At 66.1% G+C, this 57,671-nt stretch carries 45 protein-coding genes, 1 tRNA gene, 3 rRNA genes and 1 pseudogene (1 of these 50 running past the window's edge); 16 read left to right on the top strand and 34 right to left on the bottom strand.

Annotation, left to right across the window (positions count from 1 at the left end):
- The 5 genes from ACYVDN_RS00250 to ACYVDN_RS00230 all read left to right on the top strand — a co-directional run.
- Positions 1-2,108 carry the 3' portion of a transglycosylase domain-containing protein gene (locus ACYVDN_RS00250; RefSeq protein WP_460567270.1) on the top strand. 598 nt of this gene lie to the left of the window's left edge, so the window shows 2,108 of its 2,706 coding nt (coding positions 599-2,706); its start codon lies off the left edge, out of view; the stop codon is at positions 2,106-2,108.
- 12 nt (positions 2,109-2,120) lie between these two features.
- Entirely contained in the window at positions 2,121-3,122 is a 1,002-nt protein-coding gene (locus tag ACYVDN_RS00245; protein WP_460567268.1) for a metallophosphoesterase, read from the top strand.
- A 128-nt stretch (positions 3,123-3,250) separates the two neighbouring features.
- Entirely contained in the window at positions 3,251-5,746 is a 2,496-nt protein-coding gene (locus tag ACYVDN_RS00240; RefSeq protein ID WP_460567266.1) for a transglycosylase domain-containing protein, read from the top strand.
- A 146-nt stretch (positions 5,747-5,892) separates the two neighbouring features.
- Positions 5,893-8,193, top strand: a complete 2,301-nt coding sequence (locus ACYVDN_RS00235; RefSeq protein ID WP_460567264.1) for a transglycosylase domain-containing protein — start codon at positions 5,893-5,895, stop codon at positions 8,191-8,193.
- 66 nt (positions 8,194-8,259) lie between these two features.
- Positions 8,260-8,333: transfer RNA gene (locus ACYVDN_RS00230), tRNA-Pro, on the top strand.
- 195 nt (positions 8,334-8,528) lie between these two features.
- On the opposite strand, the gene ACYVDN_RS00225 is transcribed toward ACYVDN_RS00230, so the two are convergent.
- The 12 genes from ACYVDN_RS00225 to ACYVDN_RS00170 all read right to left on the bottom strand — a co-directional run bounded on the left by ACYVDN_RS00225 (position 8,529) and on the right by ACYVDN_RS00170 (position 23,209).
- Positions 8,529-8,864 (bottom strand): Rieske (2Fe-2S) protein, encoded by a 336-nt coding sequence (locus ACYVDN_RS00225; protein ID WP_460567262.1) that lies wholly within the window; start codon positions 8,862-8,864, stop codon positions 8,529-8,531.
- Positions 8,865-9,045: 181 nt separating this feature from the next.
- The gene (locus ACYVDN_RS00220; protein WP_460567260.1) at positions 9,046-10,062 is read right to left on the bottom strand and encodes an LLM class flavin-dependent oxidoreductase; all 1,017 of its coding nucleotides are present in this window, start codon (positions 10,060-10,062) and stop codon (positions 9,046-9,048) included.
- Between the two features lie 220 nt (positions 10,063-10,282).
- A complete protein-coding gene (locus ACYVDN_RS00215; RefSeq protein ID WP_460567258.1) occupies positions 10,283-10,963 on the bottom strand; it encodes a thymidine kinase in 681 nt (226 codons plus the stop codon).
- Positions 10,964-10,983: 20 nt separating this feature from the next.
- Positions 10,984-11,637 (bottom strand): DNA-binding response regulator, encoded by a 654-nt coding sequence (locus tag ACYVDN_RS00210; protein WP_460567256.1) that lies wholly within the window; start codon positions 11,635-11,637, stop codon positions 10,984-10,986.
- Complete coding sequence (locus ACYVDN_RS00205; protein ID WP_460567254.1) at positions 11,624-12,778, bottom strand: hypothetical protein; 1,155 nt, start codon at positions 12,776-12,778, stop codon at positions 11,624-11,626. Before ACYVDN_RS00205 ends, ACYVDN_RS00210 begins: the two co-directional genes overlap by 14 nt.
- A 2-nt stretch (positions 12,779-12,780) precedes the next feature.
- Entirely contained in the window at positions 12,781-13,986 is a 1,206-nt protein-coding gene (locus tag ACYVDN_RS00200; RefSeq protein ID WP_460567252.1) for a sensor histidine kinase, read from the bottom strand.
- Positions 13,987-14,096: 110 nt separating this feature from the next.
- On the bottom strand, positions 14,097-16,235 hold the full coding sequence (locus ACYVDN_RS00195) for an intein-containing Rv2578c family radical SAM protein (RefSeq protein ID WP_460567250.1): 2,139 nt from the start codon (positions 16,233-16,235) through the stop codon (positions 14,097-14,099).
- A gap of 141 nt (positions 16,236-16,376) precedes the next feature.
- Complete coding sequence (locus ACYVDN_RS00190; RefSeq protein ID WP_460567248.1) at positions 16,377-18,818, bottom strand: lamin tail domain-containing protein; 2,442 nt, start codon at positions 18,816-18,818, stop codon at positions 16,377-16,379.
- A 67-nt stretch (positions 18,819-18,885) separates the two neighbouring features.
- Positions 18,886-20,730, bottom strand: a complete 1,845-nt coding sequence (locus ACYVDN_RS00185; RefSeq protein ID WP_460567246.1) for an ABC-F family ATP-binding cassette domain-containing protein — start codon at positions 20,728-20,730, stop codon at positions 18,886-18,888.
- A 70-nt stretch (positions 20,731-20,800) separates the two neighbouring features.
- Positions 20,801-20,965: a hypothetical protein gene (locus ACYVDN_RS00180; protein ID WP_460567244.1), complete on the bottom strand. Its 165-nt coding sequence runs from the start codon at positions 20,963-20,965 to the stop codon at positions 20,801-20,803.
- 310 nt (positions 20,966-21,275) lie between these two features.
- Positions 21,276-22,790 (bottom strand): malate:quinone oxidoreductase, encoded by a 1,515-nt coding sequence (locus ACYVDN_RS00175; protein ID WP_460572165.1) that lies wholly within the window; start codon positions 22,788-22,790, stop codon positions 21,276-21,278.
- A 2-nt stretch (positions 22,791-22,792) separates the two neighbouring features.
- Positions 22,793-23,209, bottom strand: a complete 417-nt coding sequence (locus ACYVDN_RS00170) for a hypothetical protein (RefSeq protein WP_460567242.1) — start codon at positions 23,207-23,209, stop codon at positions 22,793-22,795.
- A 161-nt stretch (positions 23,210-23,370) separates the two neighbouring features.
- Between ACYVDN_RS00170 and ACYVDN_RS00165 the strand changes: the two genes are divergently transcribed.
- Positions 23,371-24,009 carry a MerR family transcriptional regulator gene (locus ACYVDN_RS00165; protein ID WP_460567240.1) on the top strand — a complete coding sequence of 213 codons (639 nt, stop codon included), beginning with the start codon at positions 23,371-23,373 and terminating at the stop codon, positions 24,007-24,009.
- 55 nt (positions 24,010-24,064) lie between these two features.
- On the opposite strand, the gene ACYVDN_RS00160 is transcribed toward ACYVDN_RS00165, so the two are convergent.
- Entirely contained in the window at positions 24,065-24,691 is a 627-nt protein-coding gene (locus ACYVDN_RS00160) for a DUF1684 domain-containing protein (protein WP_460567238.1), read from the bottom strand.
- Positions 24,692-24,808: 117 nt separating this feature from the next.
- Between ACYVDN_RS00160 and ACYVDN_RS00155 the strand changes: the two genes are divergently transcribed.
- A complete protein-coding gene (locus ACYVDN_RS00155; protein WP_460567236.1) occupies positions 24,809-26,224 on the top strand; it encodes an APC family permease in 1,416 nt (471 codons plus the stop codon).
- On the opposite strand, the gene ACYVDN_RS00150 is transcribed toward ACYVDN_RS00155, so the two are convergent.
- Positions 26,145-27,506 carry a hypothetical protein gene (locus ACYVDN_RS00150; RefSeq protein ID WP_460567234.1) on the bottom strand — a complete coding sequence of 454 codons (1,362 nt, stop codon included), beginning with the start codon at positions 27,504-27,506 and terminating at the stop codon, positions 26,145-26,147. The two genes, ACYVDN_RS00155 and ACYVDN_RS00150, sit on opposite strands and share 80 nt — an antisense overlap.
- Positions 27,507-27,667: 161 nt before the next feature.
- Positions 27,668-28,732, bottom strand: coding sequence for an aspartate-semialdehyde dehydrogenase (locus ACYVDN_RS00145; RefSeq protein ID WP_460567232.1), 1,065 nt, complete (start codon positions 28,730-28,732; stop codon positions 27,668-27,670).
- Positions 28,733-28,904: 172 nt separating this feature from the next.
- Here ACYVDN_RS00145 and ACYVDN_RS00140 point away from each other — a divergent pair.
- Together ACYVDN_RS00140 and ACYVDN_RS00135 are read left to right on the top strand one after the other, a co-directional pair.
- Positions 28,905-29,570 (top strand): annotated as a pseudogene (locus ACYVDN_RS00140) (FadR/GntR family transcriptional regulator); the annotation flags it as partial.
- Between the two features lie 119 nt (positions 29,571-29,689).
- Entirely contained in the window at positions 29,690-30,049 is a 360-nt protein-coding gene (locus ACYVDN_RS00135; RefSeq protein WP_460567230.1) for an L-rhamnose mutarotase, read from the top strand.
- A 121-nt stretch (positions 30,050-30,170) separates the two neighbouring features.
- Here ACYVDN_RS00135 and ACYVDN_RS00130 read toward each other — a convergent pair whose 3' ends face one another.
- A complete protein-coding gene (locus ACYVDN_RS00130) occupies positions 30,171-31,142 on the bottom strand; it encodes an aldo/keto reductase (RefSeq protein ID WP_460567228.1) in 972 nt (323 codons plus the stop codon).
- Positions 31,139-32,464 (bottom strand): L-fuconate dehydratase, encoded by a 1,326-nt coding sequence (locus tag ACYVDN_RS00125; RefSeq protein ID WP_460567226.1) that lies wholly within the window; start codon positions 32,462-32,464, stop codon positions 31,139-31,141. The genes ACYVDN_RS00130 and ACYVDN_RS00125 overlap by 4 nt, the downstream gene beginning before the upstream one ends.
- 232 nt (positions 32,465-32,696) lie before the next feature.
- On the opposite strand from ACYVDN_RS00125, the gene ACYVDN_RS00120 reads away from it, so the two are divergent.
- The 3 genes from ACYVDN_RS00120 (at position 32,697) to ACYVDN_RS00110 (ending at position 36,181) form a co-directional block, all read left to right on the top strand.
- On the top strand, positions 32,697-33,458 hold the full coding sequence (locus ACYVDN_RS00120; RefSeq protein WP_460567224.1) for an SDR family NAD(P)-dependent oxidoreductase: 762 nt from the start codon (positions 32,697-32,699) through the stop codon (positions 33,456-33,458).
- 166 nt (positions 33,459-33,624) lie between these two features.
- Positions 33,625-35,235 (top strand): site-specific DNA-methyltransferase, encoded by a 1,611-nt coding sequence (locus ACYVDN_RS00115; RefSeq protein ID WP_460567222.1) that lies wholly within the window; start codon positions 33,625-33,627, stop codon positions 35,233-35,235.
- A 52-nt stretch (positions 35,236-35,287) separates the two neighbouring features.
- Positions 35,288-36,181, top strand: coding sequence for an SGNH/GDSL hydrolase family protein (locus ACYVDN_RS00110; protein ID WP_460567220.1), 894 nt, complete (start codon positions 35,288-35,290; stop codon positions 36,179-36,181).
- 26 nt (positions 36,182-36,207) lie between these two features.
- Here the strand turns inward: ACYVDN_RS00110 and ACYVDN_RS00105 are convergent, their stop codons facing one another.
- The 6 genes from ACYVDN_RS00105 to ACYVDN_RS00080 all read right to left on the bottom strand — a co-directional run bounded on the left by ACYVDN_RS00105 (position 36,208) and on the right by ACYVDN_RS00080 (position 41,203).
- Positions 36,208-37,524 (bottom strand): aspartate kinase, encoded by a 1,317-nt coding sequence (locus tag ACYVDN_RS00105; protein WP_460567218.1) that lies wholly within the window; start codon positions 37,522-37,524, stop codon positions 36,208-36,210.
- Between the two features lie 115 nt (positions 37,525-37,639).
- Positions 37,640-38,029: a type II toxin-antitoxin system VapC family toxin gene (locus tag ACYVDN_RS00100; RefSeq protein ID WP_460567216.1), complete on the bottom strand. Its 390-nt coding sequence runs from the start codon at positions 38,027-38,029 to the stop codon at positions 37,640-37,642.
- Complete coding sequence (locus ACYVDN_RS00095; RefSeq protein WP_460567214.1) at positions 38,026-38,331, bottom strand: FitA-like ribbon-helix-helix domain-containing protein; 306 nt, start codon at positions 38,329-38,331, stop codon at positions 38,026-38,028. The genes ACYVDN_RS00100 and ACYVDN_RS00095 overlap by 4 nt, the downstream gene beginning before the upstream one ends.
- Positions 38,332-38,473: 142 nt before the next feature.
- Entirely contained in the window at positions 38,474-39,757 is a 1,284-nt protein-coding gene (locus ACYVDN_RS00090) for an MFS transporter (protein WP_460567212.1), read from the bottom strand.
- Complete coding sequence (locus ACYVDN_RS00085) at positions 39,750-40,271, bottom strand: MarR family winged helix-turn-helix transcriptional regulator (protein WP_460567210.1); 522 nt, start codon at positions 40,269-40,271, stop codon at positions 39,750-39,752. The genes ACYVDN_RS00090 and ACYVDN_RS00085 overlap by 8 nt, the downstream gene beginning before the upstream one ends.
- 62 nt (positions 40,272-40,333) lie before the next feature.
- Positions 40,334-41,203, bottom strand: coding sequence for a sigma-70 family RNA polymerase sigma factor family protein (locus ACYVDN_RS00080; RefSeq protein WP_460567208.1), 870 nt, complete (start codon positions 41,201-41,203; stop codon positions 40,334-40,336).
- Positions 41,204-41,338: 135 nt separating this feature from the next.
- On the opposite strand from ACYVDN_RS00080, the gene ACYVDN_RS00075 reads away from it, so the two are divergent.
- From ACYVDN_RS00075 to ACYVDN_RS00065, 3 genes are all read left to right on the top strand, one after another.
- Entirely contained in the window at positions 41,339-41,839 is a 501-nt protein-coding gene (locus ACYVDN_RS00075; RefSeq protein WP_460567206.1) for a carboxymuconolactone decarboxylase family protein, read from the top strand.
- 69 nt (positions 41,840-41,908) lie between these two features.
- Entirely contained in the window at positions 41,909-42,316 is a 408-nt protein-coding gene (locus ACYVDN_RS00070; protein ID WP_460567204.1) for a PNPOx family protein, read from the top strand.
- A 39-nt stretch (positions 42,317-42,355) separates the two neighbouring features.
- Positions 42,356-42,955 carry a dihydrofolate reductase family protein gene (locus ACYVDN_RS00065; RefSeq protein ID WP_460567202.1) on the top strand — a complete coding sequence of 200 codons (600 nt, stop codon included), beginning with the start codon at positions 42,356-42,358 and terminating at the stop codon, positions 42,953-42,955.
- Here the strand turns inward: ACYVDN_RS00065 and ACYVDN_RS00060 are convergent.
- The 4 genes from ACYVDN_RS00060 to ACYVDN_RS00045 all read right to left on the bottom strand — a co-directional run bounded on the left by ACYVDN_RS00060 (position 42,952) and on the right by ACYVDN_RS00045 (position 45,569).
- Positions 42,952-43,464, bottom strand: a complete 513-nt coding sequence (locus ACYVDN_RS00060) for a (deoxy)nucleoside triphosphate pyrophosphohydrolase (protein WP_460567200.1) — start codon at positions 43,462-43,464, stop codon at positions 42,952-42,954. The two genes, ACYVDN_RS00065 and ACYVDN_RS00060, sit on opposite strands and share 4 nt — an antisense overlap.
- Before the next feature lie 19 nt (positions 43,465-43,483).
- Entirely contained in the window at positions 43,484-43,912 is a 429-nt protein-coding gene (locus tag ACYVDN_RS00055; protein ID WP_460567198.1) for a type II toxin-antitoxin system VapC family toxin, read from the bottom strand.
- A complete protein-coding gene (locus tag ACYVDN_RS00050) occupies positions 43,909-44,163 on the bottom strand; it encodes a type II toxin-antitoxin system Phd/YefM family antitoxin (RefSeq protein WP_460567196.1) in 255 nt (84 codons plus the stop codon). The genes ACYVDN_RS00055 and ACYVDN_RS00050 overlap by 4 nt, the downstream gene beginning before the upstream one ends.
- Positions 44,164-44,357: 194 nt before the next feature.
- Entirely contained in the window at positions 44,358-45,569 is a 1,212-nt protein-coding gene (locus ACYVDN_RS00045; protein WP_460567194.1) for an enolase-like domain-containing protein, read from the bottom strand.
- A gap of 177 nt (positions 45,570-45,746) precedes the next feature.
- Here ACYVDN_RS00045 and ACYVDN_RS00040 point away from each other — a divergent pair, with 177 nt between their 5' ends.
- Positions 45,747-46,115 carry a GntR family transcriptional regulator gene (locus ACYVDN_RS00040; protein WP_460567192.1) on the top strand — a complete coding sequence of 123 codons (369 nt, stop codon included), beginning with the start codon at positions 45,747-45,749 and terminating at the stop codon, positions 46,113-46,115.
- A gap of 143 nt (positions 46,116-46,258) precedes the next feature.
- On the opposite strand, the gene rrf is transcribed toward ACYVDN_RS00040, so the two are convergent.
- The 7 genes from rrf to ACYVDN_RS00005 form a co-directional block, all read right to left on the bottom strand.
- Positions 46,259-46,375: ribosomal RNA gene (gene rrf, locus ACYVDN_RS00035) — 5S ribosomal RNA — on the bottom strand.
- Positions 46,376-46,549: 174 nt separating this feature from the next.
- Positions 46,550-49,664 (bottom strand): 23S ribosomal RNA (locus tag ACYVDN_RS00030).
- A gap of 433 nt (positions 49,665-50,097) precedes the next feature.
- Positions 50,098-51,624: ribosomal RNA gene (locus ACYVDN_RS00025) — 16S ribosomal RNA — on the bottom strand.
- The 16S, 23S and 5S rRNA genes sit together here, the layout of an rRNA operon.
- Before the next feature lie 623 nt (positions 51,625-52,247).
- Complete coding sequence (gene araA / locus ACYVDN_RS00020; RefSeq protein WP_460567190.1) at positions 52,248-53,765, bottom strand: L-arabinose isomerase; 1,518 nt, start codon at positions 53,763-53,765, stop codon at positions 52,248-52,250.
- A 30-nt stretch (positions 53,766-53,795) separates the two neighbouring features.
- Complete coding sequence (locus ACYVDN_RS00015; protein ID WP_460572163.1) at positions 53,796-55,400, bottom strand: xylulokinase; 1,605 nt, start codon at positions 55,398-55,400, stop codon at positions 53,796-53,798.
- Positions 55,401-55,471: 71 nt separating this feature from the next.
- Entirely contained in the window at positions 55,472-56,200 is a 729-nt protein-coding gene (locus ACYVDN_RS00010; protein WP_460567188.1) for an L-ribulose-5-phosphate 4-epimerase, read from the bottom strand.
- Between the two features lie 208 nt (positions 56,201-56,408).
- Entirely contained in the window at positions 56,409-57,455 is a 1,047-nt protein-coding gene (locus tag ACYVDN_RS00005) for a LacI family DNA-binding transcriptional regulator (RefSeq protein ID WP_460567186.1), read from the bottom strand.
- Positions 57,456-57,671 lie beyond the last annotated feature (216 nt).

The raw sequence follows: 57,671 nt of genomic DNA, 5'->3' as shown, positions 1-57,671 counted from the left end.
GCTACCTCGACGCGACAGCTCCGTCGATCTCCCGCAAGGTCGAGGAGATGAAGCAGTCGATCGGTCTTGAGAAGAAGTACTCCAAGAACGACATCCTCAAGGGCTACCTGAACATCGCCGGATTCGGCGGCACGGTCTACGGCGTGCAGTCGGCTGCCCAGTACTACTTCGGCGCCTCGGCCAAGACCCTCACGCTGCCGCAGGCGGCGACGCTGGTGGCCATTCTGAACAACCCGGCCAACCTGCGCATCGACCAGGACAAGGCCACCAACAAGGCGAACAACGCCTCCAACGGATTCGCGCGGACCCTTGCTCGTCGCGACTACGTTCTGCGCAGCATGCTGAAGGATCACAAGATCACGAAGGCGCAGTACGACGCGGCGGTCAAGACGAAGATCACGCCCAAGATCACACCGCAGCCCAACGGCTGTGAGACCGCGGCCCAGTACCAGGCCGCGTACTACTGCGACTGGGTGCAGCACCTCATTCAAGACGACACCGGCCTGGCGAAGACCGCCGATGCGCGGGATGCCCTGCTTCGCGCCGGCGGACTGAAGATCTACACGCCGCTGAACCTCGACTTGCAGGCGGTCGCCCAGAACTCGTTGAGCTCTGTGGTGCCGGCGTCGATGCCCGGCGTGGCGTTGGGCGGATCGAACGTCTCCGTCGAGTTGAACACCGGTCGCGTCGTGACGATGGTGCAGAACACCAATTACACGGCGACCTCGTCGACCGACCCCAACTCCACCGGGATCAACTACAACACCGACTACAACGACGGTGGCTCGGGTGGATTCCAGACCGGATCGACGTACAAGGCCTTCACGCTGCTCGACTGGCTCAAGGAGGGCCACTCGATCAACGACTACGTCAACGCGCCGACGGGGACGACCACGTTCCCGGCCAGCCGATGGCACACCACCTGCCCCGATGCTGCGCCGACCGCGACTTGGACCGTCGGCAACGACACCGCGGGCGAGGGCGGCAACATGAGCGTCTCCACGGCGACTGCGGAGTCGGTGAACACCGCCTTCGCGGTGATGGGCACCAGGCTCGACCTGTGCGGCATCCGCCAGACGGCGCTCGACATGGGCATTCACCCTGCGCTCCCCTTCACCTGGGATGAGAACGGCAACCAGGTTCCGAACACCCTGCAGGGCAGCCCGGCCACGATCCTCGGAACCAATGACATCTCCCCGCTGACGTTGGCCACCGCCTACGCGGGCATTGCCAATGGCGGCAAGTGGTGCACCCCTGTCGGCATCGACAAGATCGTCGACCCCAGCGGCAAGGCGCTGCCCGTGACGCCCACCAAGTGCACGCAGGGCGTGGACCCGAACGTGGCGGCCGGCGCGATCCGCGCGCTGCAGGGCGTGCTCACAGGCGGAACGGGAACGATCGCCAATCCTTATGACGGCGTTCCCATCATGGGCAAGACGGGTACGACCGACAACGCGGCGCAGAACTGGTTCGTCTCGTCGACCACGAAGGTGGCGCAGGCCACCTGGGTCGGTCAGACCATGCAGACCAACCAGGCCTGGGTGAACTTCGGCGACCTCTACCTCAACGGCATCTACGGACGTGACGCCAAGCTCTACGTGGCCAAGCCGATCATCGCGGCGCTCAACGCCGCGTACGGCGGCGCCGCCTTCCCGCAGCCGACCGGTTCGGTTCTGCAGGCGAAGCAGATCACGGTTCCCGACGTGGGCGGCAAGTCCGCCGCCGACGCCCAGACCACGCTGGAGAACCTCGGCCTGCAGTACCAGGACGGCGGACCCGTCGATTCACCGCAGCCGGCCGGCACGGTAGCAGGCACCAACCCGCCTGCCGGATCGACCACGGGCATCGGCACTCCGGTGACGGTGTACATCTCGAAGGGCAACATGACCGCGATACCCGACGTGACGGGTAAGTCAGTCGCGGACGCGATCGCCACTCTCAAGGCCGCGGGATTCGATCCACAGGCCAGCGGCAACGACGGCACCGTCACCGGCACCGACCCGGCTGCCGGCACGGCGGCCTTGCCAGGCGCGAAGGTGCAGATTCAGGTGAAGAGCACCGGTGGCAAGGGCAACAGCAACAACACCAAGACCGGCAACGGCGGTTGAGAGGCATGACTGATGTCACGGCGTCGTAGCGCGAGTGCGATCGGAACGGTCGCACTCGCGCTCGGCGCGGCATCCGCCGGAGCCTTGCTATGGGCATCCCTCGTCGAACGACGGTGGTACGCCCTGCGCAGGGTGAGCGCCCCGGTATTGCCTGCAGGTGCGAAGCCCATCCGTGTGCTTCATCTCAGCGACCTGCACATGGCTCCCTGGCAGCGTGACAAGCAGGAGTGGATCCGCTCGCTCGCTGCGTTCGCGCCCGACCTGATCGTCGACACCGGAGACAATCTGGGGCACGAACGTGGCTTCGAGGGCATCCGATACGCGCTCGAGCCGTTCACAGGCGTTCCCGGTGTGTTCGTGAACGGGTCGAACGACTACTACGGGCCCATCCCGAAGAACCCGCTGAAGTACTTCGGCGGACCGTCGACGATGCATGTGAAGCCGTCGAACCTCGACACCGCGCAGCTCACGGGGTTCTTCCGCGACGAGCTCGGCTGGCTCGACCTCAACAACGCCGTCGGCGAAGCCACGGTGCGCGGCACCCGGCTCGAATTCTTCGGAGTGGATGACCCGCATCGCGGCTTCGACCGCCTCGCCGTCGTCACGGGCGCGCTCGACGAGCTGCGGGCATCCGAGGTCACGGACGGCATCTGGCCGGAGACCGGTTCCACCGGCGACGCGCCGGCGCCCTCCGTCTCCATCGGCGTCACGCACGCTCCGTATCGACGCATCCTCGACTCGTTCGTCACCAACGGCGCCAGCATGATCTTCGCCGGCCACACCCACGGCGGCCAGGTCTGCGTTCCGGGCTTCGGCGCGCTGGTGACGAACTGCGACATCCCTCGCACCCAGGTCAAGGGCCTGAGCACCTGGACGCACGCTCTGCGCGCTGCGTACCTGAACGTGTCTGCCGGGCTAGGAACGTCGATCTACTCGCCGGTACGGTTCGCGTGCCGGCCCGAGGCAACACTGCTCACGCTGGTGCCACGCGTTCCCGCCCGCGACGAGCGCTGACAGACACCGAGGGACCACGACGTCCTGGCGGTGATCCGACAGCGTGTGATCGGCCGGACAGCGCATTCTGAACTCGGGCATAGCCTTCGTCCACGGGGTGGCCAGAGAGGTCACCTAGCGTTCTGAGGGTGATCTCGAAACGCACCATGGGGGCTCTCGGCGCGTTCGTCGGAATGAGTGTGATCGCCGGAATTCTCGTCACCGTCGCGGTGACTCCTACGGCAGCCGTCACCTCGCTCGCTGTGAGCGACGCGACGAACACCTTCGACGGGCTCCCCGACTACCTCGCCCTGCAACCGCTCGACCAGACCAGCACCTTCTACGCCTCCAAGGGCGGCCAGGAGGTGCCGATCGCCACGTTCTACGCGCAGAACCGCGAAGACGTGTCGTGGAAGCAGATCGCGCAGACGGTGAAGGATGGGGCGGTCGACACCGAGGACCCCCGGTTCTACACCGAGGGCGGCATCGACATCTACGGCACACTGCGCGGTGCGCTGGCGACCTCGTCGGGCAGTTCCGTGCAGGGCGGCTCGTCGATCACCCAGCAGTACGTGAAGAACATCCTGGTGCAGCGCTGCGACGAGCAGGACCAGGTCAACCCCGATGCCTCGGCGAAGGTGCAGGCCAAGCAGCAGAAGACCTTCGAGAGCTGCTATCAGGATGCCGCAGGCGTGACGATCTCGCGCAAGATCCAGGAGATCCGCTACGCGATGGGCCTGAGCAAGAAGTACACGAAGCAAGACATCCTGCAGTCCTACCTCAACATCGTCGGCTTCGGCGGCGAGATCTACGGTGTGCAGGCCGCCGCGAAGTACTACTTCGACGTGAACGCCAGTCAGCTGACGCTCGATCAGTCGGCCACGCTCGTGGCGATCCTGAACAACCCGAACTACCTGCGCATCGACGACCAGGCGATCAAGCCCGATTCGTCGGCGCAGGACAACGACGCGAAGAACGGCTACGCGGCCACAAAGGCACGCCGTGACTACGTTCTGCAGCGGATGCTCGTGCACCACTCGATCTCGGAGACCGAGTACAAGAAGGCGATCACCGCGCCGATCACGCCCAAGATCACACCACTGCAATCCGGATGCCAGTCCGCGGTCGCCTACGATGCCGGGTTCTTCTGCGACTACGTCGAGCACGTTCTGCTCCAGGATCCGACGTTCGGCAAGACGGCGGACGAGCGCGCACTGAAGTTCCAGCAGGGTGGCCTCAACGTCTACACGACCCTCAACCTCGACCTGCAGAACACCGCGCAGAGCGCGTTGAGCACGTGGGTTCCCGCGACCGATCCGCAGGTGGACATCGGTGGCGCGAACGTCTCGGTCGAAGTAGGAACGGGCCGCATCACCACGATGGTCGAGAACAAGACCTACGACAGCGCGGGCACCGGCGACCCGTCGACGACGGCCGTCAACTACAACACGGACTACGACTACGGAGGCTCGGCCGGTTTCCAGACCGGGTCGTCGTTCAAGGCTTTCGACCTCGCGGCGTGGCTCGAGGCGGGTCACACCGCCACCGAGGACGTGGACGCACACTATTCCGGCTACGACTTTCCGCTGGACGAGTTCACGGCGTCGTGCCAGGGCGGCCAGCTGAGCGGAAGTCCGTACCAGGTCTACAACAACGAGTCATCCGAGGGCGGTGAGATGAGCGTGCTGAACGCCACGGAGCAGTCCGTGAACACGGCGTTCATGCAGATGGCGACGCAGCTCGACCTGTGCAACATCGCGAAGGTGGCCGAAGCCCTCGGGGTGCACTCGGCATCGCCGACGATCAACCCGTTCCAGATCGTGCCATCGATGGTCATCGGCACCAACTACATCTCGCCGCTGACCATGGCTACCGCCTACGCGGGCATCGCGAACAACGGCGTGTTCTGCACCAACGTCGCGATCGACAAGATCACGACGACCACGGGCGGGAGCGTCGCCGTTCCGAAGTCGACCTGCACGCAGGCCATCCCTCCGACGGTCGCAGCAGCGATGGCGTGGACGCTCGAGCACGTGATCACCGACGGCACGGCAACTTCGGCGGATCCGTACGACGGCACACCGATCCTGGCGAAGACGGGCACGACCGACAACTACGAGCAGAACTGGCTCGTGACCTCGAGTTCCAAGGTCGCCAACGCGATCTGGGTCGGCCAGATCTCGGGCTCCGACAACCTGCAGTACTACGACTTCAACGGATCGGAGCTCGCGAACGCCAAGTTCTACGCGGCGCGCACCATTCTGCAGGCACTCGACAGCGCGTACGGCGGCGTCGAGTTCGCCACTCCGCCGAGCTCGCTGTTGTACGGCGCGACGACGTCGCCGTATTCCACCCAGCAGAACTCCGGCGGTAACGGCGCGGGCAACGGCGGCACCGGCACCGGATCGGGCACGACACCGGGCACGGGAGGAAACGGGAACGGAGCGGGCAACGGAAACGGCGCAGGGACAGGCGGCACAGGGACGGGCGGCACAGGGGGCACCGGCACGGGCGGCACTGGCGGGACCGGCACGGGAGCTGGCACCGGGACGGGCACCGGCGGAACAGGCACCGGGACGGGAACCGGAACTGGCACCGGCACGGGGACGGGCACCGGCGCGAATCCGCCGTCGACGGGCGGATGAGCCGCGAGCGACCGTTCGCCGGTCATCCTTCGTCACGTGACGGACGCATCGGCGAGGTACGTCGCGGGAGCGGGCCTCGCCAGCGTACCCTCGAAAGGGTGACATCACCTGGCCGAGCCCTAGGCGCTCTCGGAGGATTCATCGCGATGAGTGCGGTCGCGGCCACGCTCATGGTCGCAGCCGTCACGCCTGCCGCAGCGGTGACGTCTCTTGCCGTCAGCAACGCAACGGGCGTGTTCGACGGCCTGCCCGACTACCTCGCCCCGCAGCCTCTTGATCAGACCACGACTTTCTATGCGGACAAGGGCGGCAAGCAGGTGCCGATCGCCACGTTCTATGCGCAGAACCGTGAGGACGTTGCGTGGCCGGCCATCGCGCAGTCCGTCAAGGATGCCGCCGTCGCGACCGAGGATCCCCGGTTCTACAGCGAGGGCGGCATCGACCTGTACGGCACGGTACGTGGTGCGCTGTCGACGGCATCCGGAAAGGATGTGCAGGGCGGCTCATCCATCACGCAGCAGTATGTGAAGAACATCCTCGTTCAGCGGTGCGATGAGGAGGATGCGGTCGATCCCGAGGCCACTGCTGCGGTTCAAAAGACGCAGGAGGCCAAGTTCGAGGCCTGCTACCGCGATGCCGCCGGTGTCACCGTGCAGCGCAAGCTGCAGGAGATCCGCTTCGCGATCGGGCTAGACAAGCGGTACAGCAAAGACCAGATTCTGCTCAGCTATCTGAACATCGTCGGCTTCGGCGGGCAGGTGTACGGCATTCAGGCGGCCGCCGAGTACTACTTCGGGGTCGACGCCAAGTCCCTGACCCTCCCCCAGGCGGCGACGCTGATCGCGATCCTGAACAATCCGAACTATCTGCGTATCGACGACCAGTCGATCAAGCCGAGCAACAACGCGCTCGACAACACGGCCAAGAACGGCTTCGCTGCTGCGAAGGACCGCAGGGACTACGTGCTCAGCCGCATGCTGCACAACCACACGATCACCAAAGACCAGTACACCCAGGCCGTCGCGACCAAGGTCGTGCCGAAGATCACGCCGAAGGTGTCGGGATGCACGAGCGCAGTCGCCTACGATGCCGGGTTCTTCTGCGACTACGTCGAGCGCACGATTCTGCAGAACCCTGCGTTCGGCAAGACCGCGACCCAACGTGAAGATCTCTTCCAGCAGGGTGGTCTCAAGGTCTACACCTCCCTGAACCTCGACCTGCAGAATGTCGCACAGGCGGCGATCAGCAGCTACATCCCGCCGGTCTATCCGGGCCTCGATCTCGGTGCGGCGAACGTGTCGATGGAAGTCGGCACCGGTCGCGTCGTCACGATGGCGGAGAACAAGTCGTACGACGACAGCGGCAATGCGCCGCCGGGCGCCACCGCCCTGAACTACACGACCGACAACGACTTCGGCGGATCGAACGGCTTTCAGACGGGGTCGTCGTTCAAAGCCTTCGACCTGATCGCGTGGCTCGAGGCGGGGCACACCCTCTACGAGAATGTCAACGCGAACGTGCATTCGTTCCCCGAGTCGGAGTTCGCGACCTGCGGCGACGGATTCGGCAATGTCGTGTGGCCGGTCGCCAACGACGAATCCTCTGAGGGCGGCACCATGTCGGTGCTGCAGGCAACCGAGGAGTCGGTCAACACCGCGTTCGCGATGATGGGTACCAAGCTCAACCTCTGCAACATCTCGAACGCTGCCACCGCCCTCGGCGTGCACTCGGCCAACCCCGAGGTGAACCCGTGGGTGATCAATCCGCCGATGATCATCGGAACGAACTACGTCGCACCGCTGACGATGGCGACCGCATACGCAGGTATCGCCAACGGCGGCAAGATGTGCACGCCGATCGCGATCGACAAGGTCATCGACTCGAGCGGCGCATCGATGGCCGTTCCGAAGACGACCTGTACGCAGGCCATCCCACCGAACGTCGCGGCCACTGTCGCGTGGGCCCTTCAGCACGTGCTCACCGCGGGCACGGCCGTGAGCGCGAACCCGAACGACGGCATCCCGATCATGGGCAAGACGGGTACCACGGACTACGCAACCGAGAACTGGCTGGTCACCTCGACCAGCAAGGTCGCCCAGGCCACGTGGCTCGGGCTCATCTCCGGGCAGGCCGACATGCACTTCGTGTACTTCAACGGCGTGCAGGGCAACAACGTGAAGTTCCCTGTGGTGAAACAGATCCAGACGGCGCTGGACCAGGCGTACGGGGGCGTGGGCTTCCCGCCACCCGACAACAACTTGATCTATGGAGTCGCGCGGTCTGCTCCGCCCGCGCCGAACCCGCCGGGCAACGGCGGAGGCCAGGGCAACGGCGGAGGCCAGGGCAACGGCGGAGGCGGCGCACCGCCGGCCGGAGGGACCCCAGGAGGCGGAGGCGGTACCGGCAAGGGCGGCGGCGGCGGCGGCCACGGCGGTGGACAGGGCTGAGCGGCCGCCTGCTGGTCATCGGGCACCCGGGCAGCGTGTATTCTTATGGAGGCCATTCGAGGCCACCGGGGTGTGGCGCAGCTTGGTAGCGCGCTTCGTTCGGGACGAAGAGGCCGCAGGTTCAAATCCTGTCACCCCGACGTAATACGCAAGAAGGCCCGGTCATTGACCGGGCCTTCTTGCGTACTACTCGCAGCTGTCGGGCGGGGTCCCCATGTCTTCACTACGGAAGCCCGAGCCCCAAGGCGGGGTACCCAACCATGCAAGAAGGGCCCGGTCGCTCACACCGGGCCCTTTTTCCTATCGCACGCGCCGATCAGTGCGTGGGTGCGCTATCAGACACGCACGTGGATGCGGCCGCCCTCTTCCTTCACCTCGTAGGTGCGCAAGCGGTCGGCTTTGACGGGGCCGGACGTCCACTCGCCCGTTTTCAGATCGAACTGGGCGCCGTCGCACTGGCTCATGATCTCGCGGCCCTTGAGCAGACCTGCGCTCAGGGGGCAGGGTCCGTTCTTGCTTTCGTACATGTCGTCGAACGCGTAGAGGGCTCCGTTGACCCTCGCGACCGCGATCCGCAGCTTCAGGTCGTCGATGTAGTAGGGGCTCACCCAGGCCTCTGGCAGCTCGTCACCCGAGCCGATGTCGCGAAAGCTTGGAGTCTCAGTGGTCATCGCGTCTCCTCAGATGCGGTCGTCTCGCTGAGGCCACGCAGCGACGCACATTCGTCTGACCGTCACGACAGGTCTACTCCTCGCGGCATTCGGCGGAATCATGCAGATCGCGTGAATGACGCGAGAGATCTGACAAGCGGCCAGAGAAGGAGAAGGACGAAAATGAAGGGAGCCGAGACTGTCAGTCGGCGAAGAGATCGGCAACGATCTCCAGAGAGCGGGCACGGGCATCCGGCTCGGCGGCACCCGATGCGATCATCAGCTCGTCCGCTTCGGTGGAGCGCAACAGGGACGCCAGGCGATCGCGCACGACATCCGGCGTGCCGAGAGCCTGACGCGCGTTGCGCTGAGCAATGAAGTCCAGCTCCAGCTGGCTGAACTCGTAGCGGGATGCCTCCTCGACCGACACCGGCTCGGGTTTCTGGCCGCGCCGCATCTGCAAGAACGAGAGGGCGGATGGCAGCGACTGCAGGCGCACCTGCTCGGGGTCGGCATCCGCGACGACGTTCACCGCGATCATGGCGTGGGGCCTGTCGAGGGTGGAGCTCGGCTGGAAGCGATCGCGGTAGAGCGCCAGTGCCTCCTCGGTGTGCTCGCCGGCGAAGTGGTGCGCGAACGCGAAGGGAAGGCCGAGAGCGGCAGCGACTTGAGCGCTGTAGCCGCTCGAGCCGAGCAGCCAGACCTCGGGCTGATCGCCTAGGCCGGGCACGGCGCGCAGACCGGCGAGGGGGTCGTTCGGACCGAACCCTCCGGTGAAGAAGCCGAGCAGGTCGAGAAGCTGCTGCGGGAAGTCCTCCGCGCCGAGCGCGTCGGGGCTGCGACGAAGCGCCGCAGCGGTGGCCTGGTCGGTTCCCGGGGCGCGACCGATGCCGAGGTCGATACGGTCGCCGTAGAGTGCGCGCAATGTGCCGAACTGCTCAGCGACCACGAGCGGAGCGTGGTTCGGCAGCATCACTCCGCCGCTGCCCACCCTGATGCCCTCTGTGCGTGCAGCGATCGCCGCGATCAGCACCGCCGGCGCACTGGATGCCACCGCAGGCATACCGTGATGCTCGGCGACCCAGAACCGCTGATAGCCGAGCCGCTCGGCGAGCTGAGCGAGACCGATGCTGCCCGCCACGGCATCCGCATTGGTCTGGCCGGCTCCACGGCCGGCGAGATCGAGCACGTTCAGGGGCACACGGCGAAGTTCGGTCACACCAAGGTGCAACGTAGCAGCGTCGGCGGGATTCCCATCAGCCTCGCGGGTTGAGGAGCTCGCGGCACAGTCGCGCGCGTCTCGAAACCCGATGCCTGCGTGGGCGGGTTTCGAGACGCGCGCCTCGCGTGCTCCTCAACCCACGGTGAGACGCGCGCTTCGCGTGCTCCTCAACCCACGGTAAGACGCGCGCTTCGCGTGCTCAGGGCCACGGTGGGGCCTACGTGAAGTCGGGGTCCGGCTCGCTCTCGTAGGCCGCCGCCGCGCCGTTCAAGGGCCAACGGCGGCGTCCGTTGTTGAGCACACCGCCGCTCTCCTGCAGGTAGCAGGCGCCGCACAGCGACTGGTAGACGACGTCATCCCCATCCTCGATCGCGACCTGGTCTCCATCGAACACGAACACGCCGTTGATGGTGCGCGCATTGAAGATGGCCTTGCGACCGCAGCGGCAGATGGTCTTGAGCTCTTCGAGGCTGTGAGCCACCTCGAGCAGACGTCGACTGCCGGGGAACGCCACCGTCTGGAAGTCCGTGCGGATGCCATATGCCAGCACGGGAATGTCTTCGAGGATCGCAATGCGCAACAGGTCGTCCACCTGCGCCTCGCTGAGGAACTGCGCCTCGTCGATGAGGAGACAGCTGACATCCCGACCGAAACGCGAGACGGTGCGCTCCCGTTGGATCTGGAACCTGTGGTAGAGATCGGCGTCGGCACCGATCACGAAGTCGGCATCACGCGTCACCCCGAGACGCGACACGATTCCCGCGTCGCCCTTCGTGTCGACGGACGGCTTCGCCAGCAGAACGCGGTGCCCGCGCTCCTCGTAGTTGTAGGCGGCCTGCAGGAGCGCCGTGCTCTTGCCGCTGTTCATCGCCCCGAACCGGAAGTACAGTTTCGCCACCCCGCCATCGTAGAGGCGGATCAGCTCAGATACCCGTCCTCCGCGGCACGACGCACCAGGTCGTCCCTTGTGCTCGTCGGACGCCCCACCCTTCCGTACTTCTCCCGCACGCGGCGCAGGTAGGTCTTGGCGGTCTCGAACTGCACATTCATTTCGGCCGCGACCTGCGTGGTGGAGTTGCCCTCGACGTAGAGCAGGAAGGCGGTGCGCTCCCCGTCGCTGAGCTTGGGCATGGCTGTGGCCGGCGTTGCGGGGACGGCGTTCGACGTGTGGTCCGGCTCGTTATCCGTCAGCCCCATGACCGACTTGGCGACGGCCATCACGTCGCGAACGGGCTGTGCCTTCGAGAGGAACGCCCGTGCCCCGGCGTTCATGCATCTCTCACGCTCCTCCGGCGTGTCCAGCGCGGTGAGCACGATCACCGCAGCGCCGGCCGCCCTGCAGGTACGGACGCGCGCTTCGATGGACACCTTCTCTCCGAGGTTCAGGTCCATGAGCACCAAGTCGGTGGGAAAGGCCGGCGAGTGCACGAGCTGCACCCAGCTGGATGCCGCGACGGCGAGCTCGAACAGCGGCTCCCGCTCGCTGATCCAGTTCGACAGGCTGTCGAGCAGCACCTCGTGGTCGTCGAGGATGCCGACGCGCACGAGTCCGCGCGCCTCATGCGGCCTCAAAGCCGAACCTCACCGTCATGGTCGTTCCAACCTTCGTAGATGTGGCGTCGCCGCTGAGCGACCGGAGAACGCTGAAGAACGGGCGGATGGCGCGCCGTGCCCGACGCCACTCCGTGACGCCGTCGATGTGCAGGTCGAATCGTGCCCGCTCGGACGATTCCGCCGTTGGTGTGCGCGACACCGAGATAGCCGTGCTCGACGGATCGATCAGACCGAGGCGCACCAGTTCCATCAGGCATGCGCTGACCACGGCGCGCTCCTGTGCGGGCAGGTGAAGCGCGAGACGGGCGGGATCGTTGATGCTGCCATCCCTCATGCCGGTCTCGAGGGCGAGCCGGTCCAGCCAGGTTGTTCCCGCCTGCTGCAACGCGCGCTCGCGCAACCACGCCGCAGTACGGGCCGCCGCCTCGATGTCGCCCTCGGTGACCCGTCCCTTCGCGGCGACCGACGCGAGAAGCGGCAGGGTCAGCTCGCGCAGTTCGGCCAGCTGGGCACGATGCAACTCCGCCTCTTCGAATTGGCGGAACTCCGGCCCGAGCACACGCATCCCGGCGCGTGCCGTGAATGACCACTCCGACGCGAAACGGCTGATCACGGCGCCGCAGGTCGCCGCGACCGCAGCGAACACCAGCACCGGCGTCGCCGCGACGACGACGTAGACCCACGGTGTGTTGACGATGTGCAGTGAGCCTGCCTGCTCGGCTGCGATCAGACCGACGACCAGGGCGCTGGACGCGCCCATGACGAGAAGCTCGAGCGGCGGTCGCAGCCAGAGCAGACCGAAGATCAGCAGGCCGACGCCGACCTGGCCCCAGTCATCCTGCACCAGGCGGTTGTGGCCCCAGGTAGATGCGGCCGAGAGCAGAGCCGCAAGCACGGCCGTGGCGACGACGGCGATCGCCGCGGTGCGATTGAGGCGCGCGATGCTCGGATGAGCCGCGATAGCGAGAACCACCGCGGCACCGCACAACGCACCTATCGCGACGGCGGCCATCTCGGGGTGGATGATCTCGCTCGCGTGCATCACGCTCTGAACAATGGCGTAGGCGACGGCGAGCCCGCCCGTGAGCGGCGCGAGTGACCACGCCGCGGCGGCGCCGATCGGATCCAGCCGACCGGGAACCCGGTCAAGGGTGGGCATGATCATTCGGTCGCGCCCCCGCCCGTCCTCGGCGCGAACATCAGCACCGTCGTTCCCGCTCCCGGCTTGGAGTAGATCGACACGCTGCCGCCGACCCGCTCGATTCGGTCGACGACCGAGTGCAGAATTCCGAGACGGTCGCTACCTTGTCGGCTGATGACGGAGACGTCGAACCCGCGGCCGGGATCGACGATCAGGATGGAGACCTCGTCGTGCGAGGCAGACACGGCCAGCTCGACATTGGATTGCCCCGAGTGATTGAGCACGTTGACCAGGCACTGTCGGGCCGCAAGCCCGAGCGCGCGCCTGACTTCAGGCGGCAACTCCGCGTACGCCCGGCGGTCTCCCGTCACGTCGACGACGAGGCCGGAGTCCCGCGCGTGATCGATGGCCCGTGCGAGCTCGCTCTCGCGCCATTCGGTGCGATCGCTTACGTTGCGGCGTTCCTGAGCGCGATGAGGACCGGTGGTCCAGTGACGGATGTCGGACTCGAGCCGCTCACGCAGCTTCGGCGCCAGCGGCCCGGGCTGCGCCGTCGCCAATGCCGCCAGCTCGCTCAGGGTCGTGTCGTGCAGCTCAGCGCGCAACTCTGCCGCGACCTGGAGCCGTACCTCGTCGATGTGCTGCTCGCGCAAGGTCCTGAGGATCAACGCGTGCGCGCCGCGGTACCAGCCCCGCGTGACGCCGTGGAAGAGCAAGAGCGCCATGAAGAGCACGTAGGCGGTCAGTGAGACGGAGTCGAGGCGGAACTGTCTTCCGACGACCACCGAGGCCACGAACACGGCGAGGTCGCCCAGCCCATATGCAGCAGTCGCCCAGAGCACCCCGACGCGGGTGTCGTGCCCTGACCCGCCGATGAGCATGAGGGCGATCAGCGGCAGCGCGATCACGAAGAGGTTCGTGTTCGTGTACGAGGGCGTCTGTTGGAGCACGGCGACGGTATAGGCGAAGGTCGAGACACATCCGACGACGACGTAGGCGAGCATCGCAAGCTTGCTCTCCGTCACCATCACGACGATGACCAGAGCCGCCATCGGCAGCAGTATGCCGGCCGCCCACCACTGCACTCCCCCGATGAGGAAGAATCCCGGCGCCAGCACGGAGATGAAAGCCGCGCCAAGGCAGATCAGCGCCCCGACCTGCGTCGACGTCGCGATCGCACGGTTCCCGGCTTCACGTGCGACCTGTGCAGGCATCCCGAGAGACATCGACCAGATTATGGCACGACGCGGTCGCGACCCGTACCCCCTTCGTGTACCCCGATCAGGGCGGCAGGGCGGGCGACCCCGGAGAGCTCCAAGGAGGCAGCCCGCATTGCTCAGAAGAGGGTCAGGCGCTCCTCGGGGGCGACAGGCGCGGGCGGAGGCTCCGCAAGCATACGCACTCGCTCACCCTCGCCGTCACGCATCGCGTTCAGCGCTGCCGACCGGACGCCGCCCGTCACCGGGTCTTCTTCACCTCGAAGCAGTCCGTGCGCGGCGATCAGCGGTTTGATGCGAGCCGCCAGCCACGCGCGATACTCCTTCGGCGCATAGGTCTTAGTCGCATACATCGCCTCGTATTTCGGCACGAGTTCTGGATGCTCGCGCTCGAGCCACAGCATGAACCACTGCTTGACGCCCGGCTTGAGGTGCAGTGCGGTGTAGAGAACGGATGAGGCACCGGCATCCTTGGCCGCGGTCAGCGCAGCGTCGAGATGCGCTCGCGAATCGGTGAGATACGGGAGGATCGGCATCATGAACACGGAGCACTCCAGACCGTGTTCACGTACGGCGCGCACCGTCTCGAGCCTGGCCTTCGTGCTCGGAGTGCCGGGCTCTACTGATTTCTGCAGTTCGTCGTCGTAGACCGCGATGGACATGGCCAGGTCAACGGGAACGCGTGTGGCGGAATCCGCAATGAGGTCGAGGTCGCGCCGTAGCAGGGTGCCCTTGGTGAGGATGCTGAAGGGCGTTCCTGAGTCGGCGAGCGCCGAGATGATCTGCGGCATGAGCGCATAGCGTCCCTCGGCACGCTGGTACGGATCTGTGTTGGTGCCGAGCGCCACGGGATGTCTGGCCCAGCTCGGCTTGGCCAGTTCCTTGCGCAGCACCTCGGCGACGTTGACCTTCACGATGATCTCGCGGTCGAAGTCGGTCCCCATGTTGAGCTCGAGGTAGCGGTGCGTCGGGCGGGCGAAGCAGTTGTGGCTCACAACGCCGTTCGCGATGAAGTCGCCTGTCTCCGTCGTGATGTCGATCATGTCGAGATCGACGCCGAGATCTTCGATGGATGTCACGCGCAGGTCGGCATCGGATGTGATCGCAAGGCCGGCGAATTGCACCTTCCTCGAGATCGCTGGTACCACCAGATCGAAGAAACGGGAGCGCATCGCCAGCCCGCCCGTGACCCGTATACACACGACGCCGTTGTCGCGAGGGGCTTCCCGGACATACGTGATTCCGAATCGTTCGAGCGCCGTTTCGATGTGGGCAAGTATCGGCTCAGACTTGTTCGAGATACGCAGCACACCGCGCGAGCAGCTTCCCTCGGCATCGAAGACCCCAGCGAGGTAACCGCGACTCCACTCATCGCCCGCATCAGCGGGCCAGTCGATCAGAGCGCTGATCGCATCGAAGCTCCCCTGCCTGTTGCAGTGAATCGCCGCCATCTGCCGCCGCGTGGTCGTGGCGACAGCAAATGGTCGAGTAGTTGTACCGATGCCTTCCCGTGAGAGGTACTCGCGTGATCTGTCGAGCGCTTCGTCATCCGCCCGCGCGAGACGGAAGTACCGCACACGGTTGATCGTTCCGCTCCTTCGCACGTAGTCCCTGGCGATCATCCTGCCGTCACCGCGGATCATCCCGGTGAGGTATCCGCGGCGATACGCGCTGCTGTCCACATCGCCAACGCGAGCCGCCGACGCGCCTCCCATGCCGAAGCCCATGAGCGAATTGTTCGTGGTCAGATAGGGACGCCGGTGACGCCCAACCATCGAACCTGTGACGTGCTTCCACCCGCGTTCGGTCAGGAATCGGTGGTCGCCGCTCGCCACGATCTCTGTTCCGTCTGCAAGAGTCACCCGATGGGCTCGTTTGTGCGTATTCCAACGAGCGAGCACGCGAGACGAGGTGTAACGACGATGTCCGCCAGCCTGCCGAGTTCCCATCACGAGATCACCGACGCGCACCGACGCCAGTGGCTTTTGCCGGCCATCAGCCATGAGGATCAGGGTGTCCGGTGTCAGGCAGTAGGCACAGGCATGACTGCAGCCCCTATAGGGGTTGATGGTCCAGCCGAAGGGAAGGGCTCCGCCGCCACCTGGCACCTTGTTCAACGCTGATTTTGCGAGCACCTCGTGGAACGTGACACCCGCGAACTCAGGCGTGCGAACGGAGCGGACGAGGTTGTTCAGCTTGGCGAGGCCGGGCAGGGCATCCGCCTGCTCCACCGAGATCTCCTGACCGCTCCACCTCATGTCCTCATTCGAACATTTTTTCTAGTGATCGTCAAACACCAGTTAGTATTCATCGTCGACATGTCCACAGTGACATCCATGAAACAGCATCGCGGCCCTGCCCGCCGAAGCGAGAGGGCCGCGATGTGTTCGCGTTATCGGCTAGGCGTCGTTGCGACGAGCCCGCAGACGACGGGCCAGCATCAGGCCGGCGCCGAGCAGCAGCAGAGGTGCGGCGATCGCGACCCACGGCAGCGAGTCGGAACCCGTCGAGGCGAGGCTGTCATCGCTCGTCGTGCTTCCGCTCGTCGTGCCGCCCGCGGGGTCGCCAGAGCCAGCTGCAGCTGACGCCGCCGTCACGGTCACACCGGTGCTCGCGACCACCGTGGCCGGGTCGGCCGCCGTCGCGACGATGAGCGTGTGCGCACCGGGTGTCGTGTCGGCGGGAACCGTCGCGGTCAGCGTCAGGTTGCCGTCGGCGTCGGCCGCCGCGCCACCGATCGTGACCGGGTCGGAGTGCAGGATGACCGAGTACGTCGTTCCGGCATCCAACCCCGTCGCATCGATGGTGATCGTCCCGCCGGCCTGAACCGTGGACGGCGTCGCGGTCACGCTCGAGGTCGTCCCCGCAGGCGTACCCGGTCCCTGCGACCCGAGGTTCAGATCGCAGTCGATCGTGCCCGCCCACAGCGAGTGGCCGCCGTTGTTACCGTCGTCCGACCGGATGACACCCTTCTGTCCGTCGACGCAGGTCGTGTTCGGCTCGAGCGCGAAGCCCTCCAGGTTGTAGTCCGGGAGCCCGGTCGGCCGGTTGTAGATCTTGTCGACCGCGAAGGATCCGGTGTCATTGATCTTCAGCAACGTGGTGGAGCCGGCCGAGGTGTTGTCGGCGACCGCCCAGACACGCTGGGCGTCGGGGTCCCACTGAGTGTCGGCGATCGCCGGCATGCCGGTGTCGATCGCTGCGATGCGGTGGAACGTGCCGTCGCTGTTCAGGGCGTAGGCGTACAGGTGACCATTCTTCTCCAGTGCGAGGAAGTACAGCCCGTCGCCGTGCCCCGGGTAATCGGCGGGGTCATAGGCCTTGTGGGTGCTCTGGTCGACGAAGCCGTTCGTCGTGAGGTACGAGTCGGGCACCCAGGTGATCCCCTCGAATCCGAGGTTCGAGTCGGCACTGCCCGAGATGTCGATCGCGTCGGCGAGGTCGCCGGTCAGGACCCACTGCGTGGTCGGGTGCAGCACGACGCCCTGCTCGTTCGGGTCGACGCGCAGCACACTGTCGAGCGGAACGCCGCTCGCGGTGTTGTCGCGCTCGGTCGTCACGTAGAGGTAGCCATCCGGTCCGACGCTGATGCCCTCGGCATCCGGCTGCCCGCTGCCGCTCGGGAACACGATGTCCTTGCCGCTGCTCCAACCGTTGGTGGCGTCGGGGACCCACAGGTCGCCATCCTTCACGAGGCGGTAGATGTGGCTCTTGTTCTTCGCCGCCCACATCACGTTCGGGGTCGCCGGGTCGATGTCGAGGCCCGAGACGTCCTGACCGGAGAGCGGAGTCACGAACTCGCACTCGTTGTCAGCGACCTTCCAGTCCTGGCTGCCCGGCCACACGACGCCGCCGGGGATCGCTGGGCCGCTGCCGCTGGGAGCCTCGGTCTGGCAGGGGACCTGACCGCCGTTGTCCGGAGTGCTCGGCGGAATGATCTCGCCTGCGCATGCCGTGGCGTTGGACTCGCCGAAGCTGGACGTCGCGGTGTGAACGAAGGTGTCGGTGGCGTCGAGGCAGCTCGACCAGGTGCCGGGCTCCGCGTCGTTGTTTCCCCAGCTCACCTGGTCGACGAGTGTCGTGCCATCCGCGAGGTAGAGCCTGACGGCGTCGCCGCCGGCGCTGAGACCCTGGTTGGAGGCGAGCACGAGGTAGCCGTGTGCTGGGACGGTCGTGCCGTTGGGAGCATCGATCGGACCGGGCGTGTGCCCGCTGTCGGTCTGAGTCCACGTGGAGACGTCGATGTCGCTGTCTCCCGTATTCACCAGCTCGTAGTTGTCACTGTCGGAGCTGACCTCGTTGATCTTCACCGCCTGATACGAGATGTCGCCACCGGGGTTGCCGTCACCGGGGTTGCCGTCCCCGGGAGTGCTGGGATCAGGGTTGAGCTCATTCGGCGACGGTGCAGCCTGCTGCACGAAGTCGCCGGTGCCGTTCGGAATCCTGCCGTACGAGTCGAGGTGGAAGTCTCCCCACTCATAGGAGTCGGCCAGCGTTGTGCCGTCGGGCTCATACAGGCTCAGCAGGTCACTCTTCTTGAGTTTGAAGTCAGCGTCGTCCTCCAAGAAGACGGCACCGGGCTGGATGACCGTTCCGGAGGGAACCGTGTATGTGACCGCATTCTCTCGGCCGGTCAGCACATAGCCGGAGGCGTCGAAGGCATCCGCGCTGGTGTTGATGAGTTCGACCCAGTCGGGGGTTCCGTTGGTCTCGATCTCATTGATGCGGAGCGGGCTGGTGCTCTCGGTGGCCGATGCGGCTGCCGGGACGGCGAGTAACCCGGCGAGCACAAGGGCCGGGCCTGCTGTGAGGGCGAGTAAACCTGAGAATCTTTTCAGCACGCGCCCACCGTGGCGGCACCGGGCGAACGGTGGCCGACACGATGGGAACGGGAAGGTTAACGGACGCTCAGGGCAACCGCAGTTCGTCTCCTGACCACCTGCGACGCAGCCAGCGATCGTGGCTGGCGACCACCACCGCTCCCGGGTAGCCGCCGAGGGCATCCTCCAGCTCGCCCGCGAGCGACAACGAGAGGTGGTTCGTCGGCTCGTCGAGCAGGAACACGTGCGGTGGCTTCGCGATGATCAGCGCCAGTGCGAACCTGCGCTGCTGGCCCACCGAGAGCGAGCCGACCGGACGATCGAGGTCGCGCGGTGCCAGCAGACCCAGCGAGGTCAGCGGGAGCTGTTCGGCCCTCCGCTCCCCCATCGCCGACACGTAGAGCGACCGGGGTGTCGCCGTGGGATCGGCGAACCGCACGTCTTGTTCCAGCAGCCCGACCCGGAGCGCCTTGCGTCGAGCAACAGTTCCATCATCCGGCGCGAGGGTGCCCGCCAGCAGCCCGAGCAGCGTGGACTTTCCCGCGCCGTTCCGACCGGTGACCAGCAGCCGCGAGTCGGGTTCGACCCGCAGGCGATCGACGTGCAGCCGGCCGTCGACTCGGGCATCCGTCACCTGCACCAGCGTGCCTGCCGACTCCTCGAGGGCGTGCGATCCGCTCGGGATGCCCGCAAAGCTCAGCAGCGCAAGCGGCTTGCGCACCTGGTCGCGTTCGAGCTCGTCGAGTCTGCCCTTGGCGTTGCGCACCCGACGCGCTATCCCGGCGTCGACACGCTGCCCCTTGAAGACCCCGATGAACTTGTCGTTGTCGCGCGGAGCCCTCGTGCCGTGCGCGGAGAGACCGCGCGCCGTGACCGAGACCGAGTGCCGTAGCGCACCCAGCTCGTCCTGCTCGTCGCGGTACTGCCGCTCCCAGCGCTCACGCTCCGCCGCCTTGTGCGCGAGGTAGGCACTGAACGCGCCCTCGCCGGTGGATGGCGCGCCGAACACCGTCGCACCGTTGCCGGAAGCCTGAACGCCACGCTGCCCCTGACCGTCGCCGTGGGCGCCCGCGGCGAGCGCCGATCGCGACGGATCGAGGTCGACCAGCGCTGTGGCGACGGAGTCGAGGAACGCGCGATCGTGGCTGGCGAACAGCACAGGGCCGTCCCATCCGGCCAACTGGCGCTGCAGGAACTCCACAGCGTCGTCATCCAGGTGATTCGTCGGCTCGTCGAGCAGCAGCGCGTCCGGGCGCCGCAACAGCAGGGCCGCCATCGCGAACCTGCTGCGCTGGCCGCCGGAGACCTCGCCGAGCGTGCGATCGAGCGGGATGCCCGACACGCCGAGCCCCGCGAGCACACGGTCGCGCCGGGAGTCCACGGACCAGACATCCGCCCGTTCCGCGGCCGCGAGAGCAGCGTCGTAGCGTGCGGATGCCTGCTCGAGGTCCTGAGCATCGGATGCCTCGCCGAGAGCGATCCCGGCGGCGTCGAGTTCGCGCTCGATCGCGCGCACCTCGGCGAGCGCGTGCTCGACGAGCGAGCCGAGCGTGTCTCCGGGGGCGAAGCGCACCTCTTGCCAGAGGAATCCGGTGCGGGCGGGACGTGAGATCGCGCCCTGATCCGGCTGCTCCGCGCCAGCGATGATGCGCATCAGCGTCGACTTGCCGACGCCGTTCTCGCCGATCAGTCCGACGCGGGCGCCGGGTGGGACTGCGAGTGAGACATCCGTCAGCACGCTGCGTACGCCGTAGCTGTGCGAGACGCCGTCAGCGCGCAGGTGGTCGGCGACCGTGGCGGGAACGCGGCCCTCGACGGCGCCGGGCGTCGTCTCGATCTCCTGGCCGGATTCGATGAGCTGATTGGACTCAATGAGCTGGTTGGACTCGCTGGGCTGGGTGTACTCGGTGGAACGGTAGATGGATCGTGGCAATGTGGAACCGCCTCTCTGGCGAGCTCGCGTCGGCGAGCGGGAAGTTCCCGCCGGGCGTTGGCATCACGAGTCAGAGCCGGGGGAACTCGCCGGAGGTCGGGAAGACAGCGCGATCCAGCTGCGCGGTCTGCCTCAACGGCGGTGACCGGTCTTCGTCGGATGCGCTGCGGTACGACATCGAGGTGTCGCGGATCCGCAGGGGTCGAGCCTCATGCGCGGGACGAAGGGTGGTCACTTCTTCATAGCTCGCGAGACGTTACCAGAGATCCCTCGGGGAGTCCACTGCGGGGTCGCTTCGACCCCGTCGTCGACGCCGACGCCGCCCCGGTCCCGACCCCGACCCCGGTCCCGCCTCCGACCCGGTCCCGACCCTCTATTGCGCCATTTGCGCTCTACTGCGCCAGTACAAGTGGCGCAATAGAGCGCAAATGGCGCGGCTACCGGGTCAGACGACGCAATTGACCGCACGTGGCGCAGTTACGGGGTCGACGACGCGATGGAGCGCACATGGCGCTGTCACGCGACCACGGGAGGCGAGGCCCCGCTCAGTCGTCGAGCCCGAGCACCTTCGAGGTCTCGGAGATCACCCGCGCGGCCTCCGCAGGCCGGTCGTTCAGCGTCGTGCCCATCGTCGGGATGAGCTCGGCGAGCCTCGGCTCCCACGACGGCCACTGCTGCGGGAAGCACTTCTGCAGCACGTCGAGCATGATCGGAACGGCGGTGGATGCCCCAGGAGACGCCCCGAGCAGGCCCGCGATCGACCCGTCGGAGGCCGCCACCACCTCGGTGCCGAATTGCAGCACGCCACCGTGCTGGGCATCCTTCTTCATCACCTGCACGCGCTGGCCGGCGGTGATCAGCTCCCAGTCCTCGCCCTTCGCCGTGGGCATGAACTCCTGCAGCGCCCGGACCTTCTTGGCACGGGATGCCAGCAGCTCGCTGATCAAATACCTGATCAGCGGAATGTTGTCACGTGCGACCGCGAGCATCGGCCCGAGGTTGCTTCCTCGAACGGAGCCAGGGAGATCCCACCACGACCCCTTCTTGAGGAACTTGGGGCTGAAGCCGGCGAACGGGCCGAAGAGAAGGGATGCCTCACCGTTCACGACTCGCGTGTCGAGGTGCGGCACCGACATCGGGGGTGCACCGACGGCTGCTTTGCCGTACACCTTGGCATCCTGCTGCGCCACGATCTTCGGATTGGTCGTGCGGAAGAACTTGCCGCTGATCGGGAACCCGCCGAAGCCCTTGATCTCGTCGATGCCCGACGACTGCAGCAGATGTAGTGCGCCGCCGCCCGCACCGACGAAGACGAACCGCGCCTCGACGGTGTGCGGGGTGTTGCCGACCGTGTGCTTGACCCGCAACCGCCAGGTGTTCTGCTTCGTGCGGCGGATGCTCTTCACCCGGCAATTCAGGCGAAGCTCCGCACCGCGACTGGTGAGGCCGTCGACGAGTGCGTTCGTGAGTGCGCCGAAGTCGACATCCGTGCCCGCCGCGATGTGCGTTGCGGCGATCGGCTCGCGCGTGCGGCCCTTGATGAGCAGGGGCGCCCACTCGCGGATGACCTTGTGGTCCTCGCTGTACTCCATGCCGGCGAACAGAGGCTGGTCCTTCAGCGCCTGGTAGCGCTTGCGCAGGTACTTCACGTTGTCGCCGCCGCGCACGAAGGTAATGTGGGGCGTCGAGGTGATGAACGTGTTCGGCAGCTCACCCTGTTCGACGAGGGATGACCAGAACTGACGGCTCAGCTGGAACTGCTCGTTGATGCTGATGGCCTTGTCGGGCGAGACGCTGCCGTCCTTCGCCTCCGGCATGTAGTTCAGCTCGCAGAGCGCCGCGTGCCCGGTGCCTGCGTTGTTCCACGGATTCGAGCTCTCCTGAGCGACCTCGCCGAGGCTCTCGTAGATGCGGATCGTCCAGTCCGGTTGGAGTCGCTGGATCATCGTGCCGAGCGTCGCACTCATGATGCCCCCACCGATCAGGACGACGTCTAACGGGGCTCGGGAATCACTCACTTGCACGATTCTATTGGCGTTGCAGCGGCAGCGCTGACCGATGGCTACGCGCGCGACGCCCCGAGCACGATCAACAGGATGCCGCCGATCAGCATCGCGAGCGTGAGCACGGTGAACCCGATCCAGATGAGGGCCCTGGCAGCGTTCGGCTGCTGCGGATCGTGCCCGATCACAGAAAAGAAGAAGCCGCCTGGGATGAGCAGCGCACAGGCCAGCACCGCGATGCCGACCACCTCGCCCCACACGCCCGCGTTCGCCGCGTTCATCAGGAGCAGCACGAGGAGCCCGAGGATGACCAGCACCCCGGCATGCGCGTGGCCGGCCCGGAAGAACGACTTCTGGAGGTCGTTCGCTCCTTGCTTTCCGGTGACGACCCGCAGCATGAATGTGCCGCCGTACGCGATGCCGATCACCGTCAGCAGCACGACGCCGACGGTGATGGTGGTGGATGCCGGAAGCATGGTTCGCCTGCCTTCTCCGGCGTTGCGTGATGCGACCGATGGATGACGCGAATCGGCCCGCCTGCACCGGTATCGTTTGTTGGATAGTTGCAGTATCTAATCATGGATACTTGTACTATCCAATGTCAAGGGTCGTGATCCGACCCGGACAAGGGGGTTCGATGCGCATCTCGGAGTTGGCGCAACGCAGCGGCGTGCCGATCGCGACGATCAAGTACTACCTGCGGGAGGGCATCCTCTCGCCAGGGGTGACGCGCGGCGCGACCCAGGCCGACTACGGCGACGAACACCTGAGCCGACTGAGACTGATCCGCTCGCTCGCCGACCTCGCCGGTCTGCCCATCGCCCAGATCAAGACAGTGCTCGGGTTGATCGACCATCCGGACCCCGATCTGTTCGCCACTCTCGGGCAGGCCGTGTCTGCGCTGCCGCCGTACGTCGAGGCGGGGGCAGAAGCCCAGCATCCACGGGCCCGCGCAGCGATCGAGCACCTCGGATGGACGTACGACGCGACGTATCCGGCGACGTGGCAGCTCGAGCGCGCTCTGGCTGCGGTGGAGGAGGCGGGCATCCCGCTCACGGATGAACGGCTGGACGCGTACGGCGCGGCGCTTCGCCCGATGGCGCAGTACGACGTGGGGGCGGCACCCGGCGGGGCCATCGACGCGGACGCCCGCGACCCCGACCGCTCGGCCGCTGTGCGGTACGCCGTGCTCGGCACCGCGCTCTACGAGCCCGTCGTCGTCGCCCTGCGCCGGCTCGCGCACCAGGATGTCGCGGCGAGAAGCCTGCGCGCCTGAGCAGCACAGCTCCCACCCGGCGCCACACTGCCCCGCCTAACTGGAACTCGGAGATTCACCCCGAGTAGCGCTCCCCCACCGGGATCTCCACGCTCACCGTGTTGCCCACCGGCGCGAGCGGGCACGCCCACGCGGGGTCGTAGGCACAACTGGGGTTGTAGGCGAAGTTGAAGTCGAGCACGATCGTGTCCGGAACGTTCCCGGGGCCGAGGTCGGCACCCTTGATGGTGTCCAGCAGGTAGCGGCCGCCGCCGTACGTGCCATCGGGATGCCCGGCAGAGGCATCCTTCACGGGCACGAACAGCCCGCCGCCGTACGAGCGCAGCCGCCAGACGTCCAGCGAGCCGACATCCGGTACCCGCACGACCCCGATGCGCTCGAAGGGCACGACGCCGTCCGTTCCGGTCTCGACGTCGAGCGCGGCCGGCTCCGCCTCCTCGATCGGCAGCTCGAAGCGCCACGCCGGGTCGTACAGCGGAACCGGCAATCCTGAGAACACCGTTCGGTCATCCGGTAGGAGCGGGGTCGACGGATGCTCCGCGAAGAGCGCATCCCGTTCGACGACCCATGCCGCGTGGGCCGCGGCCGGCTCCTCCTCGGACAGCTCGCGGACGAGCTCGTACAGGGCGAAAACGCGACGCCGCCAGTCGGTGACGTCAACAGCGGTCTGGATGCCGGTCATGACTCCACCCTGCCGCAGTCGCGCCGGTCGCGCTGCCCTCGAGGACGATGCGACCACGGTTTTCTCGGAAGATGAAGTCACTCCACGGATGTCAGCGGCATGCGGCACCATGGGCGAATGCCCACCACCGCGAAGCACGGAGCGACCGAAGCTGCGGTCGGGGCTTCGCGCCAGGGTTCTCCGAAAGGGATCGGCCTCGCCCAGGGCACCGCGTTGTACGTGGCTGCCGTTCTGGGCACGGGCATACTTCTGCTTCCGGCGTTGGCAGCCCAGGCTGCCGGACCGGGATCGATCGTCGCGGTCGCAGCACTCGCGGTGGTTTCGATACCTCTCGCGGCGACCTTCGCCGCCCTGTCCACACGGCACCCCGATGCCGGAGGCGTCGCAACCTTCGCACGTCGCGCCTTCGGCCCGACCGCCGCCCGAGTGGTGAGCTACTGGTTCTACTTCGGGACCCCGATCGGAGCTCCCATCGCCGCGATCATGACTGCCCAATACGTCGTGGCGATCATCGGCGGCGACCGGTTCACGGTGATCGCGATCGCGGCCGCCCTCGTGATCATCCCCGTGACGATCGCCGTCTTCGGCGTGCGCTTCACCGCCTGGGCTCAGCTCGGGTTGAGCGCTGCACTGATGGCGATCCTTGTCCTAGCGCTGGCCGCGGCGGCGCCACACACTCACGCGGCGAACTTCACACCGTTCCTTCCGCACGGGGCGGCGGGCGTCGGAGTCGCCATCAGCCTGTACGTGTGGGCGTTCGCCGGGTGGGAGGCCGTCGCCGGGATCGCCGGCGAGTTCTCGAGGCCACGGCGTGACATCCCGCGTGCGACCGCTCTGGCGCTCGTCATCGTGGCGATCGCGTACGTCGCGATCCAGACGGCGGTCGTCGGAGTGCTCGGCCCCGCCGCGGGAGCCGGCAAGGCACCACTGCTCGACCTCGTCGCGGTGGGCCTCGGCCGGGGTTGGGGCGTCGTGGTCGCGTGCGTCGCCGTGATCGTGGTCGTCGGCGTCTTCAATGCCTATATCGCGGCCTTCAGCAAGCTGGGCGCCGCGATGGGTCGCGACGGAGACCTCCCCGCCTGGTTCGGCCACGGCTTCGAGCGAGGCGGCATCGCCCGCAGGGGCCTCGCGCTGAGCGCCGCGGTCATGGGCGTGTACTTCGTGATCGTGGTGTTCATCCCCGACCTGCAGCCGGTCATCCTCGTGCACACGAGCATCGCCGCGGCGATCTACGGCATGGGTGTGGCGAGCGCGGTCATCCTGCTACCCCACTGGAGCATCGGTTGGTGGATGGCGGCCGTCTCGTGCATGCTCGTGCTCGGCCTGCTCATCCTCGCCGGCCCGAACCTGGTCTACCCGGCAGCGGTCGCCGCTGGCGCGGTGCTCGTCGGCGCGATCGCCCGCCTGCGGCGGCGGGGACACGTCACCGCAAGCCGTCCCCAACAGGACGGACCTAATCGACGGACGCAGGAGGTGCCTCTGCAGGCTGACGCCCAGACGACGTTTCTGCCGTCGACGCGGCGACATCTCTAGGCGTCGGCTCGTTCGCCTCTTGATCACGGAACTTGGGAGTCGGCGGCACGTATGCCTTGAGCGCTTGACCGATGTTCTCGTAGAAGTCGTCCACGGCTTTGAGCACCGAGTCGATGAACGAATTGCGACCGAGGCCACGACCCGCCCCTGCTGCGCTCAACTGAGCCACGCGGAATCGCACGATGTCCTTCCTGGGATCCGCGACCAGTTTTCCCGGATCCACCCTCGCATCGCCGAGAAGCTCGGCCGTACCTTCGCGCGATCGCGCCGCGAACGCTTCCACTCGTGTCGAAGGCGGGGCGTTTTTGAGCTGACGGAGGAGCCAATTGACGCGAGTCTGTGCCTTTCCCGTCGTGGGAGCCGCGAGTTCGACCGAGCACATGACCTGACCGGACTTGAGATTGGCGCGCACATAGATGGGAGCCACCATGTTGGGCACTCGGATCGATCCCGAGATCGCTCCCTCGTCCACAAGTTGGGCGACAAGAGTGTCAGTGCGCAGCTTCGGATCCTTAGCCTGGGCACGCGGGATGTCAGCGGCGACTTGGACTCCGAGCCTGCGACCGAGCATGAGACAGGTGAAGGCGACGAGCGCGTCGAAACGCGAGGCAACGTCGACAAGACCCTTGTCATTGCGCCGAAGAGTTCCCGTGCTGATCGCATTGCGAATCGCAACCCAGCTCTGACCCATGTCGTGGAACGAGAGAGCGCCCGACCGAGGATGCTCCAGATAGCGGATCAGCTCACCGAGAATCCAGGCTTGGTCAGGATCCGAGACGCCCTTGAACTGACGCTGGAGAACCGCGTTGGTCAGCACTTCGCTCCACGACCAGTGGTGAAGTGCAACCTTCGAAAGCTTGCGCTTATCAACGGGAGTGGGATGCACACCAGTCTGGGACGCGATCTCGTTGGAGATCGTGATCACGGCGTCGAAACCATTCGTGCGAGCGACATCCAGATAGTTCTCGATCTGTTCGACACCGAGGTCGTTGTCGCCGGTCTTGACCTCGACGAGGGCCACCCAGGACTTCTTCCCCCAAGCAGTCCGAATGAGCCCATCGGGTATGACCTTCTTGTCGCCAAGCAGGAATGGCACCTCGATGAACGTCTCGATGCTGCCGCCGGGGGCGCCTAACGGTGAGATCAACCGTCGGCCGAACTCGTTCACAGAGGTGATAACGGCAAGCAGCGCCGACGTGGCCCGCCGTTCCTGTTCCTCGGCTCCGTTGATTCCGGAAGTTGGGATCAGCCTTGCCGGCTGCCAGGCGTCATCGCCGTTCATCGCGCTCTCCGATGGGAATGCTCAGTCGGATGACCATCGGCGGCGCAGTCCCAGCCGTTCAAAATCCGCCAGGGTCAGGGCGAACCTATACCAACGGCTGGCATCCCTCCACGCGGCTGCCAAGGAATTCCTATGATTACCCCAGAATTGGGGACCGCACCTCAGACGGCGACGGCGGCCCTGCGCTTCGCCGCCACGATCTCCGCGATCTGCACGGCGTTGAGCGCTGCGCCCTTGCGCAGGTTGTCGTTGGAGACGAACAGCGCGAGCCCACGGCCCTCCGGCGCGCCCTCGTCGCGTCGGATGCGACCGACGTAGCTCGGGTCCTTGCCAGCAGCCTCGAGGGGGGTCGGCACGTCCGTGAGAACGACTCCCGGTGCATCCTTCAGCAGTTCGGCGGCGCGCTCGGGAGACAGCTCCTCGGCGAACTCCGCGTTGATCGACATCGAGTGACCGGTGAACACAGGAACGCGCACGCACGTTCCGCTGACCAGCAGCTCGGGAAGCTCGAGGATCTTGCGGCTCTCGTTGCGCAGCTTCTTCTCTTCGTCGGTCTCGTACTGGCCGTCATCCACGATCGAGCCCGCGAGCGGCACGACGTCGAACGCGATGGGGCGCACGTACTTGTGCGGTGCAGGCAGTTCGACGGCCGAGCCGTCATGAACGAGGTCGAGCACGTGGCCTGAAGCCAGCGCAGCCTCGGCCTGCTCGGCGAGTTCCTGCGCACCGGCGAGACCGGAGCCGCTGACCGCCTGGTAAGTGGAGACGACGAGCCTGCGCAGACCGGCCTCGGCGTCAAGCACCTTGAGGACGGGCATGATCGCCATCGTCGTGCAGTTCGGGTTCGCGATGATGCCCTTCGGCGCGTCGTCGATGGCGTGCGGGTTGACCTCGCTCACCACGAGCGGCACCTCGGGGTCCATGCGCCAGGCGCTGGAGTTGTCGATCACGAGCGCGCCCGCCGCGGCGAACTTCGGAGCGACGGCACGGCTGCCTGTCGCGCCGGCCGAGAACAGGGCGATGTCGATGCCGGACGGGTCCGCGGTCTCGACGTCTTCGACGACGATCTCCTGGCCCTTGAACGGAAGGGTGCGGCCTGCAGAGCGGCTCGTCGCGAACAGGCGCAGCGTCTCCACCGGAAAGTCGCGTTCCTCCAGAATGCGACGCATGACCGTGCCGACCTGTCCGGTGGCGCCGACGATGCCTACGGTGAATCCGTTGCTCATGGAGGTTCCTTCTGTGTCGGCCGGGATGCCCGGCGAGACCGTGCCCTGCGCCTCTGCGCGTTCACGCGTTGGTTATGACATCCAATTGTGACAGAGGCCGCCCTATTCCCCCTTCGCGATCTCACCTCCACATACGTCGGATGTCTGACCCGGCGCCGCGGTACCATCGCGTATGGCCGTCACCGACGAAGCGATCCTCAAGATCAAGGAGATGATCACCAGCGGTCGGCTCGCCCCCGGCGACCGGCTGCCGCCGGAGAAGGAGCTCAGCGAGAGCCTCGGCCTTTCGCGCTCGTCGCTGCGTGAGGCGGTGAAGGCTCTCGAGGTGATTCGCGTTCTGGATGTCCGGCGAGGCGACGGCACGTATGTGACGAGTCTCGAACCGCGACTCCTCCTCGAGGCGCTTTCATTCGTGGTCGACCTGCACGACGACCGCTCACTCCTGGAGATCTTCGGGGTGCGGCGCATCCTCGAGCCGGCTGCTGCGCGGCTGGCCGCCGGTCGCATCGAGGGCGACGAGCTGCAGGCGCTCGAGCATCTCTTCGAGAGGACGAGCGGCAAGGGCGGCATCGAGGCCCTCGTGCAGCACGACCTCGAATTCCATCAGGCGATCGCGCGCGCGAGCGGCAACGACTACCTGGCACAGCTCATCGACTCGATCTCCAGCCACACCGTGCGCGCCCGCATCTGGCGCGGCCTGACGCAGCGTGGCGCGGCGGACCGCACGATCGCAGAGCACCGCGCGATCCTCGACGCCCTGGGGCACCACGACGGCGAGCTCGCGTCAGCACTCACGCTCAGCCACATCGCCGGCATCGAGGACTGGCTGCGCGAGGCATCCGCGGTGACGGAGTCCTCCGAGGCCACCCGGTCGTCACGGACCGCCGAGTCCTCGCCGGTCACGGAATCCTCGCCGGCCCCTGCCGACGTCGAAAGCCCGACGCGAAAGGATGAGCGATGAAGGTCGCCCTGCACTCGACGCTCCGCGAAGGCGCCACCGCCGACTACCGACGCGAGCACGCACGGGTTCCCGACGAGCTGCGGGCGCTGTTCGATCGTGCCGGCATCCGCGACTGGAGCATCTTCCGATCGGGTGACCGCCTCTTCCACGTGGTCGACTGCGAGGACTTCGATGCGGCCATGACGGTCATCCGTGGCGACGACGCCGACCGCCGCTGGCAGGAGAAGATCGGCGTGTACGTCGACGACTTCTACGGCCCGAACGGAGAGGCCGGCTACCTGCCGCTGGAACAGATCTGGAGCCTCGACGAGCAGCGCCGCGCCGATGCGACCCTGCCCGACATGGGCCTGGACTGAGGCCGGCACCGCCAGGCCGCACTGACCCCGTGAGGCGCATTGCGCCATGTGCGCTCTATTGCGCCAGCCTAAGTGGCGCAATAGAGCGCAAGTGGCGCTATTGCCGGACTCCCGGGTGCGGTCAGGCCGCGAGGAGACCTCGCTCCGCGAGCGCCGCCCAGAGCTCTTCGGGGATGTCGGCGGCCATGCGGGCGACGTTCTCGCGCACCCGTGACGCCGATCCCATGCCGACCAGCACAGTCGCGACCTGTGGCCCACGAGCCGCGAACCGCAGAGCGGCGGCCGGCAGCGACACCCCGAACTCGGCGCACACCGCCTGGATGCGCCGCGCCTTGTCCAGCACCTCAGCGGGCACCTGTCCGTAGTCGTAATGCGCGTCATCCGGCACCGTTTCCGCGGCGAGGATGCCCGAGTTGTACGGCGCCCCGTTGACGATACGCACGCCGCGTTCGGCAGCCACCGGCAGCAGGTCTGCTGCTGCGGTCTGGTTCAGCAGCGTGTAGCGCCCTGCGATGAGCACCACGTCGAGGTCGCCATCGCGCACCGCTCTGGCCGCGACCTCGGAGCTGTTCACGCCGACGCCGACGCCGCGCACGAGCCCCTCGTCGCGCACCGCGGCGAGCGCGGGAAGCCCCTCGCGCAGCCCGCGGTCGAGGTCGTAGACATCCGGATCATGCAGGTACAGGATGTCGACCCGATCGAGGCCGAGGCGCCGGAGTGATTCGTCGAGACTGCGGCGGATGCCCTCCTCACTCGGATCGAAGCGACGCACGACATCCGCGGGCACGATGAACCCGTCGGTGTCGAGCTGCTCGGCGCCGCGCGGGTCGGGGTTCGGCACCAGCAGGCGCCCCACCTTGGTGGAGAGCACGAACTCGTCGCGCGGCTTGGTGGCGAGGAAGGCGCCGATGCGACGTTCGCTCAGCCCGAGGCCGTAGTGCGGAGCGGTGTCGAATGAGCGGATGCCAGCATCCCACGCGGCTTGCAGGGTCTCGTACGCCTGCTCGTCGCTGATCTCCTTGTAGAGGTTGCCGAGGGAGGCGGCCCCGAAGCTCAGCCGGCCGAAGTCGACGTCATCCACACCGCCGCTCATCGAGCGTCCTGGGCGACCGTCGCAGCGCTGCCGCCCGCCGGGCCGCCGTGCCACTCGTACTCGTCGAGCGAGGCGGGGAACATCTCGGTGCCGGCGCCCGGAGCCAAGGGCGCGAGATAACGCCCGTTCTCGACGACGGTCGGGGTCACGAAGTGCTCGTGCAGGTGGTCGACGTACTCGATCATCCGACCTTCCATGGTGCCGGTGACCGCGACGAAGTCAAACATGGAGAGGTGCTGAACGGCCTCGCACAGGCCGACACCGCCGGCGTGCGGGCAGACGCGCACGCCGAATTTGGCGGCCAGCAGAAGGTTCGCGATGTTCTCGTTCACCCCGCCGACGCGCGTCGCGTCGATCTGCATCACCTGCATGGCCTCGGCCTGCAACAGCTGCTTGAACACCACGCGGTTCTGCACATGCTCACCGGTCGCGACCGCCACGGGAGCGACACCGCGGGCGATTGCGGCATGTCCGAGGATGTCGTCTGGGCTCGTCGGTTCCTCGATCCAGGCCGGCTCGAACTCGGCGAGCGCGTTCACCCACTCGATCGCCTCGGCGACACCCCAACGCTGGTTGGCGTCCATCGCGATCGGGTATCCGGCACCGAGCACCTCGCGCGCGATGCGGAAGCGGCGGATGTCGTCGGCGAGGTCCGCGCCGACCTTGAGCTTGACCTGGCCGAAGCCCGCCTCGACGGCCTCGCGGCAGAGTCGTGCGAGCTTCTCGTCCGAGTAGCCCAGCCATCCGGGCGTCGTCGTGTACGCCGGGTACCCCTCGCGCTTCAGCACCTCGATGCGCTCCGCACGCCCCGGCGCAGCCGCACGAAGGATCTCGAGCGCCTCGTCGGGCGTGATCGCGTCGGTGAGATAGCGGAAGTCGACGAGCGACACCAGCTCTTCCGGGCTGAGGCTGGAGAGGTGGAGCCAGAGTGGCTGGCCCGCGCGCTTGGCGCGCAGATCCCACAGGGCGTTGACCACGGCGCCGATCGCCATGTGCATGACGCCCTTCTCCGGGCCGAGCCAGCGCAGTTGCGAGTCGTGGATGAACCGCCGGGACGCCTCTCCCATGTCAGCGAGCAGTGCCTCGACATCCTGCCCGACGATGTGGTCGCGAAGTGCGTTGAGCGCCGCCACCTGCACGTCGTTGCCGCGCCCGATCGTGAAGACGAAGGCGTCTCCCGTGAGGCCGTCCGAGTCATCCGTTCGGATGCTGACGTAGGCGGCCGAGTAGTCGGGGTCGGGGTTCATGGCGTCCGACCCGTCGAGCGAGAGGGAGGTCGGGAAGCGCACGTCCCTGGTGTCGACGGCGACGATCGTGCTCATGCGGAGTTTTCCTTCGGTGCTTGTTGTGCACGCCCGTCCCTGCCGGGCGTGCCGCGGTCGGCTGGGCGGATGGTTGCGTTCGGCGCCGGCAGAGCCGCCGCCTTGTGGAGCGTGTCGCGCCGACAGTCGTGGCGGCGTTGTGCCACATGGTCAGCCTAAACATCGGATGTTTGTCGTGTCAATCGGCGGAGACTATGGAAGAATCGGCGCAAACACGCTTGAAAGGACCGACATGGCCACCGACTTCTCCGGACTCGTCGCGATCGTCACGGGGGGTGCATCCGGCATCGGCGCTGCGATCACGCGCAGACTGCGGGCCGACGGGGCGCGGGTCGTGGTCTTCGATCGCGACATCGATTCAGTCGGAACGGATGACGCCGACCTGGCCGTGCGCGTCGACGTGAGTGACGACGCGACGGTGGCTGCCGGGGTGCAGCGCGTGATCGACGAGCTCGGCCGCATAGACATCGTCGTCAACAACGCCGGAATCGGAGCGCAGGGCGACGTCGCCGCCAACCCCGACGACGAATGGCTTCGCGTGCTGAACATCAACGTGGTCGGCATGGCACGCGTCTCGCGTGCAGCCCTGCCGCACCTGCGCCGGTCCCCTGCCGCCGCGATCGTGAACACAGCGTCCATCGCGGCGACGGCGGGGCTGCAACAGCGCGCGCTGTACTCGGCGTCGAAGGGCGCCGTGCTGGCGCTGACCCGCGCGATGGCCGCAGATCACCTCGCCGAAGGCATCCGCGTCAACTCCGTGAGCCCCGGAACGGCCGACACCCCGTGGGTGGGTCGGCTGCTGGACTCCGCAGCAGACCCGGCCGCCGAGCGCGCCGCCCTCGAAGCCCGCCAGCCGCACGGCCGGCTCGTCGCGGCTGACGAGATCGCAGACGCCGTCGTCTACCTCGCCAGCCCCGCAGCCGGGTCGACGACGGGCACGAACCTCGAAGTGGACGGCGGGATGTCGGGCCTGAGGCTCCGCCCTCGCGAGTAGTCGAGGCGTATCGTCGGCACCGGCGTCGCCGACGGTCCGGCATCGCCGACGGTCCGGTGCCATCGACGAGCCGGGGCCATCGACAAGCCGGTGCCGTCTACAGTGGCGAGTGCAGTGGATGTCCGTCCCGGCCGCCACCGTAGTCGGAGGGACTCGAGGATCGCCCGTGGAACAGCCAGGCCGCCGCGCGCTCGACCGGGCAGAGCAGAACGTGGAAGCGATCGCAGCACTCTTCCCGAGCGTCGTCACGGAGCAGCTGGATGACGAGGGCATCCTGCGACGCGCGATCGACTTCGACCTGCTGCGCCAGCAGCTCTCGTCCCGCGCGGTCGATGGGCCCGCTGAGCGCTACCGGCTCGACTGGCCGGGCAAACGCGCCGCCGCGGCCGCGGCCAACGTGCCCGCCGAGAAGCGTCTGGCCCTCGACACCGAGAGCTCCGTGCATCCCGATTCCACGTCAAACTCGGTCATCGTCGGCGACAACCTGGACGCCCTGAAGCTGCTGCGCGAGTCCCACGCCCGCGCCGTGAAGCTCATCTACATCGACCCCCCGTACAACACGCGCAACGACTTCGTCTACAACGACGACTTCGCCGAGACGACTCGGGACTTCCTGGCGCGGCAGATCAAGCCCCCGCATGCGGATGGCAGGCCACTCGACGGCGAGCACGTCGACGACAGCCCTGACGGCCGACTGCACTCCGTGTGGCTCAGCATGATGTACCCGCGTCTGCTGCTCGCACGCGACCTGCTCGCCGAGAACGGGGTGGGATTCGTCAGCATCGACGGCAACGAGGTCGCCCAGCTGAAGCTCCTGCTCGCCGAGGTCTTCGGCGCAGACAACGTCGTCGCCACCATCGTCTGGGTGAGCAATCTCAAGGGTCGCCAGCTCGGCGCGGGCGGACCGGCAGGCACCCACGAGTACATCCTGTGCTTCGCGCTGAATGCCGACCGTCTCACGCCGTTCCGAGGCTCGGCATCCGGATTCCACGCCCTCATGCCCGCCGTCTACCGGCGCCCCGGCTACGTCGTGAAACAGGATGCCCACGGCGAGTACGTCACGAAGAACGAGCTCTACAACACGAACTCCCGCTTCAACGAGGTGACGGCGCCGACCATGGTGTTCCGCATCCACTTCCACCCCGGCACCGGAGAGGTGCGGGTCAGCGATGTGGATGACGAGACGGAGTTCCCCGGATTCGTCACCGCGATGCCGCATCCCAATCACAGGTCGGGGCTCACGTGGCACGCCTGGCGGTGGAGCAGGGCCAAGGTGCTGGCCGACCACGACGAGCTCGAGTTCGACGTCTCCGGCGCGACCCTGCGCATCCGCACCAAGGTGCGCGACGTCGACGGGATGACCATGAAAGACGTCGTGATCGGACCGAGCACCATGAGCGGCCAGGCCGACCTCGACGCGCTCGGGATGCACCACCTCTTCGACAGCCCGAAGCCGGTCGACCTGCTGCGAACGCTCGTCGCCGTGACGACGTCCGACGACGACCTCGTGCTGGACTTCTTCGCGGGCTCCGGCACCACTGCAGAGGCCGTGATGCGGCAGAACGCGGCGGACGGTGGGCGTCGCCGGTTCGTTCTGGTGCAGCTCGACGAGCATCCGCCGGCCCGATCTGATGCCGCGAGGGCCGGCTTCGACTCCCTCGCCGAGGTCACGATCGAACGGATACGCCGTGCAGGTACCAGAGTTCTGCCGGAGTCGGCAGATGATGTGGATGACCTCGACGTCGGCTTCCGTGTGCTTCGGCTGGAAGAGGCCTGAGTTCCAGGCATCCCTCACCTTCGACTCGTGAGCCTGCACTACCCTCGCATCCATGCGCACACGACCCCCGCGGGTGCGCGCTGCCATCGCCGCGTCCGCACTCCTCGTCAGCCTCGGCCTGGCACTGTCCGCGTGCTCGGGCTCTGGGGCGGAGAGCCCCATCAGTCAGTCGCCAGTACCGCGGCCGCCCGTGACCCCGGTACCGAGCGCCACGTCGACACTGAGGCAGGGCACGGCGGCCGAGCCGCTGAACTACGTCGCCCTCGGCGACTCGTACTCCTCGGGACTGGGCGGCGGCAAAGAGGTGGGCCGCTGCATGCGCAGCCCCAACTCGTATCCGCGGCTGCTCGCCAAGGAGAAGGCGATCGAACTCACGACGTTCGCCGCGTGTGCAGGCGCCACGACCGAAGACGTGCTGAAGCGCCAGGTCGACCAGCTCGATCCGTCGGTGGAACTGGTGACCATCACCGTCGGCGGCAACGACCTGGATGTCGGCGAGTTGCCGCCCTCCTGCGCGACGGGTCAGACCAAGGGGTGCAAGGCGGCGGTCTCCAACTCGGTCTCGCTGCTCAACAAGCTCGGGCCGAAGCTCGACAAGCTGTATCAGGCGACCGCCCTGGCAGCCCCGCACGCGCGCATCCTGGTGGCCGGATACCCCGCCTTCTTCGACCTGCCCGACTTCGCGCAGGGGAACGTGAACACCGACGAGCTCTCAGCGGATATCGCGGTCGACACCGCCGTCGCCTCGCTGGACGCGACCATTGAGACCTCGGTGGCCAAGCAGCGGAACGCGGGCACGGACATCCACTTCGTCGACGTCTCGTTCCTCGGTCACGGGATGAACAGCAAGGACCCCTGGTTCGTGCTGAGCGGGCTGGATGCCTTCCACCCCACCGCGGCCGGCTACCGGCAGTACGCCCTCACGCTGCACGACTACCTGGGGTGACGCACGCGCAGTCGGGGCGGGTGTCGCTACCTTCCCGTGCCGGCGTGGACGACGGCCTGCGTCTCCGCGTCGAGGTCGAACGCGCGGTGCACAACCCTGGCGGCCTCCGCGACGGTGTCGGCCCTGGTCACCACCGAGATGCGGATCTCGCTGGTCGAGATCATCTCGATGTTGATGCCCGCGGTGTAGAGCGCGTCGAAGAGTGCCGCCGACACCCCGGCGTTCGACCGCATGCCTGCTCCCACGAGGGCGAGCTTGCCGATCTGGTCGTCGTACTGCAGCGCCGAGAATCCGACATCCGGCTGCTCGGACCGCAGCGCCTGCAGCACGCGCTGACCATCGCCCTTCGGCAGGGTGAACGAGATGTCGGTGAGCCCGGTGGCCGCTGCCGACACGTTCTGCACGATCATGTCGATGTTGGCGTTGGTCTTCGCCACGATCTTGAAGATCTGAGCGGCCTTACCAGGAACGTCGGGCACGCCGACGATCGTGATCTTCGCCTCGCTCAGATCGGTGGCCACCCCCGCGATGATCGGCTCTTCCACTGTCTTGCCTCTCTCCCGAAGCTTCTCCTGCAGCGCTGTGAGCTGCTGTGCGTACTCGTCCGAGCTCTCGTTGAGCACGATCGTGCCTTCGTTGTTGTTGAAGGACGACCGAACGTGCAGCGTCACGCCATGACGCCGCGCATACTCGACGGCGCGGATGTGCAGCACCTTCGCGCCCGCCGCCGCCAGCTCGAGCATCTCTTCGCTCGTGATGTAGTCGATCTTGCGTGCCAGCGGCACGATGCGGGGGTCCGAGGTGAAGACGCCGTCGACATCCGTGTAGATCTCGCAGACGGATGCCTGCAACGCCGCCGCGAGCGCCACCGCCGTGGTGTCCGACCCGCCTCTGCCCAACGTGGTGATGTCGCGCGACTCGCGGCTGAACCCCTGGAAGCCCGCGACGATCACGATGGCGCCCTCGTCGAGCGCCTCGCGGATACGTCCGGGAGTGACATCCACGATGCGTGCCGAGCCGTGCTGCGCATCCGTGATCATTCCGGCCTGGCTGCCGGTGAACGACCGCGCGTCGTGTCCGAGCGACTTGATCGCCATCGCCAGAAGTGCCATCGAGATGCGCTCCCCGGCGGTGAGCAGCATGTCGAGCTCGCGCGGCTCGGGGATCGGCGTGACCTCGTGTGCGAGATCGATCAGCTCGTCCGTCGTGTCGCCCATCGCGCTCACCGCGACGACCACCTCGTTGCCGGCCTTGCGCGTCTCCACGATGCGCTTGGCGACGCGCTTGATGCTCTCGGGGTCGGCGACGGATGAACCGCCGAACTTCTGCACGATCAACGCCACGTGTGCACTCCTGAGGTGGTGGGATGCCGGCGCATCGGGCGGATGCCCGCGGTTCACGCCCGGTATCCCAATCCTAAGGTGTGCCGTGGAACCCGCTGGTCGAGTAGCGGGTTCGTTACGGCATGACCTCGACGGGGCAGCGGATGCCCGGCGCAGCGGCCATGCGTCGGTCCTTCGTCACGAGCACCGCACCGGCCAGTTCGGCGACAGCAACGTAGCTGGCGTCGGTCGAGGTCAGATTGTGCCGTAGCTCCCACACGCGCTCCGCGATCATCTCCCACGGCCAGTACATGACCGGAAAGCTTCTCAACAACGAGACCAGGTCTCTCTCATGGTCGGCTGGCAGTGATCGCACCGTCCACAGCTTGCGAATGACGTTCGACACCTCGTAGGGCAGCACGCTCGGCGCAATGAGCACGGCGCTCGACAAGGCAGTCAGAGCCCCGTCCCCGGTGAGGAGCTGCTCGACAACGACCGACGCGTCGGGGACCACCGTGTGGATCATGTCTCGCCGTCATCCGCCGGCTCGTCACGGCCCTTGATCACCGCTATTAGGTGATCGGTACGTTCCTCGCGAGCCTCGTGGATCAGATCGACGAGCTCCTGGCTCGACCATCCCGTTCTCGGACGCTTCGCCGCGTGCTCGCGGACCTCCGCCATCCATTCCTCCACCGTCGGCTTGTCCGCGAGGTCGCGCAGTGCGCCGACGAGGTACTCCTGCATGGACTGTCCCCGCCGCTTGGCGCGAGCGGCCAGGGTGTCGCGCACCTCATCGGGAACCGACCGGATGGTGATCGTCACGGGCATTCCTCCAATCTACGCTCGATGCATGCATTCTGCATGCATTCGATTCGATGGCTTCAGTCTGCCCGGTTCGCGTGCCCGGCGATGGCCTCACAAGGGTCGCCGTGGACAGCGCCTCGAACGTCGTTGCTGGGGACGAGAGGACTCAGGCGGCGGCCCCGGGCACGGCCGGCTCCGCGGCGTCCACAGCACGCCACGACCTCAGGCTGGGGATCGCCGCCGCGATCACGCCCGCGCCGATCACGCACAGGATTCCGCCGGAGACGGCGCTGATCGCACCAGAGGTGGCTGACGCCACGAGCCCCGCCCGCAGGTCGCCGAGGCTCGGTCCGCCAGCACCGACGAGGAAATCCAGGGAGTTCATCCGTCCGCGAAGGGCATCCGGCGTCGCGCGCTGCACGATGGTGCCGCGGCTGATGACCGTTCCGGTGTCGGCGGCCCCGGCGACAATGAGGCCGAGAAGGGCAAGGGGCAGCCATCCACTCAGCCCGAACAGCACCATGCCTGCGCCCCAGATGGCGCAGCACACCACCATGACCACACCCTGGCGCGGCTGCCGTGTGATGCGCCCGGAGAAGACGCCGGCGAGGATGCCGCCCAGCCCGATCGCCGGAAGCATCAGCCCCAGCGTGACGGGCGACCCGCCGAAGCGCTCGGCGTTGATCACGGGGAAGAGCGCCGTCGGCATCGCCAACACCGTCGCGTTCAGGTCGGCGACGAACGCCCCGACCAGCACCGGCGTGCGCCAGAGGTAGCGGACGGCGGCGAGGATGCCCCTCCCAGAACGCCCTGCTGCGGTATCGGGCTGCGGGAGCGCGGCATCCGAGGGCAGGCTGAAGATGCCCCACAGGGCGGCGAGGAAGGTCACGCAGTCCACCACGAGGCAGAGACCGACGCCGAGCCATCCTACGAGCAGGCCCGCCGCGAACGGTCCGGCGAGCATGGCGAACTGGGACGATAGCCGCATGAGAGCAAGGCCGGCACCGAGCCGCTCGCCGTCGAGGAGGCGAGGGGCGAAGGTCTGCGCAGCGGGGAATCCGATCGACGCGAGACCCGAGCTGATCCCCATGAACACGTAGACGATCGGCACGTTCGCCGCGCCGGACAGCACGATCGCGGCGAGCGCCGCCGCCGCTCCGAGCTGCACGACGCGGGTGACGAGCAGAAGAGTGCGGCGGTTCATCCGGTCGGCGAGGCTGCCGCCGATCAGGCCGAAGATCGCCAGCGGAACCGCGCGGACGACGCCGGTGAGGCCGACGAGAGCTGCGGAGTGCGACAGCTCCCACACGTAATAGAGGAGTGCGAATGCGCTGAGCTGGCTGCCGAAGCCGGAGATCGTGGTGCCGATCCAGAACGCCCTGAAGGCCGGGATGTCCCGCAGCGGCCGGATGTCGATCAGGTGGTCGCGCAGCCTGCTGCGCTCAGCCACCGATGACGCCCATGTGTCGGAGCACACGGGCGGCGAACGACTCGCGGTCGAGCGCCGCGTCCATCGCTGCGGCCATGACCTCCAGGTCGACCCCGACCTCCTGTGCCATCTCCCGCACCGCGGCCTCTGTGCTGTACCACTCCCGCCAGAGCACTGGAGCGACCTCGCGGCCACGCTCGGTGAGGGAGATGACGCGGCTGCGGGCATCCTCTCCCGGCTCCGACTCGACCAGTCCTGCGTCACGCATCGCCGCAACGGACTGGCTCATCGCCGAGTGCGTCACGCCGCACCGCTCGGCGAGGTCCCTGATGCTCGCGGGCCCGTCGTCGAGGAACATCATGACCATGCTGAACCGCGGCCGCACGCCGGCGATGTCGAGGCTGCGGTAGGCATCGGCGATGCCCTCCTCCATGCGCTTCTGCACGGCCTTCACCGGCCGCCAGGTACTCGGCAGCTCCGAGACGCGTCGCGGTCGGGATGACGGTTCCTCTGGTGCTGCTTTCTGAGATGTCACAGCGCTAATATAACAGCGCTTCTACATCTGCGGAAGTCGCCGACCGACGCCCTGCCGCGCCTTCAGGCTGGCAAAGGGATGCCTGCCAGCCGCCCCTCCGCGTACGCGTCGATACCGACGACACGATCGCCGTCGACCTGGAACGCCATCAGCGAGAACGGCAGCCCGTTCACCGTGACCAGCACGCCGGGTCGTCCGTCGATCAGCACGGGCCGCAGCACGGCGCCGGGGTTGGCGAACATCATGGCGCGGGACGCGATCTGCGCCCCGCCGCGAACGATCGCGGTCGCCGATGGCCCGCCGTCCACGTGCAGCACCGCGTCGGGGGCGAGGATCGCGACAAGCTGGTCGAAGTCACCTCCGCCTGCCGCGGCGAAGAAGGCGTCGACGATGCGACGCCCGCTGCGGCCGTGCTGGGCATCCGACGCACCGGTGTCCGCGCGCACCCGTCTCCTGGCCCGGCTGGCCAGCTGACGGGCCGCCGCCGGCTCGCGCCCCAGCAGCTCGCCGATCTGCTCGAACGGCACGTCGAAGGTGTCGTGCAACACGAACGCGACACGCTCGGCGGGCGTCAGCCGATCGAGCACGAGGAGCAGGGCGGTCTCCACGGCGTCGGCGAGCTGAGCGGATGACTCGGGGTCGCCGGCTGCCACGACGGGCTCCACAACGGGGTCGGGCAGCGCGTCGTCGTACGCCGTCTCACCCCTCGTAGTCCGTGACCTCAGCATGTTGAGGCAGATGCGGGAGAGGACGGTGGTGAGCCATCCGCCGAAGTTGTCGATGTCGCTGTCATCCGTGCGCGAAAGTCGCAGCCAGGCATCCTGCACCGCGTCGTCCGCTTCGGAGTCGCTACCGAGCATGCGGTACGCGAGGTGGTGGAGCCGGGCGCGGTGCTCCTCGAATCGCTCGGCGAGAAGTTCTTGGTCGGTCATGTCACGTTTCCTTCCGGTCGCGGGTCATCCATGTGTCCCCGTTATGACCGCTGGCAAGCCGGCGGTGTGACATGACGGCGCGACACGAGGGAACGAGACGTTCGACAACGAACATTCGACGAAGAGGAGAAGATCATGACCGACACTACGCAGGTGCTCGACGCCGAAGCCATCGTCACGCTGCGGGCGCGCATGCCTCACCCCGCTTTCCTGCTCGACGGCGGCATGGACGCCCTTGCCGCGATGAACAAGGTTGCGACATCCACTGATCTGCCGGTCGCCATCGTGCCCCTGGTCGCGCTGCGGGCCAGCCAGATCAACGGGTGCTCGTGGTGCACGGTCGAGCACACTCGAGAGCTGCGCGAAGTGGATGGCGCCAGTGACGAGCGCATCGCGGCCGTCGCGTCCTGGCGGGAGGCCCCGTACTTCACCGCACGTGAGCGCGCGGCGCTCGCCTTCACCGAGGCCGTTACCCGGGTCGCGGATCGCCCTGACCCGGTGTCCGACGAGCTCTGGGCCGAGGTCTCCGGCGTGTTCAGCAAACGCGAGATCGCCGCCCTGCTGTTCTCGATCGGCACCATCAACGTGTGGAACCGCATCAACGCGGCGATCCGGCAGCCGGCCGGCCAGCGATGAAGGATGTCGAAGGTGCGCGTCGCACAATCCGTCAGCGCACACCCCTGGCGAACGGGGCATGCTGGAGTCATGGCTGACGAGAGCCGTCGTCCCGCGGCGCAGCGGGCGTCAGAGCCCGTCGCCCGCGCACTCGCCGGGCGGCGTTGGTTTCCGCTGTGGGCGGTCGTGCACCATCACGGGCGCCGCAGCGGCAACGAGTACGCGACCCCGGTCGCCGTGGTGCCGACCGCCGATCGGTCGGTCATCCTGATCGGCCTGCCGTGGGGCACGAAGACGAACTGGGCCCGCAACGTGATCGCCGCCGACGGGGCGACCATCACGTGGAGGGGGCGTGACCAGCGCACGAGCGCGCCACGCATCGTCGAGCCGAGCGAGGCATCCGCTCTGGCGAAGCCGCTCTTCCGCTTCGTGGTGCGACGGATGCCCGGTGCGATCGTGCTCACCAAGGACGGGGCGTCGGCCCCTCACGGCGACTGACTCGAACGGCATCCCCACCACAACGAGAACGGAGTAGTCATGCAACCGGTCATCGCCACGATGTCCATCACCCTCAACGGAGTCGGTGCCGGAACCGGCGTCACGGAGGAGCATCCGTTCGGGGACGTTCCCGAGATCACGTTCTTCCGCTGGATGCACGAGACGCCCGAGGAGAACAAGGACGCCTTCGAGGCGATCGTGGATGCCGGCGCGTTCATCATGGGCCGTCACATGTTCGGCCCGGTGAAGGGCGAGTGGACGGGCGACTGGCGGGGCTGGTGGGGCGCGAACCCGCCATACCATTGTCCGGTCTTCGTGCTGACGCATCATCCGAGGAAGCCCATTGAGATGGAGGGCGGCACGACGTTCCATTTCGTAACGGATGGCATCGAGGCGGCCCTCGAGCGTGCAAGGGACGCCGCGGGCGACCGCCCGGTGCACATCGCTGGTGGTCCGAGCACGACGAACTCCTATCTCGCAGCCGGCCTCGTGGACGAGCTGCTGCTCAACATCAATCCGGTGGTCGCCGACCGCGGGTTACGGCTGTTCGACGGCGTCGGTCCGCTCGACCTCGAGCAGGTGTCGGTGTCCCCGAGGTCGCTGGTGACGCACGTGCGCTATCGGGTGCGGCGGGGCTAAGGGGTCGGCCGAGGGGTCGGCCGAGGGGTCGGCCGAGGTCCTCCAGCCAGCAGCGCGACCGCCGGCCGGTCCGGCTCGGGCCACTCGACACTCTGCAGTTCGTCGCGACGGAACCAGCGGATGTCGTCGTGATCGGTGCTCGACGTCGGCGTGTCATCCGTCAGCGTCGCCCAGTAGCAGCTGAGTTCTACTAGCCGGCCGTTCACCTGCGTGACGCCGCGGTGCAGCAGCTCGCCGACGTGGATGCCCACCCCCAGCTCCTCACGGATCTCGCGCACGAGCGCATCCGCCGCCGACTCCCCCGGTTCGACCTTGCCGCCCGGGAACTCCCAGAGGCCGCCCGCCTCGCGGTCGGCGTTTCGACGGCAGGCGAGCACGCGGTCGCCCTGCGTGATGACGGCGGCGACGACGGGGATCGGTGTGGTCACTGCGGTGGCCACGGTGGCCGCGTCGGCCGCGGTAGCCACCGTTGACGACGAGGCTGGGATGGCTTCGTTCGCCTCGGTCATCTGCCCAGTCTCGTCGGACTCAGGTGCGGGTGACATCGATGGTGATCAGGCCGAGGTCGGACCATGCCGCCAAGAGGGCCTGGTCACCCGACACCCCGACCGTCTCCTTACTCGCGACCAGCTCGGCGGACGCCCCATGCACGGCGTCGTACGCACGCAGACCCTGATCCTCCGCGACCTCCGCGGCCCTCTCGACCAAGGGCTCATCGACATCGACGACGCGAAATGACGCCCAGAGTGCGCTCAGATTCTCCAATCCCCCTCGGTGCTGCTCGTCGGAGACCCGGCCCGTGCGCCGCGCCTGTGCCAAGGCGGCGCCCGCCTCCACGTACGTCAACCGGCTCGTGACGACGTCATCAGCCTCCCGCCAGACTCGCACGCACAAGTCCGTAGCGGGTTCCGAGATCAACAAGGGGACCACTGCCGACGTGTCGAAGTACGCGATCACCGGCGTTGCTCGATCACGATCTCCATCAGGCCGCCCTTCGCCTGGATCGGCTCCGGAAGCGCACGTTCCTTCGATACCGCCGGAGACAGCCGACCCTCGGCTTGCAGCCGTTCCAGAACGGGCCTCTCATCGATGGGAACGATCCGCGCGATGGCACGACCGTGCTCGGTCACGGTGATCGTCTCGCCGGCCTTCACGGCGTCGAGGTGACGACTCAGTCCGTTGCGCAGATCTCGGATGCCGACATCCATCACATAGCTCCTAAAGTGGCGTTTATTCTGCATCACAGTGTAGCCACTTCCTCGATTGCGTCTGGCTCTTTTCGCTCGTCATGCGACCATGCTGCCGCGACGCATTCGTGTTCGTTGCCCTCGGCCGCGATCTATGGAGGACTCAGCCCATCCCGGTTTTGTGGACGGAGGGATAGACGCGCCCCGCCACCAGATCAGGCCGCAGGCAGGAGCTCGTCGCTCTCCACCTTGGAGTCGTCGATCTCGATGCCGAAGCCCGGCCCCGTCGGTAACGGGAACGCGCCGGAGATCGGCGTGGGGGCATCCAATTCGAAGTGGTGCCGGATCGGCATGTGGCGCACCAGGTACTCGGCCTTGGGGCAGACCTCTGGGGACTGGGACGCGATGACGTGCAGCGCCGAGTGGATGCCGTGGCCGTGCGGGATCAGCGCGACACCGAAGGTTTCGGCGAGGGCGGCCATCCTGCTCAGCTCCGTCACGCCGCCACACCATTCGGGATCCGCCTGCAAGACCTGGATCGAGCCCTCGCGCATCAGGTCGAGCGCTTCCTGGCGGTCGTAGACGTGCTCGCCGGTCGCGAGTGGGATGCTCGTGGAACGTCGCAGCTCGGCGAACGCCGCGTGCCGGTTGGGCAGCAGTGCCTCCTCCAGCCAGTCGGGGTTGTACTCCTCCGCACGCTGTGCCCAGGCGCGCGCGAACGGCAGATCCCACCCGTGGTAGGCGTCGAACATGATCGGCTCGTCGTCGCCGACCGCTTCGCGCACCTGCCGCACGAGGTCGACGTTCGCGGTGAGACCGGCGCGGCCATTGCCTGGCCCGTGCTCGAAGAACCACTTCTGGCCGTCGTAGCCCTCGGCCTGCACGGCCTTCGCCGCCGTCGCGATCGACTCGGGGTCGAGCGGGGTCGCGAGCATGCTCCCGTATGCAGGGATGGTGCGTCGGGATCCGCCGCCGAGCAGCTGCCATACCGGAGCGTCGAAGACGCGTCCGCGCAGATCCCACAGCGCGTTGTCGGTCGCGGAGATCGCGGCCTTGTGCAGGCCGTGCCTGCTGTGCCGGTCGATGCGTTCGAGCTGATCCCAGATGGTGGCGGATGCCAGAGCATCCTGCCCGATCAGCAGTTCACGGTAGACGTCGAGCACCACGCGGCCGGCGAGCTCGTCGATGGGTCCGTAGAAGCCGAACGAGCCGTCGTCGGCGCGGATGTGCAGGTAGAAGCGCGAGATCGTGCGGGCTTCGCGCGCCTCGGCAGCCCGCACCCGCAGCGGCTCCCGTCCGTCCTCGTACAGATCGATCGCCTGCACCTGCCGCTGCCGGTCACCCTCGGGATGCGGACCGTCCGAGTACCGCGGATTCCGTCCCGTGAGCTTGTGCACCTCGAGGTTGGTGATCCGTACGCGGCGCATGGGGGCTCCTTCGGTGGGTTGGAAGCTTCGGGGCTATGAGCGAATGAATCCGAGTGCGAGAGGCGCGCGACTACCACGACAGCCCCGCGTCGAGTGTGGCACGGCCCACCGGCCGCCGGTGCAGAGTTACACATCTGGTGAATGCGAACACCCACAGCGTGGCAGGCTGGCAGCATCATGCTGTCGATCGATCCCACGCTGCCTAGCCCGCTGTACGAGCAGTTGCGCGACCAGCTCATCGCCCAAATAGTGTCGGGCGAGCTTATGCCGGGCGACAAGCTGCCTTCTGTCCGTCAGCTCGCCGTTGACCTCGATCTGGCGCCGAACACAGTGGCTCGCGTCTTCAAGGAGCTCGAGGCATCTGGGTATCTGGAGACTCATGGTCGCAACGGCACCACCGTCGCGGAAGATCTGACCGGCAATGAGACGCATCGCCAGGCGGCGGCACTCACCCGGGACTATGTAGCCGGGATGGCACGCCTCGGGTTCACGACCGAACGTATGGTTACGTACCTGCAGCGGAACGGCAACCACTCAAACGGATGAGAGACGCCCATTCCTTTCAGAATGAGACCTCCCGCTTATAGTTTGGCCGCCAGCACGCGGCCACAGAATCAGTACTCGAGCACAGATTTCTGGTGTTAACGCAAGAAGGGCCGCCCATTTCTGGGCGGCCCTCTTACAAAGGAGTCCGGCGGTGTCCTACTCTCCCACAGGGTCACCCCTGCAGTACCATCGGCGCTGGGAGTCTTAGCTTCCGGGTTCGGAATGTTTCCGGGCGTTTCCCTCTCGCTATGGCCGCCGTAACACTATTGATTTACAGTCTCAAAACCATGCCCCTTGTCACCGGTGCACGCGGGTGCGACACGGTGTTTGGGGTGGTGTTGGGTTCTCGTCCGTAGATCGAGAACCACAAAGTGGACGCGAGCGAATCTTTGGGCCCCTCATACGAGCCTTTTCAAACGTGTATGAGAGTGGTGATTATCAAGTTATCGGCTTATTAGTACCGGTCAGCTGCACAGGTCTTTAGTCCCTGCTTCCACATCCGGCCTATCAACCCAGTCGTCTGGCTGGGAGCCTCTCCCCCGAAGGGATGGAAATCTCATCTCGAGGCCGGCTTCCCGCTTAGATGCTTTCAGCGGTTATCCATCCCGAACGTAGCTAACCAGCGGTGCTCCTGGCGGAACAACTGGCACACCAGAGGTTCGTCCAACCCGGTCCTCTCGTACTAGGGTCAGATCCTCTCAAATTTCCTACGCGCGCAGCGGATAGGGACCGAACTGTCTCACGACGTTCTAAACCCAGCTCGCGTACCGCTTTAATGGGCGAACAGCCCAACCCTTGGGACCTACTCCAGCCCCAGGATGCGACGAGCCGACATCGAGGTGCCAAACCATGCCGTCGATATGGACTCTTGGGCAAGATCAGCCTGTTATCCCCGAGGTACCTTTTATCCGTTGAGCGACAGCGCTTCCACAAGCCACTGCCGGATCACTAGTCCCGACTTTCGTCCCTGCTCGACCTGTCAGTCTCACAGTCAAGCTCCCTTGTGCACTTACACTCGCCACCTGATTGCCAACCAGGTTGAGGGAACCTTTGGGCGCCTCCGTTACTCTTTAGGAGGCAACCGCCCCAGTTAAACTACCCACCAGGCACTGTCCCTGAACCGGATTACGGTTCGAAGTTAGACATCCAGAGTGACCAGAGTGGTATTTCAACAACGACTCCACGAACACTAGCGTGCCCGTCTCATAGTCTCCCACCTATCCTACACAAGCCACACCGAACACCAATACCAAGCTGTAGTAAAGGTCACGGGGTCTTTCCGTCCTGCTGCGCGTAACGAGCATCTTTACTCGTACTGCAATTTCGCCGAGTTCGCGGTTGAGACAGCTGGGAAGTCGTTACGCCATTCGTGCAGGTCGGAACTTACCCGACAAGGAATTTCGCTACCTTAGGATGGTTATAGTTACCACCGCCGTTTACTGGGGCTTAAATTCTCAGCTTCGCCTTACGGCTAACCGTTCCTCTTAACCTTCCAGCACCGGGCAGGCGTCAGTCCGTATACATCGTCTTGCGACTTGGCACGGACCTGTGTTTTTAGTAAACAGTCGCTTCCCACTGGTCTCTGCGGCCACTCCACGCTTCCCACCGCAAGGGTGTTCACGCTTCGGGCCCCCCTTCTCCCGAAGTTACGGGGGCATTTTGCCGAGTTCCTTAACCACGATTCTCTCGATCTCCTTGGTATTCTCTACCTGACCACCTGAGTCGGTTTAGGGTACGGGCGGCTGGAACCTCGCGTCGATGCTTTTCTCGGCAGCATAGGATCACTGACTTCCCCAAACGGGTCCGCATCGTGTCTCAGCCGAACGAGAGACGGATTTGCCTATCTCTCAGCCTACGCACTTGCACCGGGACAACCATCGCCCGGCATCAGCTACCTTCCTGCGTCACACCTGTTAATACGCTAGCCGCACCAGCATAGGGTCGAGTGCTAGCCCCGAACCTTCCCCCCGAAGGGATCCGGTCACGGGATTCGGACTCTTAGCATCACTGGATTGACTGGGGCGGTTCTTCGCCGGTACGGGAATATCAACCCGTTGTCCATCGACTACGCCTGTCGGCCTCGCCTTAGGTCCCGACTTACCCAGGGCGGATTAGCCTGGCCCTGGAACCCTTGGTCTTTCGGAGGACGGGTTTCTCACCCGTCTTTCGCTACTCATGCCTGCATTCTCACTCGTGTAGGCTCCACGACTGGTTCACACCGCCGCTTCACTGCCCACACGACGCTCTCCTACCCATCACCACGACTGAACCACGAAGGCTTGTCACTAATGGTAATGCCACAACTTCGGTGGCGTGCTTGAGCCCCGTTACATTGTCGGCGCGGAATCACTTGACCAGTGAGCTATTACGCACTCTTTCAAGGGTGGCTGCTTCTAAGCCAACCTCCTGGTTGTCTGTGCAACTCCACATCCTTTCCCACTTAGCACGCGCTTAGGGACCTTAGTTGGTGGTCTGGGTTGTTTCCCTCTCGACGATGAAGCTTATCCCCCACCGTCTCACTGCTGCGCTCTCACTTACCGGCATTCGGAGTTTGGCTGACGTCAGTAACCTTGTAGGGCCCATCGGCCATCCAGTAGCTCTACCTCCGGCAAGAAACACGCAACGCTGCACCTAAATGCATTTCGGAGAGAACCAGCTATCACGAAGTTTGATTGGCCTTTCACCCCTACCCACAGCTCATCCCCTCCATTTTCAACTGAAGTGGGTTCGGTCCTCCACGACGTCTTACCGTCGCTTCAACCTGGCCATGGGTAGATCACTTCGCTTCGGGTCTAGGACATGCGACTGAACGCCCTGTTCAGACTCGCTTTCGCTACGGCTACCCCACACGGGTTAACCTCGCCACATATCGCTAACTCGCAGGCTCATTCTTCAAAAGGCACGCCGTCACCCCACAAAGAGGCTCCGACGGTTTGTAAGCAAACGGTTTCAGGTACTATTTCACTCCCCTCCCGGGGTACTTTTCACCTTTCCCTCACGGTACTTGTCCGCTATCGGTCATCTGGGAGTATTTAGGCTTATCAGGTGGTCCTGACAGATTCACACGGGATTTCTCGGGCCCCGTGCTACTTGGGATACTCTCCACGCTGCGTCACACATTTCGGCTACGGGGCTACCACCCACTACGGCCGGCCATTCAAGACCGTTCGCCTATACACACGCATCACGTTCACTGTCCGGCAGAACAGCACGGAAAGTCCCACAACCCCGAACCTGCAACCCCTGCCGGGTATCACACAGGCACGGTTTAGCCTCTTCCGCGTTCGCTCGCCACTACTAACGGAATCACTGTTGTTTTCTCTTCCTGTGGGTACTGAGATGTTTCACTTCCCCACGTTCCCTCTACCCGCCCTATACATTCAGGCGGGAGTAACCAGGTCACCACAAAGGGCCTGGCCGGGTTTCCCCATTCGGACACCCTCGGATCAAAGTTCGCTTATCAACTCCCCGAGGCTTATCGCAGATTGCTACGTCCTTCTTCGGCTCCAGATGCCAAGGCATCCACCGTTTGCTCTTAAAAACTTGAAATCACATGAGTTCTAAGAATCGATCAACGTCACACCAACCCCAAAAAGGCCGGCACAACGCGGATTGACCAATGATCTAATAAATCAGATCTTTACGACCCGAACCCGAAGGTCCGGATCAAAGATGCTCGCGTCCACTGTGTAGTTCTCAAAATACGGGCGATCCCTCCCCCCACCCACCCAACCGGGCGGACAAGAAAAGGGTCCGAGAGTCGAAACGGCCCTTCAGCCGGTCCGGTCCCTCAGGACCCAACAGCGTGCATGTGCGAAACACCCCAACCCCTGCCGTTCCTTGCCCTCCGAAAAGGACCGTACTGAACAGAAGCCGCTCGGCTCCGCACCAATGTCAATGTTCCACCCATGAGCTACCAGCAGGACACATTCGGTCCTGATCTGGCGCCTGGACACCCCTGCGGGTGCCAGATGCTCCTTAGAAAGGAGGTGATCCAGCCGCACCTTCCGGTACGGCTACCTTGTTACGACTTAGTCCTAATCACCGATCCCACCTTCGACGGCTCCCTCCACAAGGGTTGGGCCACCGGCTTCGGGTGTTACCGACTTTCATGACTTGACGGGCGGTGTGTACAAGGCCCGGGAACGTATTCACCGCAGCGTTGCTGATCTGCGATTACTAGCGACTCCGACTTCATGAGGTCGAGTTGCAGACCTCAATCCGAACTGAGACCGGCTTTTTGGGATTCGCTCCACCTTACGGTATCGCAGCCCTTTGTACCGGCCATTGTAGCATGCGTGAAGCCCAAGACATAAGGGGCATGATGATTTGACGTCATCCCCACCTTCCTCCGAGTTGACCCCGGCAGTCTCCTATGAGTTCCCACCATCACGTGCTGGCAACATAGAACGAGGGTTGCGCTCGTTGCGGGACTTAACCCAACATCTCACGACACGAGCTGACGACAACCATGCACCACCTGTATACGAGTGTCCAAAGAGCTCTACATTTCTGCAGCATTCTCGTATATGTCAAGCCTTGGTAAGGTTCTTCGCGTTGCATCGAATTAATCCGCATGCTCCGCCGCTTGTGCGGGCCCCCGTCAATTCCTTTGAGTTTTAGCCTTGCGGCCGTACTCCCCAGGCGGGGCGCTTAATGCGTTAGCTGCGACACGGAAACCGTGGAATGGTCCCCACATCTAGCGCCCAACGTTTACGGCGTGGACTACCAGGGTATCTAATCCTGTTCGCTCCCCACGCTTTCGCTCCTCAGCGTCAGTTACGGCCCAGAGAACTGCCTTCGCCATCGGTGTTCTTCCTGATATCTGCGCATTCCACCGCTACACCAGGAGTTCCATTCTCCCCTACCGCACTCTAGCCTGCCCGTACCCACTGCAGACCCGAGGTTGAGCCTCGGGATTTCACAGCAGACGCGACAAACCGCCTACGAGCTCTTTACGCCCAATAATTCCGGACAACGCTCGCACCCTACGTATTACCGCGGCTGCTGGCACGTAGTTAGCCGGTGCTTCTTCTGCAGGTACCGTCACCTTACGGCTTCTTCCCTGCCAAAAGAGGTTTACAACCCGAAGGCCGTCATCCCTCACGCGGCGTTGCTGCATCAGGCTTTCGCCCATTGTGCAATATTCCCCACTGCTGCCTCCCGTAGGAGTCTGGGCCGTGTCTCAGTCCCAGTGTGGCCGGTCACCCTCTCAGGCCGGCTACCCGTCGTCGCCTTGGTAAGCCATTACCTCACCAACAAGCTGATAGGCCGCGAGTCCATCCTGAACCAAAAATTCTTTCCACCCACACACCATGCGGTGATAGGTCCTATCCAGTATTAGACGCCGTTTCCAGCGCTTATCCCAGAGTCCAGGGCAGGTTACTCACGTGTTACTCACCCGTTCGCCACTAATCCAAAGAAGCAAGCTTCTCCTTCATCGTTCGACTTGCATGTGTTAAGCACGCCGCCAGCGTTCGTCCTGAGCCAGGATCAAACTCTCCATAAAAAAATGTTTGACCTGACAAAAAGAACAAATATCAACTGACATTCATCCTCAATATCCAACCAAAAGGAATCCCAAACACTGCAAAAAAACAGTGCCCGGAGTAAATTGGCATATGACATTGTGCACGCTGTTGAGTTCTCAAGGATCGGACACACCCGACCATCAGCCACGCGGGCCTACTTGTCGGGGTTACTTGCCTGATCGACCATCACGATCGCCCAGACGCAAAACGTCTGTGCGGATCTTCGATGGAAGTTGTTTCATCCTGTAGCCAGTGGTTCTCTCCCGAGGGAGTAGCTCTTCGGCTAGGATCGGTCCCGCTTGAGGCCGGAAGCTCTTCGAGCTTTCCGCACCTTTGGGGTGACAAGTGATTACATTACGTGGATCGCCGCGCTCGTGCAAATCGCTCCCGCATCCCGGGCGTGGCGCGCCTGCCAGCCCCCTCCGATGCCCGAGCACAGCCCCGTCGCTCCGCCGTCAGACCGCCCGAGAACAGCAGATGTAGCCGGGAACAGCAGGCTTTCTGCTGTTCCCGGCGCGAGAGCGCGACCTCTGCTGTTCTGGCGAAACGGACGGGTGCGAGATGTGAGGGTGGACGGGGTCGGAAGGTTGGAGCGCTGGGGCTAGATCCCGCGGGCGAGACGGTAGTACGCAGCGCTCCACTGCAGTTGCTGCTCGAACTCGCGCGGACGCGTGTGCTCATCGATGACGACAAGCTCCGTCTGCGCCATGCGTGCGAAGTCCTCCCATGCATCCAACCCGACGGCCGTCGACATCACCGTGTGGTGCGCGGCGCCCGCCTGCAGCCACGCCCATGCGGACGTGCGGAAGTCCGGCTGCGGAACCCACACCGCCCGTCCGACCGGGAGCTTCGGCAGCGGGGCCGACGGCTCCACCACCTCCACCACGTTCGCGGTGAGACGGAACCGATCGCGCATGTCCGACAGCGCGACGACGACTGCGGGGCCGGCATCCGCGTTGAAGACGAGGCGCACCGGGTCATCCTTGCCGCCGATGCCCAGCGGGTGGATCTCCAGCGTGGACTTCACCGCCGTCAGCGACGGGCTCACCTCGAGCATGTGCGCACCGAGGATGCGCTCGGAGCCCGGCGTGAGGTCGTACGTGTAGTCCTCCATGAGCGATGCCCCGCCGGGCAGGCCCGCGCCCATCACGTTCGCGATGCGCACGAGCACGGCGGTCTTCCAGTCGCCCTCAGCGCCGAAGCCGTATCCCTCGGCCATCAGGCGCTGCACGGCGAGGCCCGGGAGCTGCTTCAGCGCGCCGAGGTCCTCGAAGTTGGTGGTGAAAGCGCCGAATCCGCCCTCCTCGAGGAAAGACCTGAGTCCGAGCTCGATCGCGGCACCATCACGCAGCGACTGGTGCCGATCCCCTCCGCGGTGCAGCTCGGGCACGACGTCGTAGAGCTCCTCGTACTCGGCGACGAGTGCGTCGACATCCGCATCGGAAGCCTGGGCAACGGCATCCGCCAGCTCGTTCACGGCCCAAGTGTTCACCTGCACGCCGAAGACGTGCTCGGCCTCGGTCTTGTCGCCCTCGGTGACGGCGACGAAGCGCATGTTGTCGCCGAACCGGGCGAGCTTGAGGGAGCGGGATGCCTGTAGCCCGGCGGCAGCGCGCATCCAGGTCTCGACGCGGCCGCTCACAGCAGGATCGCTGACATGGCCGACGACCGTGGTGCGCGGAACGCCGAGGCGGGACTGGATGTACCCGAACTCGCGGTCGCCGTGAGCCGCCTGGTTGAGGTTCATGAAGTCGAAGTCGATCTCGGCCCAGGGCAGCTCGACGTTGGCCTGCGTGTGCAGGTGCAGCAGCGGCTTCTGCAGGGCGTCGAGGCCGGAGATCCACATCTTCGCGGGACTGAAGGTGTGCATCCACGCGATCACGCCGATGACGCTGTCGTCGGAGTTCGCGTCGAGCATCACGCGACGGATCTCGTCCGACCCGGTGAGCACCGGCTTCCAGACGACCTTGACGGGGACATCCGCTGCGAGCCGGTCGGAGATCGCGCGGGACTGCTCGGCGACCTGCGCGAGTGTGTCGGGGCCGTACAGGTGTTGGCTTCCGGTGAGGAACCAGACCTCGAGCGCATCGAACGAGGTGGTGAGCTTGGTGCGAGTCATGTGTGGTCCTTACTTATAGGGACTGGGGTTTCAGAGGGCATCGGCGGCGGCGCGCTCGACGGCGAGACCGTCGCGGTAGCGGTCGAGGTAGGCGGAGAAGCCGGCGACGTCATCCGGATCGGGGTCGACGACCCGCGCGTCGGTGTCGGCGAAGACTCGATCGCGCAGGTAGGCGGCGAGATCGTGGTCGGATGCCTCGCCGAGGTAGGAGGCGAGCACCGCCATCCCCCACGCGCCACCCTCGGCAGCGGTCTCCGCGACGGCGACCGGGGCATCGAGAGCGGCCGCCAGGAATCGTTGCGCGACCCCCGCAGTGCGGAAGATGCCGCCGTGGGCGTGCATCCGATCGAGCTCGACACCCTCCTCGGCGAGCACGCGCATGCCGAGCGTGAGAGTGCCGAAGACGCCGTAGAGCTGCGCCCGCATCACGTTGCCGAGCGTGAACCTGCTGTCGGGCGTGCGCACGAACAACGGGCGACCCTCGGTGGTCGACGTGATCGGCTCGCCGGCGAGGTAGTTGTACGCGAGCAGGCCGCCTGCGTCAGCCTCCCCGGCGAGCGCCTCGCGGAACAGTACGTCGAACACGGCGTCGTCGTCGAGCGGCATGCCGGCGGCCGAGGCGAATCGGCCGAACATCCCCGCCCACTCGGCCAGCTCGCTCGCACCGTTGTTGCAGTGCACCATGGCGACCGGGTCACCCGACGGAGTCGTCACGACGTCGAGCTCATGGTGCGGATGACCCAGTGGGCGCTCCAGCACGACCATGGCGAAGATGCTGGTGCCCGCGCTGACGTTGCCGGTGCGGGGCGCCACCGCGTTGGTGGCCACCATGCCGGTGCCCGCGTCGCCCTCGGGAGGGCAGAGCGGCGCGCCCGGTTGCAGTACGCCCGCGACATCCAGCAGCGCGGCGCCCTCCGCGGTCAACTCGCCAGCAGGTTGGCCGGCCGCAAGCACCTCGGGCAGCAGGTCGGCGAGGGGTGAAGGAATGCCCGAGCCATCGGCCGCCAGGCCGTCGAACTTCTCGAGTAGTCCGCTGTCGTAGCCGCCGGTGGCCGAGTCGATCGGGAACATGCCCGACGCGTCGCCCACCCCGAGCACCTTGCGCCCGGTGAGTCGCCAGTGCACATAACCGGCGAGGGTTGTCGCGAACGCGATCTGAGGAACGTGCGGCTCGGCATCCAACACGGCCTGATAGAGGTGCGCAACCGACCACCGCAGCGGGATGTTCACCCCGAACAGCTCGCTCAGCTTCGCGGCGGCGGGACCGGTGTTGGTGTTGCGCCAGGTGCGGAAGGGGACGAGCAGCCGGTCATCCGCGTCGAACGGCAGGTAGCCGTGCATCATCGCGGAGATGCCGATGGCCTTCAGACCGGTGAGCTGCTGGCCGTAGCGTCGGCGCACGTCGTCGACGAGGTCGGCGTAGGCCGCCTGGATGCCCGACCAGATGTCATCCAGCGAGTAGGTCCACAGCCGGTCGACGAAGCGGTTCTCCCACGAGTGGCTTCCAGCCGCGATCGTCACCGCGGGGTCGTCACCGACCAGGCACGCCTTGATGCGCGTGGAGCCGAGCTCGATGCCGAGTACGGCGCGACCGGAGCGGATGGCCTCCGCGGCGGCGTCCGCGACAGCGTCCACTGCGGCGTCCGCGCCGGCGGCACCCTCGGCGTCGGGCGAGTGGTCCGAACCGGGGCCCGCAGGGGCCGCGCTCACGAGTCGCTCCTTCGGGCATCCGCCGCCTGGCCGTACACGTTCTGGTAGCGGTCGTAGAGGCTGTCGATCGCCGACTGCGGAATGGGGATCAGCTCTCCACCCTGACGGGCGATGTGGACCGTGCGGGCGACATCCTCGACCATGACCGCCGCCTTGACGGCGTCCTTCGCGTTGACCCCGATGGTGAAGGGGCCGTGGTTCTGCATGAGCACTGCCCGGCTGCGGTGGCCGGTGAGCGTCTCGACGACGCCGCGGCCGATCGAGTCGTCGCCGATGATCGCAAAGGGGCCGACCGGGACGGGGCCGCCGAACTCGTCCGCCATCGCGGTGATGACGCACGGAATCTCCTCCCCGCGCGCCGCCCACGCCACCGCGTAGGTCGAGTGGGTGTGGACGACTCCGCCCACCTGGGGCATGTTGCGATACACGTAAGCGTGCGCTGCGGTGTCGGATGACGGCGACCGCTCGCTGCCCAGACTGCCGGGCACCACCGTGCCGTCGAGGTTGCAGAGGATCATGTTCTCCGGCGCGAGGTCGTCGTACGAGACGCCGGAGGGCTTGATCACGAACAGGTCGGCGCCGGGCACACGGCCGGACACGTTGCCGCCCGTCCAGATCACCAGCCCGTAGCGCACCAGCTCGGAGTGCAGAGAAGCGACCTCCTCGCGTGTGCGCTGAATGGCTGCTTGAACATCCGCATTCGGATCCGTCACGGGTACCTCCATCAGTCTCGTGCCTTCGGCAATGTTACCGGTCTCATTTCGGTGGGCACCACCCTCAACCCCACCTTGAAATCCTTGCTCCCACCACCCCCGCTCGAAATCGGAGATTCGGGATGACACGCCGTGCAGCACCCCCGCCAGCCGGCGTGTCGCCGCAGATCTCCGAATTCCGGCACGGTTTAGGGGGACTCACCATTCCGCACGGTGCGGCCTACACCGGTGCCGTGGACCCTCGCACCACCAGGCGCGGGGGCTGCACGTCGGCGGCGGCATCCGCGAGCTCGTTGCCCAGAACCTCGGCGACGCTGCGCCGCGCCTCCCCCTCGGCGTCGATGCGCACCGTGGTGAGCGCGGGACGGTAGTACGCGGCGTCGGTGTTGTCGTCGAAGCCGACGATCGAGAGGTCTTCCGGAACTCGGATGCCCTCGTCCGCCAATCCGGAGATGAGACCCAGCGCCATCTGGTCGTTGGCGACGACCACCGCGGTGGGGCCCGCGGTGGGGCCCGCGGTGTGTCCCGCCGTGGGGCCTGCGGCTCCGCGCACCGCGGCCGCGATCTCCGCGGCGAGCGCCGCACCCGACGCCGCCGACCAGTCACCGGACCACCGCGCAACAGGGCCAAGGCCGGCTGCCGCGAGGGCGTCGATGAAACCGCGTGCTCGGGCATCCTCTTCGAGCCAGTCGCTGGGGCCGCCGACGCGCGCGATGCGCCGATGCCCCAGGGCGACGAGGTATTCCACCGCGAGCGCGGAACCCTGCGCCTGCCGGAGCACGCCGGCAGCCGAGGGCAGGGCGCTCACGGTCAGCGAAGGGTGTCGCCGCGCGAGAGCCGAAACCGACTCGACGCGCGGAGCGACGACGATGATGCCGTCCACCCCCTGTGCGAGCAGGTGCTCGAGGGATGCCTCGACCGATGTCTCGTCGGCGGCATCCGCGTACGCCGTGGTCACCCACCGGCCGACGGACCGCGCCGCGGACTCCAGCGCGACGACGCCTGCGGACGGCCCGAACAGAGCGGCGTTCGACGCGATCACTCCGAGCGTGCGGGTGCGGCGGGTGCCGAGGGTGCGCGCGGCGTTGTTCACACGGTAGCCGAGAGCGACCATGGCATCCTGCACCCGCCGACGGGTCTCGTCTCGCACACTCGGATGCTCGTTGATCACCCTCGACACGGTCTGCGGCGACACCTCCGCCAACGCGGCGACATCGCGGACGCCCACGCTGCGCTCAGTCATCCTGCGCTCGCGCGAGTCTCCCATGGCGAATCACCCTAGCTCCACCGCTGGCTGCTGCCCCGTCGCCGGTCCGTTCCGCCGTTGACCCCGTCTGCCGTCGATCGCTTCGGAACCCCGCCCGAAAACAGCAGAAGTCGTCGGGAGCAGTCGAGATTCTGCTGTTTTCGCGGCGAGAGCGCGATCACTGCTGTTTTCGATGCGGGGGGGGCGGCGGCGGTGCGGGGGCGGGGGCGGGGTGCC

The sequence above is a fragment of the Humibacter soli genome (assembly GCF_054779035.1).
Note: the sequence above shows the minus strand (reverse complement) of the source record. Positions and strands in the feature narration are given on the sequence as shown.

Bases quoted from the DNA above. Each gene is read 5' to 3' on its own strand.
- ACYVDN_RS00160 (WP_460567238.1), bottom strand. From the start codon at position 24,691: ATGACCGGCATCCAGACCGCTGTTGACGTCACCGACTGGCGGCGTCGC.
- ACYVDN_RS00070 (WP_460567204.1), top strand. From the start codon at position 41,909: ATGGCTGACGAGAGCCGTCGTCCCGCGGCGCAGCGGGCGTCAGAGCCC.
- ACYVDN_RS00050 (WP_460567196.1), bottom strand. From the start codon at position 44,163: ATGGATGTCGGCATCCGAGATCTGCGCAACGGACTGAGTCGTCACCTC.
- ACYVDN_RS00170 (WP_460567242.1), bottom strand. From the start codon at position 23,209: ATGCTTCCGGCATCCACCACCATCACCGTCGGCGTCGTGCTGCTGACG.
- ACYVDN_RS00075 (WP_460567206.1), top strand. From the start codon at position 41,339: ATGACCGACACTACGCAGGTGCTCGACGCCGAAGCCATCGTCACGCTG.
- ACYVDN_RS00195 (WP_460567250.1), bottom strand. From the start codon at position 16,235: ATGAGGTGGAGCGGTCAGGAGATCTCGGTGGAGCAGGCGGATGCCCTG.
- ACYVDN_RS00130 (WP_460567228.1), bottom strand. From the start codon at position 31,142: ATGAGCGGCGGTGTGGATGACGTCGACTTCGGCCGGCTGAGCTTCGGG.
- ACYVDN_RS00155 (WP_460567236.1), top strand. From the start codon at position 24,809: ATGCCCACCACCGCGAAGCACGGAGCGACCGAAGCTGCGGTCGGGGCT.
- ACYVDN_RS00005 (WP_460567186.1), bottom strand. From the start codon at position 57,455: ATGGGAGACTCGCGCGAGCGCAGGATGACTGAGCGCAGCGTGGGCGTC.
- ACYVDN_RS00235 (WP_460567264.1), top strand. From the start codon at position 5,893: ATGAGTGCGGTCGCGGCCACGCTCATGGTCGCAGCCGTCACGCCTGCC.
- ACYVDN_RS00040 (WP_460567192.1), top strand. From the start codon at position 45,747: ATGCTGTCGATCGATCCCACGCTGCCTAGCCCGCTGTACGAGCAGTTG.
- ACYVDN_RS00150 (WP_460567234.1), bottom strand. From the start codon at position 27,506: ATGAACGGCGATGACGCCTGGCAGCCGGCAAGGCTGATCCCAACTTCC.
- ACYVDN_RS00065 (WP_460567202.1), top strand. From the start codon at position 42,356: ATGCAACCGGTCATCGCCACGATGTCCATCACCCTCAACGGAGTCGGT.
- ACYVDN_RS00245 (WP_460567268.1), top strand. From the start codon at position 2,121: ATGTCACGGCGTCGTAGCGCGAGTGCGATCGGAACGGTCGCACTCGCG.
- ACYVDN_RS00120 (WP_460567224.1), top strand. From the start codon at position 32,697: ATGGCCACCGACTTCTCCGGACTCGTCGCGATCGTCACGGGGGGTGCA.
- ACYVDN_RS00145 (WP_460567232.1), bottom strand. From the start codon at position 28,732: ATGAGCAACGGATTCACCGTAGGCATCGTCGGCGCCACCGGACAGGTC.
- ACYVDN_RS00200 (WP_460567252.1), bottom strand. From the start codon at position 13,986: ATGTCTCTCGGGATGCCTGCACAGGTCGCACGTGAAGCCGGGAACCGT.
- ACYVDN_RS00045 (WP_460567194.1), bottom strand. From the start codon at position 45,569: ATGCGCCGCGTACGGATCACCAACCTCGAGGTGCACAAGCTCACGGGA.
- ACYVDN_RS00095 (WP_460567214.1), bottom strand. From the start codon at position 38,331: ATGCCCGTGACGATCACCATCCGGTCGGTTCCCGATGAGGTGCGCGAC.
- ACYVDN_RS00225 (WP_460567262.1), bottom strand. From the start codon at position 8,864: ATGACCACTGAGACTCCAAGCTTTCGCGACATCGGCTCGGGTGACGAG.
- ACYVDN_RS00125 (WP_460567226.1), bottom strand. From the start codon at position 32,464: ATGAGCACGATCGTCGCCGTCGACACCAGGGACGTGCGCTTCCCGACC.
- araA (WP_460567190.1), bottom strand. From the start codon at position 53,765: ATGACTCGCACCAAGCTCACCACCTCGTTCGATGCGCTCGAGGTCTGG.
- ACYVDN_RS00080 (WP_460567208.1), bottom strand. From the start codon at position 41,203: ATGACCGACCAAGAACTTCTCGCCGAGCGATTCGAGGAGCACCGCGCC.
- ACYVDN_RS00135 (WP_460567230.1), top strand. From the start codon at position 29,690: ATGAAGGTCGCCCTGCACTCGACGCTCCGCGAAGGCGCCACCGCCGAC.
- ACYVDN_RS00100 (WP_460567216.1), bottom strand. From the start codon at position 38,029: ATGATCCACACGGTGGTCCCCGACGCGTCGGTCGTTGTCGAGCAGCTC.
- ACYVDN_RS00110 (WP_460567220.1), top strand. From the start codon at position 35,288: ATGCGCACACGACCCCCGCGGGTGCGCGCTGCCATCGCCGCGTCCGCA.
- ACYVDN_RS00205 (WP_460567254.1), bottom strand. From the start codon at position 12,778: ATGCCCACCCTTGACCGGGTTCCCGGTCGGCTGGATCCGATCGGCGCC.
- ACYVDN_RS00060 (WP_460567200.1), bottom strand. From the start codon at position 43,464: ATGACCGAGGCGAACGAAGCCATCCCAGCCTCGTCGTCAACGGTGGCT.
- ACYVDN_RS00165 (WP_460567240.1), top strand. From the start codon at position 23,371: ATGCGCATCTCGGAGTTGGCGCAACGCAGCGGCGTGCCGATCGCGACG.
- ACYVDN_RS00010 (WP_460567188.1), bottom strand. From the start codon at position 56,200: ATGGAGGTACCCGTGACGGATCCGAATGCGGATGTTCAAGCAGCCATT.